The 57671-nt window shown below is 46.5% G+C and carries 41 protein-coding genes and 1 pseudogene (1 of these 42 running past the window's edge); 19 read left to right on the forward strand and 23 right to left on the reverse strand.

Annotated elements, in window-relative coordinates:
• The first annotated feature begins 828 nt into the window (after window positions 1–828).
• Window positions 829–4857, forward strand: coding sequence for a WD40 domain-containing protein (locus tag PMG25_RS22010; RefSeq protein WP_283769046.1), 4029 nt, complete (start codon window positions 829–831; stop codon window positions 4855–4857).
• A gap of 327 nt (window positions 4858–5184) precedes the next feature.
• On the opposite strand, the gene purF is transcribed toward PMG25_RS22010, so the two are convergent.
• From purF to PMG25_RS22035, 5 genes are all read right to left on the reverse strand, one after another.
• On the reverse strand, window positions 5185–6636 hold the full coding sequence (gene purF, locus PMG25_RS22015; RefSeq protein WP_283769047.1) for an amidophosphoribosyltransferase: 1452 nt from the start codon (window positions 6634–6636) through the stop codon (window positions 5185–5187).
• Window positions 6637–6821: 185 nt separating this feature from the next.
• Window positions 6822–7256 carry a type II toxin-antitoxin system VapC family toxin gene (locus tag PMG25_RS22020; RefSeq protein WP_283769048.1) on the reverse strand — a complete coding sequence of 145 codons (435 nt, stop codon included), beginning with the start codon at window positions 7254–7256 and terminating at the stop codon, window positions 6822–6824.
• Window positions 7253–7516, reverse strand: coding sequence for a hypothetical protein (locus tag PMG25_RS22025; RefSeq protein ID WP_283769049.1), 264 nt, complete (start codon window positions 7514–7516; stop codon window positions 7253–7255). Before PMG25_RS22025 ends, PMG25_RS22020 begins: the two co-directional genes overlap by 4 nt.
• Before the next feature lie 216 nt (window positions 7517–7732).
• Window positions 7733–9757, reverse strand: coding sequence for a serine/threonine-protein kinase (locus tag PMG25_RS22030; protein WP_283769050.1), 2025 nt, complete (start codon window positions 9755–9757; stop codon window positions 7733–7735).
• 772 nt (window positions 9758–10529) lie between these two features.
• Window positions 10530–11405: a DNA adenine methylase gene (locus tag PMG25_RS22035; protein WP_283769051.1), complete on the reverse strand. Its 876-nt coding sequence runs from the start codon at window positions 11403–11405 to the stop codon at window positions 10530–10532.
• 444 nt (window positions 11406–11849) lie between these two features.
• On the opposite strand from PMG25_RS22035, the gene codA reads away from it, so the two are divergent.
• Window positions 11850–13088 carry a cytosine deaminase gene (gene codA / locus PMG25_RS22040; RefSeq protein WP_283769052.1) on the forward strand — a complete coding sequence of 413 codons (1239 nt, stop codon included), beginning with the start codon at window positions 11850–11852 and terminating at the stop codon, window positions 13086–13088.
• Window positions 13089–13213: 125 nt separating this feature from the next.
• Here the strand turns inward: codA and PMG25_RS22045 are convergent, their stop codons facing one another.
• Window positions 13214–13945: a glutathione peroxidase gene (locus PMG25_RS22045; protein WP_283769053.1), complete on the reverse strand. Its 732-nt coding sequence runs from the start codon at window positions 13943–13945 to the stop codon at window positions 13214–13216.
• A gap of 182 nt (window positions 13946–14127) precedes the next feature.
• Here PMG25_RS22045 and aspS point away from each other — a divergent pair, with 182 nt between their 5' ends.
• The gene (gene aspS, locus PMG25_RS22050) at window positions 14128–15924 is read left to right on the forward strand and encodes an aspartate--tRNA ligase (RefSeq protein WP_283769054.1); all 1797 of its coding nucleotides are present in this window, start codon (window positions 14128–14130) and stop codon (window positions 15922–15924) included.
• A 203-nt stretch (window positions 15925–16127) separates the two neighbouring features.
• Here aspS and PMG25_RS22055 read toward each other — a convergent pair whose 3' ends face one another.
• Entirely contained in the window at window positions 16128–17114 is a 987-nt protein-coding gene (locus PMG25_RS22055) for an SDR family NAD(P)-dependent oxidoreductase (protein ID WP_283769055.1), read from the reverse strand.
• A 193-nt stretch (window positions 17115–17307) separates the two neighbouring features.
• Between PMG25_RS22055 and ilvA the strand changes: the two genes are divergently transcribed.
• The 3 genes from ilvA (at window position 17308) to PMG25_RS22070 (ending at window position 24407) form a co-directional block, all read left to right on the forward strand.
• A complete protein-coding gene (gene ilvA, locus PMG25_RS22060) occupies window positions 17308–18819 on the forward strand; it encodes a threonine ammonia-lyase, biosynthetic (protein ID WP_283769056.1) in 1512 nt (503 codons plus the stop codon).
• 191 nt (window positions 18820–19010) lie between these two features.
• Window positions 19011–21692: a hybrid sensor histidine kinase/response regulator gene (locus PMG25_RS22065; protein ID WP_283769057.1), complete on the forward strand. Its 2682-nt coding sequence runs from the start codon at window positions 19011–19013 to the stop codon at window positions 21690–21692.
• A gap of 27 nt (window positions 21693–21719) precedes the next feature.
• Window positions 21720–24407, forward strand: coding sequence for a hybrid sensor histidine kinase/response regulator (locus PMG25_RS22070; RefSeq protein ID WP_283769058.1), 2688 nt, complete (start codon window positions 21720–21722; stop codon window positions 24405–24407).
• Window positions 24408–24426: 19 nt separating this feature from the next.
• On the opposite strand, the gene PMG25_RS22075 is transcribed toward PMG25_RS22070, so the two are convergent.
• Window positions 24427–24627 (reverse strand): hypothetical protein, encoded by a 201-nt coding sequence (locus PMG25_RS22075; RefSeq protein WP_283769059.1) that lies wholly within the window; start codon window positions 24625–24627, stop codon window positions 24427–24429.
• A 201-nt stretch (window positions 24628–24828) separates the two neighbouring features.
• Between PMG25_RS22075 and PMG25_RS24575 the strand changes: the two are divergent.
• Window positions 24829–25029, forward strand: a pseudogene (locus PMG25_RS24575) (element excision factor XisI family protein); the annotation flags it as partial.
• Between the two features lie 29 nt (window positions 25030–25058).
• Here the strand turns inward: PMG25_RS24575 and PMG25_RS22080 are convergent.
• Both PMG25_RS22080 and PMG25_RS22085 read right to left on the reverse strand, forming a co-directional pair.
• Window positions 25059–25484, reverse strand: coding sequence for an HNH endonuclease (locus tag PMG25_RS22080; protein ID WP_283769060.1), 426 nt, complete (start codon window positions 25482–25484; stop codon window positions 25059–25061).
• Window positions 25485–25489: 5 nt separating this feature from the next.
• Complete coding sequence (locus tag PMG25_RS22085) at window positions 25490–25894, reverse strand: hypothetical protein (protein ID WP_283769061.1); 405 nt, start codon at window positions 25892–25894, stop codon at window positions 25490–25492.
• A gap of 442 nt (window positions 25895–26336) precedes the next feature.
• On the opposite strand from PMG25_RS22085, the gene PMG25_RS22090 reads away from it, so the two are divergent.
• Entirely contained in the window at window positions 26337–26480 is a 144-nt protein-coding gene (locus tag PMG25_RS22090) for a hypothetical protein (protein WP_283769062.1), read from the forward strand.
• 22 nt (window positions 26481–26502) lie between these two features.
• Here the strand turns inward: PMG25_RS22090 and PMG25_RS22095 are convergent, their stop codons facing one another.
• The 3 genes from PMG25_RS22095 to PMG25_RS22105 form a co-directional block, all read right to left on the reverse strand.
• On the reverse strand, window positions 26503–27627 hold the full coding sequence (locus tag PMG25_RS22095; RefSeq protein ID WP_283769063.1) for a cupin-like domain-containing protein: 1125 nt from the start codon (window positions 27625–27627) through the stop codon (window positions 26503–26505).
• 69 nt (window positions 27628–27696) lie between these two features.
• Window positions 27697–28596 carry a PfkB family carbohydrate kinase gene (locus PMG25_RS22100; RefSeq protein WP_283769064.1) on the reverse strand — a complete coding sequence of 300 codons (900 nt, stop codon included), beginning with the start codon at window positions 28594–28596 and terminating at the stop codon, window positions 27697–27699.
• Window positions 28586–29776: a quinone-dependent dihydroorotate dehydrogenase gene (locus PMG25_RS22105; protein ID WP_283769065.1), complete on the reverse strand. Its 1191-nt coding sequence runs from the start codon at window positions 29774–29776 to the stop codon at window positions 28586–28588. The genes PMG25_RS22100 and PMG25_RS22105 overlap by 11 nt, the downstream gene beginning before the upstream one ends.
• Before the next feature lie 78 nt (window positions 29777–29854).
• Between PMG25_RS22105 and PMG25_RS22110 the strand changes: the two genes are divergently transcribed.
• Complete coding sequence (locus tag PMG25_RS22110; protein WP_283769066.1) at window positions 29855–32722, forward strand: GAF domain-containing protein; 2868 nt, start codon at window positions 29855–29857, stop codon at window positions 32720–32722.
• Here PMG25_RS22110 and PMG25_RS22115 read toward each other — a convergent pair.
• From PMG25_RS22115 to PMG25_RS22150, 8 genes are all read right to left on the reverse strand, one after another.
• Window positions 32713–33885 (reverse strand): nucleotidyltransferase domain-containing protein, encoded by a 1173-nt coding sequence (locus tag PMG25_RS22115; RefSeq protein ID WP_283769067.1) that lies wholly within the window; start codon window positions 33883–33885, stop codon window positions 32713–32715. The two genes, PMG25_RS22110 and PMG25_RS22115, sit on opposite strands and share 10 nt — an antisense overlap.
• Window positions 33886–34022: 137 nt before the next feature.
• The gene (locus PMG25_RS22120; RefSeq protein WP_283769068.1) at window positions 34023–35837 is read right to left on the reverse strand and encodes an ABC transporter ATP-binding protein; all 1815 of its coding nucleotides are present in this window, start codon (window positions 35835–35837) and stop codon (window positions 34023–34025) included.
• Window positions 35830–36978 (reverse strand): 50S ribosomal protein L11 methyltransferase, encoded by a 1149-nt coding sequence (locus PMG25_RS22125; RefSeq protein ID WP_283769069.1) that lies wholly within the window; start codon window positions 36976–36978, stop codon window positions 35830–35832. The genes PMG25_RS22120 and PMG25_RS22125 overlap by 8 nt, the downstream gene beginning before the upstream one ends.
• Window positions 36971–37951 (reverse strand): phosphoenolpyruvate carboxykinase (ATP), encoded by a 981-nt coding sequence (locus PMG25_RS22130; protein ID WP_283769070.1) that lies wholly within the window; start codon window positions 37949–37951, stop codon window positions 36971–36973. The genes PMG25_RS22125 and PMG25_RS22130 overlap by 8 nt, the downstream gene beginning before the upstream one ends.
• A 222-nt stretch (window positions 37952–38173) precedes the next feature.
• Window positions 38174–40045 (reverse strand): asparagine synthetase B family protein, encoded by a 1872-nt coding sequence (locus PMG25_RS22135; RefSeq protein ID WP_283769071.1) that lies wholly within the window; start codon window positions 40043–40045, stop codon window positions 38174–38176.
• A 211-nt stretch (window positions 40046–40256) separates the two neighbouring features.
• The gene (locus PMG25_RS22140; protein WP_283769072.1) at window positions 40257–40547 is read right to left on the reverse strand and encodes a PqqD family protein; all 291 of its coding nucleotides are present in this window, start codon (window positions 40545–40547) and stop codon (window positions 40257–40259) included.
• A gap of 612 nt (window positions 40548–41159) precedes the next feature.
• Entirely contained in the window at window positions 41160–42887 is a 1728-nt protein-coding gene (locus tag PMG25_RS22145; protein WP_283769073.1) for a diflavin flavoprotein, read from the reverse strand.
• A 226-nt stretch (window positions 42888–43113) separates the two neighbouring features.
• Entirely contained in the window at window positions 43114–44340 is a 1227-nt protein-coding gene (locus PMG25_RS22150) for an IS701 family transposase (RefSeq protein ID WP_283769074.1), read from the reverse strand.
• Window positions 44341–44488: 148 nt separating this feature from the next.
• On the opposite strand from PMG25_RS22150, the gene PMG25_RS22155 reads away from it, so the two are divergent.
• The 6 genes from PMG25_RS22155 (at window position 44489) to PMG25_RS22180 (ending at window position 49667) form a co-directional block, all read left to right on the forward strand.
• Window positions 44489–45796 (forward strand): Tudor-knot domain-containing protein, encoded by a 1308-nt coding sequence (locus PMG25_RS22155; protein ID WP_283769075.1) that lies wholly within the window; start codon window positions 44489–44491, stop codon window positions 45794–45796.
• Window positions 45797–45860: 64 nt separating this feature from the next.
• On the forward strand, window positions 45861–46481 hold the full coding sequence (locus PMG25_RS22160; RefSeq protein WP_347178914.1) for a restriction endonuclease subunit R: 621 nt from the start codon (window positions 45861–45863) through the stop codon (window positions 46479–46481).
• A gap of 9 nt (window positions 46482–46490) precedes the next feature.
• On the forward strand, window positions 46491–46697 hold the full coding sequence (locus PMG25_RS22165) for a hypothetical protein (RefSeq protein ID WP_283769077.1): 207 nt from the start codon (window positions 46491–46493) through the stop codon (window positions 46695–46697).
• Window positions 46694–47023 (forward strand): DUF6825 family protein, encoded by a 330-nt coding sequence (locus PMG25_RS22170; RefSeq protein ID WP_283769078.1) that lies wholly within the window; start codon window positions 46694–46696, stop codon window positions 47021–47023. The genes PMG25_RS22165 and PMG25_RS22170 overlap by 4 nt, the downstream gene beginning before the upstream one ends.
• Before the next feature lie 47 nt (window positions 47024–47070).
• The gene (locus PMG25_RS22175) at window positions 47071–48825 is read left to right on the forward strand and encodes an ABC1 kinase family protein (RefSeq protein ID WP_283769079.1); all 1755 of its coding nucleotides are present in this window, start codon (window positions 47071–47073) and stop codon (window positions 48823–48825) included.
• 86 nt (window positions 48826–48911) lie between these two features.
• Window positions 48912–49667, forward strand: a complete 756-nt coding sequence (locus tag PMG25_RS22180) for a PP2C family protein-serine/threonine phosphatase (protein ID WP_283769080.1) — start codon at window positions 48912–48914, stop codon at window positions 49665–49667.
• Window positions 49668–49710: 43 nt separating this feature from the next.
• Here the strand turns inward: PMG25_RS22180 and galT are convergent, their stop codons facing one another.
• Entirely contained in the window at window positions 49711–50700 is a 990-nt protein-coding gene (gene galT / locus PMG25_RS22185; RefSeq protein WP_347178915.1) for a galactose-1-phosphate uridylyltransferase, read from the reverse strand.
• Window positions 50701–50965: 265 nt separating this feature from the next.
• On the opposite strand from galT, the gene PMG25_RS22190 reads away from it, so the two are divergent.
• Window positions 50966–53461, forward strand: coding sequence for an ATP-binding protein (locus tag PMG25_RS22190; RefSeq protein ID WP_283769082.1), 2496 nt, complete (start codon window positions 50966–50968; stop codon window positions 53459–53461).
• 488 nt (window positions 53462–53949) lie between these two features.
• A complete protein-coding gene (locus tag PMG25_RS22195) occupies window positions 53950–54894 on the forward strand; it encodes an XDD3 family exosortase-dependent surface protein (RefSeq protein ID WP_283769083.1) in 945 nt (314 codons plus the stop codon).
• A gap of 227 nt (window positions 54895–55121) precedes the next feature.
• Here PMG25_RS22195 and PMG25_RS22200 read toward each other — a convergent pair whose 3' ends face one another.
• On the reverse strand, window positions 55122–55976 hold the full coding sequence (locus tag PMG25_RS22200) for a prohibitin family protein (protein WP_283769084.1): 855 nt from the start codon (window positions 55974–55976) through the stop codon (window positions 55122–55124).
• A gap of 191 nt (window positions 55977–56167) precedes the next feature.
• Between PMG25_RS22200 and PMG25_RS22205 the strand changes: the two genes are divergently transcribed.
• Together PMG25_RS22205 and PMG25_RS22210 are read left to right on the forward strand one after the other, a co-directional pair.
• The gene (locus tag PMG25_RS22205) at window positions 56168–57361 is read left to right on the forward strand and encodes an NAD(P)/FAD-dependent oxidoreductase (RefSeq protein WP_283769085.1); all 1194 of its coding nucleotides are present in this window, start codon (window positions 56168–56170) and stop codon (window positions 57359–57361) included.
• An 18-nt stretch (window positions 57362–57379) separates the two neighbouring features.
• On the forward strand, window positions 57380–57671 hold the 5' end (the start) of the coding sequence (locus PMG25_RS22210) for an HAD-IA family hydrolase (protein WP_283769086.1). The gene runs 425 nt beyond the window's last position; 292 of the gene's 717 nt are visible here — the first part of the coding sequence; it begins with the start codon at window positions 57380–57382; its stop codon lies beyond the right edge, outside the window.

The following is a 57671-nucleotide window of genomic DNA, read 5'->3' on the forward strand; positions in this document are numbered from 1 at the left end:
TTTTGTTGTGGTATAATTTGTGAAAATGAAAACCCCCTGCTTTTTAAGGGGGGCAGTGAAAGTCCCCCTTCTCTCGGAGTGGGAGAGGGGGTTGGGGGTGAGGGCTATACCTCATGCAAGAGAGAAATGCTATATCTCATCTCATATCAAGTCCGGTTTCCGCAAGCGGACATGAAAATTTGTTAAGAAGCGGGCAAGATGCCCGCACTCCTCGAATTCTTTGATATGACTGGAGTGGGAGCATCTTGCTCCCTGGATTTTTAATTAGGGTATTTCCGCTTCGCGGACATGAATAAGCGAACTTGATATAACCAACCCAACGGCGATCGCCTCCCAAAAGTAAACATCCGAATGTTCTTTTGGGCAAAATGCTGGTAGAGGGGCGGGCGATCGCCACCGGAATATTAAGCAAAAAAAACAACATTGACTCCCTATCTATTTGTGTCGTCAACTGGGTAAAAAATGACTGGCGATCTTGCCCTCTCCCTTTCATGTCCGCTTTGCGGAAAATCCCTCTCCCACGGGAGAGGGACTTGTACCCCTTTCTCCCTTGGGAGAAGGGGGTAGGGGGATGAGGGGAAAACTTGAGTATAAAACCAACCCATAATAAACCGATTCTTGCTCCAAGAGCGTGAAAACCCGGAATGATACCCAATCTCTGAGAGTAAACATCCGGATGTTCCATAAGCTGAGGGACTGTAAAGAAGGAGAAAGACTGTGTAATATATGGTTGTGTGCCTCAGACAAAAAAACTCAGACTTCAGCAGCGCAGAACCTGCCAATGTTGAACTCTGAGCCAGTCAGTTCCCATCCCATTGGTATAGAGCCATGAATAACCAGCAGTTCGATCGCATACTCGCAGGACTCAATCCTACAGAGCAGCAAGTCTTGCACGAATTGCTTAACGATCGGGAAATCGCTACGACAGTAGCCAGTAATAAATCGGATGTGCAGAAAATTAGGAGAACGATTTATAAATCCTTTGGCATAAATGAAGATGATGGTCGTCGCAGAGGGCGCTTTTTTCTGATTGCTTTATTTTTCAAGCATAAACCAGAGTTGGTGAATATTCCCTACCTGAAAAAATTCCAGAATATGAGTGCTGAGGAATTTGAGAAAACCTGCGATCGCCTCTCGACCCAAGAAAAACCCGTTTTACAGCTCTTCCTCCAGAACCAAACTGACGAAGAAATCGCCGCCTCCCTGAACAAAAACCCCGGAACCATTCGCAAACAGATCCGCAACATCTATCAGAAATTTGGCATTCAGGGAAATAGTAAAACTCAACGAAATTATCTGATTCCCATCTTCTTTAAATGCAAACCGGAATTCGTGAATATTCCGCTATTAACCCAGCCAGATGATGTCGGGGCGGGTTCCGTAAGGGTGGGTTCACGAAGATCTCGATGGGAAGACGAAGATAGGGGTGAACCCGCCCCTACGTGGGACGAAAATGTTGGTGAACTCCCTCCAACAGAACCCAAACGGAGCCAAAATAACTGGGGAGAAGCGCCCGATGTCTCCATTTTCCACGGACGCACGGAGGAACTAGACACCCTGAAAACTTGGATCGCCCAAGATGGGTGTCGGCTGGTTGTTCTATTGGGTATTGGTGGAATTGGTAAAACGGCGCTCTCGGTGAAACTTGCCCAGGAAGTTGCAGGGGACTTTGAAGCCATTATTTGGCGCTCTTTGCGGGAAGCTCCTCCTTTGAGCGAGATGCTCGACGACATCAATCAGGTGTTCAACTATGAACCGGACAATCCAGAAGATATCCCCATCCACCGCAGAATTACCCAACTGATTGACTATCTGAAGGAGCATCGCTGTTTAATTGTGTTCGATAATGTGGAAGCGATTCTGCAACCCCAAACGACTGCCGGGCGCTATCGCCCAGGATATGAGGATTATGGCGACTTCCTGACGCGGTTGGGGGAAACGGAGCATCAAGGCTGCTTAATGCTCACCAGTCGGGAAAAACCGAAGGGGATTAATGCGCTGCAAGGGCCAAAATTACCGGTGCGGGTGTGGAAAGTACAGGGGTTAGATGAGGGGGCAATTGCGGAGATTCTGAAGGAAAAAGGGTTAGGGGTGAGCGCCGCAGTCAATCACCAACTCGCGGACTCTTGCAATGGCAATCCTTTGGTGCTGAAACTGATTGCCACTCGGATTCAGGAGCTGTTTGGGGGCAGTGCGGCAAACTACTTAAACCGTGGGGAGGCGATCGCCATTCAGGATGTTTGCGATGTTCTCGATCAACAATGGCAGCGTCTCTCCCTAGAAGAGCAGCATATCATGTATTGGTTGGCGATCAACCGGGAACCCGTCACCCCAGAGATCCTGCAAGAGGACATGATGGGGCAACCCCTGCGGCCCGTTCGCGAAGCGACTCCGCAGGGGTATCGCCGCCAACTAATCGAAATTCTATACTCTTTAGTGGGGCGATCGCTCATCGAAGCCATTTCCGGCACTCGCACCACTTCCCCAGAACCCAAACCCATCACCACCACTCTGCAAAACGTGGTCATGGAATACCTCACCAACCGCTTCATCCAAGAAATCTGCACCGAACTCCGCACCGGCAACCTCAACCTTTTCAACAGCCACGCCCTGATCAAAGCTACCGCCAAAGACTACGTGCGCGAAAGTCAAATCCGCCTCATTCTGCAACCCATTGCCGACCACCTCCTCACCCTCATCGACCCCCAAAATCCCCGCCCCTGGATCGAACAATTCCTCCAGAAATTGAGGGGATCTGTAGGGGCGAACGGCCGTTCGCCCCTACACATGGGACAACCCACACCCAAATTCCTCGGATATGCTGCGGGCAACCTAATCAACCTCCTCTGTCAACTGAAAATCAACCTCTCCCACACCAACTTTTCCCAACTCCCCATCCGCCAAGCCTACCTCAAAGGACACAGCCTCAACCACACCGACTTCAGCGAATGTCACTTTGTCGGCTCCGTATTTACCGATGTCTTCGGCCCCGTCTTTTGTCTCGCCGTTAGCCCCACAGAACGATTAGTGGCGATCGGTGATGGCTACGGAGCCATTCGCCTTTGGGGATTTGACGACAGTCAACCCTTCTTAACCATTCAAGGTCATCAAGGTTGGGTGCGCTCCATCGCCTTTAGTCCCGATGGTAATCTTTTAGCCAGTGGCAGCGCCGATAAAACCGTAAAACTCTGGGATCTCTCCAATGGGGACTGTTTAGCCACCTTAACAGAGCATCAAGAAACCGTGCGCTCCGTGGTTTTTAGTGCCGATGGTCAAAATTTAGCCACGGGAGCAGCCGATCGCTTAGTAAAACTTTGGAGCCTTTCCAACCCCGAACAGCCCCAATGTCTGCATACCTTCACCGGTCATACGGAAGGGGTGTGTTGTGTCGCTTTGAGCCAAGAAGGTGACCTGATCGCCAGTAGCAGTAATGACATGACCATCCGCCTGTGGGATCGAGAAACTGGGGAGGTGAAGGTATTAGAAGGTCATGAAAATTGGGTGTGGTCGGTAGCCTTTAGTCCCCACGGTCATCTGCTGGCCAGTAGCAGCGACGATCGCACCGTGAAGCTTTGGGATGTGGACACGGGGGACTGTTTGCAAACCCTACACCGACACCAGAATGGCGTTCATTCCGTGGCCTTTAGTCCCGATGGCAATCTTTTAGCCAGTGGCAGTGATGATAAAACCATTGTTATCTGGGATGTGGGGACGGGGGAACTCCTGCATGTTTTATACGGCCATACCAACTGGATCTGGCAAGTAGCCTTTAATCCCCATGATGGGGGCAAAACCCTGGCCAGTAGCAGCGTGAATAATTTTGTTAAACTGTGGGATGTACGGACGGGAAAGTGCCAAAAATCTTGGCAGGGATACACCAATTGGATTTGGGGGGTAGCCTTAAGTCCGGATGGTCAACTGTTAGCTAGTGGTAGTTTAGACCGTATGGTGCGCCTCTGGTGCGTGAAAACCGGGGAATGCTTGAAGACGTTGGCAGGTCACCTGGCTACGGTTCAGTCAGTGGATTTTAGTCGAGATGGTAAGCTTTTGGCCAGTTCGAGCGGCGATCGCACAGTGAAGTTATGGGAAGTGAGTACGGGGCGCTTAATCCGCACATTCACGGGTCATGAAGATGCCATTTGGTGCGTGCGCTTCAGCCCCAATGGGAAACTTCTAGCCACGGGAAGCGGCGATGAAACCGCTAGGGTTTGGAATACCCATACAGGGGAGTGTTTGCATACTTTTGAGGAACATACTCGCCCCACGCGCACGGTGACGTTCAGTGGCAATGGGGAACTCCTAGCAACCGGGAGTGACGATCTAACCCTTCGCCTCTGGAATCTACAAACGGGAGAATGCCTGAGCGTTTTAACCGGACATCAGGATTGGGTGGGGTCTTTGGCTGGGAGTTTGCAAGGATCAATTTTAGCTAGTGGTAGTGATGATACTACGGTACGGCTCTGGAATTGGGAAACGGGGGACTGTTTGCAGACTTTGCCGGGTCATTATCATTGGGTTCATGCGTTAGCGATGAGTCAAGATGGAGCAATTTTAGCCAGTGGGAGCAGCGATCGCACCATCAAAATCTGGGATGCAAACACCGGGAACTGCCTGCATACCTTAACCGGACATAACGAAGGGGTGCGATCGCTCTCCTTGAGTGCCAACGCTACCCTCTTAGCCAGTGGCAGCGAAGATGAGACGATTAAACTCTGGGATGTTCACCAGGGAGAATTGATGAAAACCCTGCGGGTATCTCGTCCCTATGCAGAGATGAATATTGCTAAAATTGAAGGCTTAACTCAAGCGGCGATTTCCACACTCAAAGCCAATGGAGCCATGGAGCGCAGTGCATAGCCGACTGGGACAGACACAGCGCTTTGTGCTGCCTGAGTAATGAGTAATATCAAATCTATTTATTTACGCTACAGATCTCTGTAGGGGCGGGTTATACCCAAATCTTGTAGACTGACAACTATTTTTGTATTCATGTCCGCTTGCGGAAACCCGCACAAACCCACTTGCCAAGCCAGTAGTGCCGTGACAACCCTAAAATGGTGGGTTACGGCGGATTGATAGATTGCTGTCAGAGTCTAGGTTTTAGCCGCCTAACCCACCCTACGCTAATGCACTATTTTAGCTGTGTCACGGCAGTAGGGTGCGTTATCAACGCACCCCACCCCACTAGGAATGACTGGTTTCTAATATCAGTTTAGACCGCTTCAAAGGTTCGGGGATGTCAATGGGATAATTTCCGGTAAAACAGGCCGAACAAAAGTTACTTTGGTGGTCGCCCGTGGCGTGGTGCATGGCTTCCCAACTCAGGTAAGCCAAAGAGTCTACACCGATTTGTTTACAAATTTCATCTACGGATTTAGTCGCCGCAATCAGTTGGTCTTGATTGTCTGTGTCAATGCCGTAGAAACAGGGATGGGTGACGGGAGGGGAAGAAATTCGCATGTGAACCTCCGTTGCTCCCGCATCCCGGATGGCTTTGACCAGTTTCTTGCTGGTGGTTCCCCGCACAATGGAGTCATCGACTAGAATGATCCGTTTTCCGGCAAGGACATCCTTGAGGGGATTCAGTTTCATGCGAATACCCGATTCGCGCATGGCTTGAGTGGGTTGGATAAACGTGCGACCCACATAGCGGTTTTTAATGAGACCTTCGGCATAAGGGATACCAGAGGCTTCCGAAAATCCGATCGCCGCCGGAATGCCGGAATCGGGTACACCAATAATCAGATCTACATCCACATAGGATTCTTTCGCCAAATAATGGCCCAACCGTTTGCGATAGCTATAGATGGTTTCTTCATCAACCACGCTATCGGGACGGGAGAAGTAAATCATCTCGAAAATACAGAGCTTGGGTTGGGGTTTTTGGGCCCAATGGAAGGAGGCTAACCCCTCTTCAGTGATCCAAACTAACTCACCCGGTTCCACATCCCGCAAATAGTCAGCCCCAATAATATCCAGGGCGCAGGTTTCCGAGGCCAGCACGTACCGACAGGGATTTTGCCCCAATGTGCCAATGACTAGGGGACGGATGCCATGGGGATCTCGAACTCCCATGATGCCGTCCGGTGTGCCGATGACGAGGCTATAGGCTCCTTCGCAATAGTTAAAGGCCGAGATTGCGCCTTCTAACCAATCTTTACCGCGATCGACTTCTGTGGCGATCGCCAAAGCAATCATTTCTGAGTCTGTTGTTGTCAGGAAACAATGATTTTCTTGGGTTAATTTATCTCGTAGTTCCACAACATTGACAATATTGCCATTATGTGCTAAAGATAGAGACCCTAATCGAGTATCCACCACGGCCGGCTGGGCATTAGCCACCCGTGAGGAGCCAGTGGTGGAATAGCGGACATGACCCACCGCACTTTCCCCCACCAAACGATTGAGGGTAGGTTGATTGAAGACTTGGGACACTAAGCCCATATCCTTATGCCAATGGACTTGCTTGTTGCTAAAGGTAGCAATGCCTGCGGATTCTTGTCCCCGATGTTGGAGGGCATACAGGCCAAAATAGGCAAGTTTGGCAACCTCTTCCGAGGGGGCGTATACGCCAAACACACCACAGGCTTCTTCGGGTTTATCGGCACGGTTGGGATTCAAAACATCAAGCTCCATAGGTTCGATGGGGATAGGTAAGCGGTATCACGTTGTCGGTATTGTTTTCTGAATTTAGGGTAGCTCAGATTAAAAAACCTGTTGCTCAAAATGTAAGCGTGGATACCTAATTTAATTTTAAGGTTTTCTTAACCCATTGGGAATGGGGTGGGGGGAATGGGGGGACGAGGGGCGCTCCCATCCGTTCAACTCCTGCCATCAACCAAAACAATATCAGAAAATTGACTGTGAACCTGATTAAAGAGCCGTTTATCTCCCGTATAAAATATAGCTCGATAGTCTTGAGCTAAAGCAAGATAATGGGCATCATAAGCGGCCGGAAGGTCAAACTGTTGTGCTAACGCAACCGCTTGGAAGTGCAATTGCAAATCGCTTTTGATGCTAATCCTCAAATTAAACACATCTTCTAAAGCCGTTTGCACTTCATCTTCTTGCAGTTGTCCCGCTCTACCCATCCGATAAATAGCATTTGTTATTTCATAATAAAATAGTGTGGGCGCAATAATTTGTTTATCGGCTGCTTGCCATTCTTCCCAAAGCACAATCCAGGGATCGGCCTCAGATTGGCTATTCACGAGACGCACCGCGAAATTAGCATCCATACAAATATAATCCGTCATCGTTTGACCTCTTGTTTGCGTGAACAGGCTTCAAAGAGTTCTTGACTGCGTTCTTCTCGCATTTGATAAAATACTTCATCAATAGCATCATAAAAGTTATCTCTTTGCCGTTTACCAATGGCTTTACCGCGTTTAAGAATGCGCTCTTTAGTCTGCTGCCAATTTTGCTTACGCTCTATTTTTTCGTGCAGTAATTTCTGCTCTTTTGGGGGAAGAGCATCAATGAGTTGGAGAATGGCATCCACTAATTTTGTATTCATAGTTAATTCGCTTTTTTTCCCAAACCACCCTTAAATTATACTATTTAATGATAATTAATTTGGGTGTATGGGTGGGGTGGGGGCGGGTTCAGGTAAGTTATCGGTGGGTGTTATAGATTTGGGGTTAACCCGCCCCTTGACATCCAAGACAGTATCTACAGAGATCTGTAGCGTAAATAAATGGATTTGATATCATTACTCAAAACTCATTACCCTTTAATCGAGCCAAGGTTGATGGACAGAAGGCCGATATATGGGGCGTTTCGGTGTGCGACGAGGAACGGGAGTCGAGGCAGCGATCTGTTGCACCGTTTGATCTTGAATTTTGGGGGGATGGGGTTCTCCCTGCCAAACCTTCAGGGTTTTATCCGCACTGCCACTGACAATCAATTGTCCATCAGCACTCCAAGCAACACTATTAACACAATTTTGATGACCCTCTAGGGTCGTTAAGAGGGTAGCCGTTTCTACTTGCCAAAGTTTCAGGGTGCGATCGTCGCTACCACTGACCAAAAATTGCCCATCGGGACTAAAGGCAAGCGATCGCACATAATCTTGATGTCCTTCAAAAACCTGCATAGTTTTTCCCGTCTCGAAATCCCACAGTTTGACCAAATTATCCCAACCCCCACTGGCTAACCATTGCCCATCGGGACTAAATGCCAAGGCATTGACAATATTTAGCCGGGAAGCCAAATCCCCTAGCGTTGCAAACTCTACCTCTTTTCCTAAGTGCCACAGTTTAATACTATTATCATCGCTGCCACTGGCAATAATGCGCCCATCGGGGCTGAAACTCACAGCCCGCACGGATGCTAAATGACCAGTGAGGGTATAGATCGCTTCTCCATAACGGGAATCAGTCGGGTCAAGTTGCCACACCTTTACCGTGCGGTCTTTACTAGCACTGGCTAACAGAGTGCCTTGGGGATTCCAGGCGATCGCATTAATCGCCTCTCCATAACGGCGATCATCTCCTGTCTGACTCTCGCCCAACTGCGGCCCCCATTCCCCCTGTTGCAAATCCCACACATAAATCGCGCGATCGTCCCCCCCACTGGCTAAAAACCGACCATTCGGACTAAACGCTACTGTATTCACGTATAACTCATGACAGTTAAGGGTTCCCTCATGCTCTCCCGTCACCCCATCCCAAAAGCGAATAGACCGGTCTTCCGAGCCACTAGCCACGACAGTAGAATTGGGATGTATATCAACAGCGCCCACCCATTGCGTATGACCTCGAAGAGTATGCACGCAACGCCATTCAGAGGATGAAGCAGTTGCAGGCAACTGAGACGCTAAGGGAGAAACGGCCGGTTGTATGGGAGCGGTTAGGGGATCGACCAAACGATCCACCGTCGGTAAACCTTGCAAATCCTCTAGAACCTCTTGAGCCGAATGATAGCGGTGATTAATGGCATCGGCAATGAGGCGATCGATAATTTTTGCTAAGGGTTGACTAATGGGATTATCATCCAAACACTGCCGCCAAATCCAGGTATCCTCATGAATATCAAATAACTCAAACGGTGACTTTCCGGTGAGCATATGCAAACAAGTCACCCCTAAACTATAGAGATCGCTCGAAAAAACCGCCCGTCCTCGGCCTTGTTCTGGGGCTAAATATTCCGGTGTCCCAATGGTGGTTCCCGTTTTCAGTAAAGCCGTTGATGTGGCATATTTTGCCGCCCCAAAATCCACTAAAACCAGTTGCCCATTTTCCCGCAAAATAATATTTTCGGGTTTAATATCCCGATGAATCACATGGTGGTGATGAATAAAATCTAAAACCGGTAGCAAATTATAAAGTAACTCGCGGATTTGGTTCTCATTAAATCTTCCTGCTTGCTCCAGAACTTGGCTTAAATTTTGCCCATCAATAAATTCTTGTACCAGATATTGGCGAGAATCTTGGCTAAAGTGGGCATGTAGGGCGGGAATTTGGGCATGTTCTCCCAGATCGTCTAAGCGAACTGCCTCTTGTTCAAACAATTGGGTTGCCTTTTGCACATTATTGGTTCCCTGGGCTTGGGGAAAAAACTGCTTGATCACACAATAGGGTTGAGACGGTTTATCGCGATCGATGCCCAAAAAAGTGCGCCCAAACCCCCCTTGGCCAATACATTTGAGTGCTTTATACCGGTCTTTGAGCAACAAAGCACTGCGACAGCTTTGGCAGAAAGCATGACGGTCAGGGTTTTTGGGTTGCTTGCAGTCCGGGTTGAGGCAATATCTCATAGCATGGGTTAGGCGGGGCACATTGATCTATCTTATTATTGTTTTATTGTTTATAGCGCTGTGGTATGTACGTTACGTTAGCAGGTAGATGATTAGGATCGGGTAGGGTGGGCAGGGTATGCTTGTAGGAATTGAATGATTTTGCTTATCCTCCTGCCCACCCTACGATAATTTGCTTGGGCGCGGCGAGATATGGCAGAACGGTTACTGGAAAACCATCAGCGCGGTTTGTGGACAAGTGCAAGTGCGGAAAGGGTGGATCAGTTGAGGGCGATCGTGCATCAAGCGGAGGCGAACATTGAGTAATTCAATAAGATCAGGAATATTCTTCATGATTACTTTCCGCAGCTTGTCTCATCGCCAAAAATGCTTCTTTAATGGATTGGCTTACAGCACTTTGAGGTTCAGCTAAAATCAGAGATTGATAAGATTCCAGGAACCGACATCGTAATCGATGAAAAAGATGTAGGAAATGACGAATAAATCCAATGCAATCTAAGATAACAAACTCAATTCCTCCCGTTTCGTGATACAAAGATTGTGCATAAGTCTGAACTTGATGATCAATTTGCTCAGTGGTGATAAAAATGTAATTATCGACTCGTTTATCTCCTAAGCTGAGTTTCTGTAAGGCACGGTCTATATCATCACGGTCGATGCAATTTAGCCAATAAACAGGCCATTAAAAGACGAACTCCTGCACGATTTTTGAGATTACGAGCCACATAGTCAGCCGATTGTCTAATCTTGACATCATCAATCAGTGAGCTATCTAAGTTGGTATTAGCTTGTCTAAAAGCGGCATTGAGGATGTCGATGGGTTCTGGCATTTTCTCCCCTGTCCTGGAATATCATAGTTTGTCCAGAGTACCTCTGTCCGAGGTTGTTTAACCGATAAACATTGTTTGGAGGGTGCTTCGATACGGTTCCAATCTTGGTAAAGATGAGCAAAGAGATCGCAATCATAGCCAGATATGGCAACTTTTCCCTGAACCTGGTTCAACACTGCGGCTAATTCTCGATGATCATCATCTGTCATTTCGTATGCATAGGCATGGCGATCGCCGCGTGTATCATGGGGATAAGGAGGATCGCAGTAAAATAGGGTGTCTGGACTATCATATCGCCCAATCACTTCTATGGCTCTGCCCTGTTCAATTTGCACCCGTAACAGTCTTTGTACAATCTCCGAGAGTCCTTCAACAGAGCCTAACCAACGAGAAACCGCTCCTGACATACCTGCTCGACTGGTGAGTTTACAATGGGCCCATCTTCCAGCACTAGCGGTTTGAGCAAGTCCGGTTCTCACCTGACGAGCGCGAACGAAAAAACGCCTTGCTCTTTCGAGTTCTGAGCAATTTTCCCTCGGTTCTTCTACAGCAATTCTCAGTTCTTCTCTGGAAAAAGGAGTTAATCCAATGGCTTGAATGAGGTCTTCTTTTTGGTCGCGCAAAACTCGAAAAAAGTTGACAACTTCTCCATCAATATCATTATAAGTTTCTACAGGGGAAGGTTGACGATTGAGGAGAACAGCCGCAGATCCTGCAAATGGCTCACAGTAATGGGTGGCTTCTGGCAATAAGGGGAGAAGCCAGTTAAGATGATTAAATTTCCCGCCATACCACCCAAAAGCAATGAGTTTAGACATTCGTATATTCCTAGGCTTTACTCTGTTTATTTTTTACTTCCACCATGCTCCCACTATAGCACAAAGCGCTGTATCCCCACATTAAAGCCCCATATTGAAGAGTGGACAAGAACCAATTCAATACATTTGGAAAGCCCCTACAATTCTATTTCTATCAGATTGAGAAATGGGGAATAAATAGACTCTCAACTAGAGTAGATAATTGCACGCTATTCTCCGTTACGGAGTTGTCATTATCTTCAAGTTCCTCAATCCACTCAGTAGTTGCCATGGGGGATGTGCCTCGAAAAAAAAGTTCTTCTATAGGGATCTCGGTTTTTTCGGAGGGTTTTTATGCAAAAGTGACTAATTTGTAATATTTATTTACAATAAAGGTCTAAATCCCCTAAAATTCTGTATCTTAGAGGCCACTAAGGGAAAAAATAGATTACCGATTACCAAAATATGTATGATTTAGTGATTAAAGGGGGGCGTTTTCCGGGGGGCGATCGCCGAGATCTGGCAATTTCCGGTAACCAGATCGCCGCTATTGCCCCAGAAATAAACGCTCCCACCCAAGAGGAACTCTGGGTTACTGATAAGCTGATCAGCCCTCCCTTTGTGGAGTCCCATATTCATCTAGATTCGGCTCTGACTGCGGGAGATCCGCGCTGGAATGAGAGCGGAACTCTGTTTGAAGGGATTGCCATTTGGGGCGATCGCAAGCAATCCTTACAGTATGAGGAAGTCCAACACAGAGCCTTAAAAGCGCTCAAACAACAAGCAGCACAAGGAGTCCTTTGGGTACGCACCCACGCGGATGTCAGCGAACCCAACTTAATCGCCTTGAAAGCCTTATTAGACTTGCGAGAGCAGGTGAAAGACTGGCTAACGCTGCAAGTCGTCGCTTTTCCCCAAGATGGCATTTATGGGCAACCCCAAAACGAACAGCTTTTAGAAACTGCGCTGCAACTGGGTGCAGATGCCGTCGGTGGCATTCCCCACTATGAACTGACTCGCGAAGATGGGGTAAAATCAGTTCACCGCATCTTTGAATTAGCGCAACAGTATCATAAATTAATCGACATTCACTGCGATGAAATTGACGACGATCAAGCCCGATTTTTAGAAGTCGTGGCTGCTTGCGCTGTTCGTAGCGGACTCGGTTCCCAAGTGACCGCCAGCCATACAACTGCCTTTGGCTCCTATAATAATGCCTATGCGTTTAAGCTAATGGGCTTACTCAAACGGGCAAAAATTAACTTTATTTCCAATCCTTTAATTAACATTACCCTGCAAGGGCGCACCGATACCTATCCCAAACGGCGCGGCGTTACCCGTGTGAAAGAATTGTGGCAAAATGGCTTAAATGTTTCCCTCGGTCATGACTGTATTCAAGACCCTTGGTATAGTCTGGGAACCGGCAATATGTTAGAAGTCGCTCATATGGCGGTTCATGTCTGTCAGATGACGGGAATGGCAGAAATTAATGCTTGTTACGATATGGTTACCACGGGAGGCGCAACAACCCTAAATGTGTCGGATTCTTATGGGTTAGACGTGGGTAAACCCGCCAATCTTATTATTCTTGATGCTGAGAGTCCCTATGATGCCATTCGCCGACGAGCAACGGTAGAGGTGGTGATTTCTCAGGGGAAAATTCGCGTCAAAACGGATGCTCCCCAAGTCCATTGGCAGGTTTAAATAGAGAAATGGTTTGACACCAAATCTGGTGAATTCGTTAAAGTATTGGGTACGGTGGGCAGGATATTCTGGTCAACTTTGAATGATGTCGCCGATTCTCCTGCCCACCCTACGATACTACGATACTAGGATGCGAAATAGGCGGCTAATTCTTCTGAACCGCCAATATGTTGGCCGTCAATAAAGACTTGGGGAACGGTATCTTTACCGGTGATGGCTTTTAGGGAACGGGTGGTTACTGCATCAGCAAGGGTGATTTCTTCGTATTCTAAGCCTTTGTCTTTGAGTAGATCTTTGGCTTTGGCGCAGAAGGGACAACCGACTTTTGTAAATAGAGAAATCATTTTCGGCTTAACGGCGCTGGGATTGATATATTTGAGCATGGTTTCTGCGTCGGAAACCTCGAAAGGATCGCCGGGTTTTTCCGGTTCGATGAACATTTTTTCAATGGTTTTGTTTTTGACGAGCATGGAGTAGCGCCAAGAGCGTTGACCAAATCCTAGGTCTTGTTTGTCTACTAGCATACCCATGCCGTCGGTGAAGTCTCCGTTACCATCGGGAATGAAGGTGATTTTGTTGGCTTTTTGATCTTTGGCCCATGCTTCCATTACAAAGGTGTCGTTCACGGAAACACAGATAATATCATCGACTCCGTTGGCTTTGAAAACGTCGGCGAGTTCGTTGTATCCGGGTACGTGGGTGGAGGAGCAGGTGGGGGTGAAGGCTCCGGGAAGGGAGAAGACGATGACGGTTTTGCCAGCAAATAGTTCATCGGTGCTGATGTCTTTCCATTCGTTGTTGACGCGAGCGCGAAAGTTGACGTTGGGTACGGTTTGACCTTCTTTATTCTGCAACATAAATGTTTATCTCCTGATAGGGGTCTAAAACGAACTCGTTATGAATTTGAATTGTTTTAATCATACTCATAACGAGTCCGGGTTGTCAAGGGGGGAAATTTTCGATCGCCAGTACCGCCATAATTGTTAGATAATGGGAAAGTTGTGTTAATACTGAACTCTACTGAACGCTAGGAACCACCATGCGAACCCACTACTGCGGAGAATTACAAGGAAAAAACATTGGCGAGACGGTAACCCTGTGCGGTTGGGTTGATCGCCGTCGCGATCATGGTGGTGTGATTTTTCTAGATTTGCGCGATCGCACTGGAATCGTGCAAATTGTTAGCGACCCAGACCGAACCCCCGACTCCTACGAGCTGGCGGAAAAATTGCGGAATGAGTATGTGGTAACCATTCAAGGACGAGTCACCCAGAGGCCAGAAGAGTCCCTCAACCCCAAAATTGCCACCGGAGAAGTGGAAATTTACGCCGATAAAATTGAGCTACTCAACGGCATTAACCGGCAAATGCCGTTTCAGGTATCGAGCTACGAAGAAGAGGCAGTACGGGAAGATTTGCGGCTGAAGTATCGCTATTTAGACTTGAGACGCGATCGCATGAGCCACAACCTCAAACTGCGCCACCAGGTTGTAAAAGCTATCCGCCGCTACTTAGAAGACGAACAGCACTTCATGGAAGTAGAAACCCCAATCTTGACCCGCTCCACCCCAGAAGGCGCAAGGGATTACCTGGTTCCCAGCCGAGTCAATGCGGGGGAATGGTACGCCCTGCCCCAATCGCCCCAACTGTTTAAACAATTACTCATGGTCTCCGGATTTGACCGGTATTATCAGATTGCTCGCTGCTTCCGGGATGAAGACCTGCGAGCCGATCGCCAGCCCGAATTTACCCAACTGGACATGGAAATGAGCTTCATGTCCGAAGAAGACATTATTAACCTCAACGAAGGCTTAGTTTGTCATATCTTCAAAACCATCAAAAACATCGACATTCCCCGACCCTTCCCCCGCATCACCTATAAAGAATCCATGGAGCGCTATGGATGCGATCGCCCCGATACCCGCTTTGGACTAGAATTAGCCGATGTCTCCGATGTCGTCAAAGACTGCGGGTTTAAGGTCTTTTCCGGAGCTGTTGCTGCCGGTGGCTCAGTCAAAATTTTACCCATTCCCAACGGCAACGATAAAATTTCCAACGTCGCCATCAAACCCGGTGGCGAACTCTTCAAAGAAGCCACCGAAGCCGGAGCCAGAGGACTCGCCTATATTCGCGTCCGAGAAAATGGAGAAATCGACACCATTGGCGCGATCAAAGATAACCTCAGTGCCGAACAAAAACAGGAAATCCTGAAGCGCACCGGAGCCGAAGCCGGCCATTTACTCCTGTTTGGAGCTGGAGATACCGCTACGGTGAACAAAACCCTAGACCGCTTGCGGCAAGTGATTGGCAAACAAATGGGACTCATTGACGACAACCAAATTAACCTGATTTGGGTTACCGAGTTTCCCATGTTTGAATGGAATGCCGATGAAAAGCGCCTAGAAGCCTTACATCACCCCTTCACTTCGCCGAACCCAGAAGACTTAGACGACATTAAAACTGCCCGCGCTAGAGCCTACGATCTCGTCTACAACGGCAATGAGATTGGCGGGGGAAGCCTGCGGATCTACCAACGGGAGATTCAAGAACAGGTATTTGAGGCGATCGGACTCTCCCCCGAAGAAGCCCACAATAAATTTGGTTTCCTCCTGGAAGCCTTTGAATATGGGACTCCTCCCCATGGCGGGATTGCCTATGGCTTAGACCGATTTGTAATGCTCCTCGCGGGTGAAGACTCTATCCGCGATGTGATTGCCTTCCCCAAAACTCAGCAAGCTCGATGTGTACTTACCGACGCTCCGGCAACGGTGGATAATCGCCAGTTGAAAGAACTGTCTGTGGCTTCTACCCACAAACCGAAGGCAAAAAATGATTAATGGGCGATCGGCGATCGGTAATGGGTGATGGTCATCAATTAAAGCAGTGCGCCCTTCGACTCCGCTCAGGGCACACCCTAGAGCGCCTGGCGCTATTATGAGGTATGATATCAAGTCCGTTGGATCAGTTGTAATATCAAATCCGACTAATCAGTTACAGTATGTCATTGCGAATGGAGCGGAGCGGAATGAAGCAATCTCGATTACCCATTACCAACTTGAGGCGATTTAATTACCCCAGACATCAAAAGCCACCAGGGAACATAGAGACTAGGAAGCCAAGAAGAATAGGGACGTAACTGGGGAATCATCATCGGCAAAATAAACTGTAAAGACCGCAAAGATGCGGGTTGATTTCCTTCTCGGTCTACCACACCATAGCGTCGGGCTTGTTCGGCGACAATCTGTACTTTTCCCGTTCGTTTGATGATCTCGGAATCGGTAGCAAGACAGGCAATCACTCGACCCGTTAATAAGGGAGTTTCCCAGTTAAAGCCATCAGCAAAGGGATTTCCTCGCTCTGGTAGAGTTCCACTTGCTTCTTGCTCTTGGGCAAATTGGGTAAATTTTTCTGTCCCCACAATTCCCGGCCAAATGGAGAGGGAGGTAATGTTATGGGGTTTAAGTTCTAAGGCTAATTCTAGGGCTAGGCGATCGCACGCTGTTTTACCCACTCCATACAGTACCCCAAATATGGGAAACAATCCCCCCCAAGAAGACAGGGTACAAATGAGTCCTTGTTTCCGAGGAACCATCATCCGCGCTGCATACACACTGGCAATATAATGCCCCCGCAACCCCACATGATTGACCCGATCCCATAAATTGGGTTCTAATTCCCAAAAAGATTGACCATAGGTTTCTTTGAGCATGGATACGGCAGAATAAGCATTATTCACCAATAGATCGAGTTGTCCCTGCTGTTCATCCGCGATACGCTCGAATAACAAACGCACCTGCTCATCATCACCATGATCCACTTGTACCGGAATGGCTGCCCCACCCACTTTTTCTAGTTCCTTTTGGGTTTCTTCTAAGCTCCCCATTCCTGGCTCAGAACTGTACAGAGTTCTGCCAGTAATATAAACGGTTGCGCCAGCTTCTGCCAAACCGATGGCAATTCCTTTTCCTAACCCACGAGAGGCTCCGGTAACTAGGGCAATTTTTCCTTCGAGTGGTTTTGATGTCATTATGTTCTGCGGTTATTTCTATGTCCACAATTATTGTTCTGCTTTAGATGATAAATCAGTTCTTCTTTAGAAAGGTAGGGAGCATTAAAGGCAGCAAGCAGGATGCTCGCACTCCTTCGATTTTGCCCAGAGGATCGGAAGATGATACAGTAAAATATTGTGCCCATGCTCTCCACCCCGTTCCCCAGATCTCATGTTGTGTGATTATCTCGTCCAAATTCTCACGGCTCGCGTCTATGATGTTGCCCAAGAAACGCCCCTAGAAGTGGCGAGTAACCTTTCTCGGCGACTGGGGAATCGGCTGCTGCTGAAACGGGAAGATATGCAATCCGTATTTTCGTTTAAGTTGCGGGGAGCTTATAATCGGATGGCGAAACTGCCTCCGGAGCAGTTGGCCCAAGGGGTGATTGCTTCATCTGCGGGGAATCATGCCCAAGGGGTTGCCTTAGCTGCGCGGCATTTGGGAACCCGTGCGTTAATTGTGATGCCGGTGACTACGCCACAGGTGAAAGTGGATGCGGTGCGATCGCACGGCGGAGAGGCAGTATTGTATGGTGAAACCTATGATGAAGCCTATGGCCATGCCCGCGAACTGGAAGCCGAGAAAGGGTTAACGTTTATTCATCCGTTTAACGATCCCGATGTGATTGCCGGCCAGGGAACCATCGGCATGGAAATTTTACGCCAATATCAACAGCCCATCCATGCCATTTTTGTGGCCATTGGTGGCGGGGGTCTCATTTCGGGCATTGCCTCCTACGTGAAACGCCTGCATCCAGAAACCAAGATTATTGGCGTAGAGCCGGTGGATTCCGATGCTATGAATCAATCCCTGAAAGCCGGGAAGCGGGTGAGATTGCCCCAAGTGGGCTTATTTGCTGATGGGGTAGCGGTGCGGGAAGTGGGAGAGGAAACCTTCCGCCTCTGTCAAGAATATGTGGATGAAATTATTCTGGTCAAGACAGATGATACCTGTGCAGCCATTAAAGATGTATTTGAAGATACGCGATCTATTGTGGAACCTGCGGGAGCCTTGGCGATCGCCGGCGCGAAAGCCTATGTAGAGCGGGAAAAAATCCAAGGACAAACCCTCGTCGCTGTTGCCTGCGGTGCGAATATGAACTTCGATCGCCTGCGGTTTGTCGCCGAGCGAGCCGAATTTGGGGAACGCCGAGAAGCCATTTTTGCCGTCACCATTCCCGAAAAACCCGGCAGTTTACGCCGCTTCTGTGACTGTTTGGGGACGCGAAACCTCACCGAATTTAACTATCGCATCGCCGATCGCACCTGCGCCCATATCTTTGTCGGTGTACGAATTAAAGACCGAGACGATGCCGCCCAAATCGCCAAAACCTTTGCAGAAACAGGCTTTGAAACCCTAGAATTAACCGATGATGAACTGACGAAACTCCATCTACGCCACATGGTCGGCGGGCGATCGGCCTTAGCAGAACATGAATTAATATACCGCTTTGAATTTCCCGAACGCCCCGGCGCACTAATGAAATTTGTCGCCTCCATGAGTCCCAACTGGAATATCAGCCTTTTCCACTATCGTAATAATGGCGCAGACTATGGGCGCATCGTCGTCGGAATGCAAGTCCCCCCCGAAGAAATGGCAGAATGGCAAGCCTTTTTAGACACTTTAGGCTATCGCTATTGGGACGAAAATAATAATCCTGCCTACAAATTATTCTTGGCTTGATGACTACAACCCACCTCTAAGCCCGTCGGACAACTGGGAAAACTGAAATCTTGGAAAAATTCCCATAAAGTTCCCATAAAGTAGTGTGTGGTACAGCTCAAATCCTATATCCATACCATAATCAAACTTTAACATCTACTCGGTAAGATTAAGACGATTATAAGTTCTCCCATGGTATAGGAGTACTGAGTATGAAATTCAATCTACGTTTTGTTTTAATTGTTCCCTTTGTTCTACAGATTTTCGCGGTAGTGGGATTGACGGGATGGCTATCGTTACGCAATGGACAGAAAGCGGTTGAAAATTTAGTCACTCAGTTACAGCAAGAAACCGGCGATCGCATTCAACAACACCTCAAAAGTTATTTACAGACTCCTTATTTAGTCAATCAAAATATTGTGGATGCCATAGAATTAGGCTATCTAAATATAGACAATCCCCGCAGCATGGAATCCTATTTCCTAAAACAAATCCGTCATTTTCCCCATATAGGATATATCCAAGCAGGCAATGAAGAGAGAGAATTTTATGGACTAGAACGGACGAATGACGGAGGATTAAATATTGAAATATCCGATGCTTTAACCCATTATAAGATTTACACCTATGCAACCGATAACCAAGGCAGGCGCACCGAAAAAATATTGCGGGTGAGTCCAAGCTACGATCCCCGTCCTCGTCCTTGGTATACTCCTGCTGCCACTCAAAATCACTCAGCCTGGAGTGAGATTTATAGTTACGTTACCCATCCTCGTTTAGCCCTCACCATTGGAACACCAATTTATGACCAAGAGAATCAATTCAAGGGAATCATTGGTACAGATTTAACCTTATTAGGTATTAACCAATTTCTCAGTCAATTAAAAATTTCTCAGTCTGGACAAGCCTTTATTTTAGAACGGTCTGGATTGTTAGTCGCCACTTCCACTGATGAAAAACCCTTTATTGCTCCAACTGAACAGAAGGAGTTCAAGCGACTGAAAGCAACAGATAGTCAACAGTTTCTCACTCAAAAAACTACCCACTTCTTGATTGAAAATTTTGGTAATTTATCTCAAATCCCCCAAAACCAACACATCGAATTCAAACTTGAGGGGGTTAGACACTTTCTAGAAGTGACAAACTATAAAGATCAATGGGGATTAGATTGGTTAATTGTGATTGTTGTGCCAGAATCCGATTTTATGGCGCAAATTTATGCCAGTAGACGCAACACCATTTTACTCTGTCTTGGAGCATTGGCCATTGCCATAGTTTTGGGATGGTATACATCTCATTGGATTGCACAACCGATCTTAAAACTTGCACAATCCTCAGAAGAAATGTCAGAAGGAAATTTAGAGCAGCAAGTCTCTGGAGGAGCGATCGCCGAACTCAAGACCCTCGCCAGAGCATTTAACCGCATGGCAAGTGAACTAAGAACCTCCTTTTCTCAACTAGAACAGCGAGTAGAAGAACGTACCTTAGAACTTTCTGAGGCTAAAGAAGCAGCCGATAGTGCCAACGGAGCCAAAAGTGAATTTCTGGCCAATATGAGCCACGAACTTCGCACCCCCCTCAATGGTATCCTCGGTTATGCCCAGATTATGCATCGTGCGACAGACCTCAATCAACATCGTAAGGGCGTGGATGTGATTGAACAAGCCGGTTCCCATCTGTTAACCCTGATTAACGATATCCTTGACCTGGCTAAAATCGAAGCCCGAAAAATGGAACTGTTTCCCAAGGATTTACACTTACCATCCTTTTTGGTGGGAGTAGCAGAAATCGCCAGAGTAAGAGCCGAAAATAAAGGCATTACCCTCCAGTTTTTGCCCGACGAAAGATTACCGACCGGCATTAAAGCTGATGAAAAACGCCTGCGTCAACTATTACTAAATCTCTTAGGCAATGCGATTAAATTTACTGACCAAGGCAATGTAACCTTTTCTGTTACCAACCTACAAGGAACAGCAGGAAGTCAGGCCAGAATTCGCTTTACCATCCAGGATACAGGGGTGGGGATGAGTCAAGAACAAATCGAAAAAATATTTTTACCCTTTGAGCAAGTTGGCTCCACATCGCGGCGTTCAGAAGGAACAGGTTTAGGATTAACGATTTGTCGTCAAATTGCCCAAATGATGGAGAGTGAAATTGAGGTCAACAGTACATTAGGAATGGGAACCACATTCAGGTTTGAAGTCAATTTTCCCATTTCCTCAGAATGGGTTAGTTCTGCGGCTTATTTATCAAAAGGTCACATTCTCGGTTACCGTGGAGAACCAAAAACTATCCTGATTGTAGACGATCACACGGTCAATCGAATTGTGATTTCGGAAGTATTAACTCCATTAGGGTTTAGGATACTCGAAGCATCTAATGGACGGGAGGGATTAGAACAGGTCAAACAGAAGCAACCGGACTTGGTAATTACAGATATTGTCATGCCAGAAATGAACGGGTATGATTTCGCTCGTCAGGTTCGGGAGTCTTATTCCCAAGAGTTGCCGATCATCGCCGCTAGTGCCAGTGTATCACTGGCCGATCAAAGTTTGGCGATCGCGGCTGGCTGTAAGGATTTTCTGGAAAAACCTGTGGATATGGAAAAATTGTTAATTGTGTTACAGAAATATCTGAATCTGCAATGGGTTTACGAATCCATAGAATCTGTAAGCGTTGCTACAGAAAAAGAGATAGTTTTTCCCAAAAATGATGAATTGCTTAAGATGTATGAAATGGCAAAAATTGGAGATATTCTAGGAATTGAACAAGAAGCACAACGGTTAAAAGACATCGATCCTAACTATCACGGATTTTGCGAGCGCATCCTGATCTTAGCTGCTGAATTTGAAGATAAAACCATTGTCGAGCTTATTGATTCTGTGCCGAGTTAGCGATCTACTCTAGATGGAGGACTGAGTATGAAATTCAATTTGCGTTTAGTTTTAATTGTTCCCTTTGTCCTCCAAATTTTTGCCGTTGTAGGATTAACAGGATGGCTCTCGTTACGCAATGGACAAGAAGCCGTGAATGATGTAGCCGCTCAATTGCGTAGTGAGCTGGCCAAACGGATTGTACAACAATTGGATACTTATTTAAATACACCTCATGTAGTGAATCAGATTAATAGTGAAGCCGTTCGCCTGGGTCTGTTGAATCTAGAAGATATTCCCAGTTTAGAGCGCTACTTTTTTTCTCAGATGCAGCAATTTGAGACCGTTAGCTATATTTCCTTGGGAACTGAGCAGCGAGAATATGTAGGGGTACAAAGAAAAGCGGATCGGAGCTTTGCTCTAGAGGTATCCGATCGCAGGACGGATTATCACTTTGAAACTTGGACGCTCGATGGGAACGGTCAACGGTTAGAACGGGTGGGTCGTATACCCGACTACGATCCCCGAAAACGGGAATGGTACAAAACCGGCGATCGCGCCGGAAAAGCTGTCTGGACAGAGATTTACACTTATTTTTCCACCCAAGAACTGGCTTTAACAGCCGATCTTCCTCTTTACGATCGCCAAGGAAAACTCATAGGAGTTACGGCCGCTGACCTCACTTTAACCCACATTAGTAATTTTCTACAAAGTTTGGATATTGGCAAAACTGGGCAAGGTTTTATTATCGAACGCTCCGGTCAATTGGTCGCCACATCTACCCAGGAAAAATTGTTTCGTCAAGAAGGGGAAGAAATCCAACGATTAAATGTTGTTAAAAGTAGTGATGCTTTAACTCATGCCACGGCCCAATATCTTTTAAATCACTTTACAGATTTTAAACAGATTAAAACCCTGGAACAATTAGACTTTAAACGTGAAGACCAACGACAATTCTTACAAGTATTCCCTTATCAAGATGAGTTTGGATTAGATTGGTTAATTGTGATTGTTGTGCCCGAATCCGATTTTATGGCACAAATTTATGCCAGTAGACGCAACACCATTTTACTCTGTCTTGGAGCATTGGCTATTGCCATAGTTTTGGGATGGTATACGTCTCATTGGATTGCACAACCCATCTTGCAACTTGCACAATCCTCAGAAGAAATGTCAGAAGGAAATTTAGAGCAGCAAGTCTCTGGAGGAGCGATCGCCGAACTCAAGACCCTCGCCAGAGCATTTAACCGCATGGCAAGTGAACTAAGAACCTCCTTTTCTCAACTAGAACAGCGAGTAGAAGAACGTACCTTAGAACTTTCTGAGGCTAAAGAAGCAGCCGATAGTGCCAACGGAGCCAAAAGTGAATTTCTGGCCAATATGAGCCACGAACTTCGCACCCCCCTCAATGGTATCCTCGGTTATGCCCAGATTATGCATCGTGCGACAGACCTCAATCAACATCGTAAGGGCGTGGATGTGATTGAACAAGCCGGTTCCCATCTGTTAACCCTGATTAACGATATCCTTGACCTGGCTAAAATTGAAGCCAGAAAAATGGAACTGTTTCCCAAGGATTTACACTTACCGTCCTTTTTGGTGGGAGTGGCAGAAATCGCCAGAGTGCGAGCCGAAAATAAAGGCATTACCCTCCAGTTTTTGCCAGACGAAAACTTACCCACAGGAGTCAAAGCTGATGAAAAACGTCTACGTCAAGTTTTACTGAATCTCTTAGGCAATGCAATTAAATTTACTGACCAAGGCAATGTAAGTTTTTCTGTAGCCTGTAGCCCAAAAGAGTCCTCTCAGACGACAACTATCCTACGCTTTGCAATTGAAGATACAGGAGTAGGAATGAGTCCAGAACAGGTGAATAAAATCTTCCTCCCCTTTGAGCAAGTGGGTTCCACATCTCGACGTTCACAAGGTACGGGATTAGGATTAACAATCTGTAGTCAAATTGTGGGGATGATGGGAAGTACCATTCAGGTGGAGAGTCGCTTAGGGATGGGGAGCAAATTCTGGTTTGAAGTCACATTACCCCGTTCCCAGGAGTGGATGAGTAGTGCTGCCAATTTACAGCAGGGTAAGATTCTCGGTTACAGTGGAGAACCTAAAACGATCCTCATTGTTGACGATCATCAAGTGAATCGAATCGTAGTTGCGGAAGTGTTAACTCCACTCGGTTTTAGAGTGCTGGAAGCTTCCAATGGACGAGAGGGCTTAGAACAGGTGCAACAGGCACATCCTGACTTAGTGATTACCGATATTGTCATGCCAGAGATGGATGGATATGCCTTGGCTGACTGTATTCGAGAGTCTTATTCAAAAGAATTGCCGATTATCGCCGCTAGTGCGAGTGTATCATTAGCCGATCGGAGTTTGGCGATCGCGGCGGGCTGTAATGAGTTCTTAGAAAAGCCCATTGATTTAGAGCAATTATTAATACGCTTACAAAAGTATTTGCACTTAACCTGGATCTATGAAGAAAAAAGTGGGCCAGAGTTTTCCGTTCAGCAAGACCTCATTTTCCCCACAGAACAGGAATTGAGACCGTTATGGGAAGCCACTAAAATTGGCGATATTGAAGCCATAGAGGAAGAGGCTCAACGACTCAAAGAACAGAACATGCAGTATAAGACATTTGGCGATCGTATCCTAGCCTTAGCGGAAGAATTTGATGAAACCGGTATTAAGACGTTACTCGATGGTAAACATCGTACAACTCAGTCCTAACGTTGTTACTGGACAACCATCAGAAGTCGGGATTCTGGCGATCGCCTATCTCATACCCCTCTTCTGTCACTCTTGGAAATTCTAACGAATTTCCGTTGTTACAGCCCGCGATCGCGAAGCGTTTCATGTCGGCGACAGCCGAAAACGGAGTTTTATCGCCGTTAAAACAGCCCTCGAAAAAGATCAATGGACAATTACTGACGAGAATCTCTTTATTCAAGAAGTTCAATTGTTATTTGACCCGGAGCGCGTTCGCGTAGCGTCTCCGTAGGAGAATCGCTATCAACTGATGAATATAGTCAATTCAAATAACAGTGAGACATTTTTGTAGGGGCGAGCGGCCGCTCGCCCCTACAGATACGGGTATTCTAGACAGGTTGTGTGTGTATCGTCGTGTCTCAACCTTAATCCAATTGACTATATAGGTTGGCAAGGGCTAACGCGAGTCTTTGGTTGTATTATTTATGTGGAAATAAAAGAGGGGAAAATTTGGATCGAACGGGATGGGACGGAAATTGGGGTGGCGAATGAATTGGTTGAAGCGGGCGTTCCTAAACAGGATATCGTTTTGGCTTTTAAAGCCCCATATAAACGCAAGTTTACTGACTTTGCTGCGAGTTGAGCTTGCTTTTTAAAAAAGGATGAAGTCAGTCAATCTACTTGAGGCGGATGCCACCCCCACTTCACCCAAATTGCTCTAGCGGCAACAATATCATCATTATTGAGACGAAGTACCGCTACAGTTACACGACCCATCGCCGTTAACCCCTGAACGAGAGTTCCGCTTTCATCCCAAGCGAAATGCTCAGACCAGTTATGTTCTCTTGGATTGAATAACATAACATCTGTTTGAGTTTCAGGATCGAAACCTGACGTTCGAGCGCCCTTGAATTCATTACATCGGTAGCAAGAAGCCGCTAGATTTTCCATCGTATCAGAGCCTTTTAGGGCTTTAGGTTGGACATGATCAATGACGAGCGGCATTCCTGTCAATCGCATGGAACTCTGACAATATTCGCAACGAAATCCTGCACGCGCCCAGATTTGTTGCCGGACTTGCTTTGATAAGTTTGTCATTGTCATCACTCGGAAAGTTCGATCTCCTCTAGTTCAGGCATCGGATAGCCCCTTGTGCCTAAAATATCCCAAGCGTAGGCTTTGCGTAACATCAGTCGATCCGCTTTGAGTCGCAAGTCCTGTAGCTCTAAACGTTCTTGGGGTGTGATCGTCCCGTTTTGGTTGCTCTCCAATAGGCTTTCGTGACGCAATTGATGAGAATTGCTAACCGTTTGCTGGGCGATTTTGAGGAGTTGAGCTTGGGAATAGCTCTGCATTTGTTGCAGTGTGCTTTCTTCTGTGCCAGATAAGTAGGATAGAATGCTCTCAAGGGTAAGAGATTCTGGTGAAGACTGGTTTTGATGAGCTAAAGCTGTAAGCTTGTGAAAGATGGTTTCAGACAACTCTATCGTGAGTTTGTAGGTACTCATGGCAAGCAATTTACTGATGTTCTCTCAGTTAGTTTAGCGTTTTTAGATAAAACAGGACATTCAAAACCTACGGGAGATGGGCAAATCTGGTTACTCATATTTGTAAAGGGTGTAGTTCTGGTAGTTCTGGTAGGGTGCGTTAGGCGCTTTTTTAAAAGTTAAATCAAGAGCCATAACCCTCTGCGGACTTGATATCACTTACTCCATCACTCTTTTCATAAGATTGATGAAGATCACACCCATCGCTTCAGCCCAGAGCTAAACTAAGAATAGATAAAAAAACAAGATGAATAGCGCCCAGCGCTCCCCACAGTTACACCGTTACACTTCGTTTTTAGAAATATCTGATCTAGACTCAGTTTCAGCGACAACAGTGGTAAATACAAGAGCGCGAAACGCTATACCCTCTCTATAAACAAAAACTTTTTTCGGAGGTAGTCCCATGTTGCTTTCTATACCTGAAGTTACTGCCCCGTCTTCCAACGTCTATGGGGTAAAAAATTCCCAAAATTCGCAAAAAACCTCACTCAAAGCAGTTTGGGTTAAGGAAGACGGTCATTTAGTTCAACACTGGATTAAAGCCTAAAGCACTCTAAGAGTTTGCGATCTTACCACGCCTTAATATTAGGGTCTTGCCAAGTGTAAAAATTTGGAAACACAAAATTAGTAAACGATAAGGAAATGCTGGCATCTAGGGCTTTTACCTGATGCCACCAGCCTACAGGCACAAAAATAACTTCTCCCGGTTGCAAGACCTCTTCAATGATCTGCACATTCTTAAACAGGGGATATTTCTGATAATCTGGATTCTCACAATCCACCTTACTAAATACCCCGACATAATTGTACAGTAGGGGGGTCTGCTGGGGAGAAATTAAGCGCCACCGTTTACGTCCGTAGACTTGAGCCATCATTAAATTGACGGGATCGTGGTGCAAAGGGGTAATGGTTCCACTGGGGCCAAACCAGAAAAAGACCCGATTAGAAACTTCTTCGGGATTGAGGAATTCGGGGAAAAAGATAATATCATCGAGCAGCCCTTTTAATTCCTCACGCTCTAGGTTTTGGTTATTGGCAACCATATAATGATCGTTGTCCTCGCCCCCATTTAAGACTCGATCGGCATAGTCAGCCAGCAGCATAGTTTTACGATGCTTTTCGCATTCAATCTCATAGTCGGGGTTGCTGTTGCGGTTGGCTTGAATTTGAACTTCAACTCGGCCGTATTTTTCTTTTAAGTATTCCGGTGACCAGGTTTTCATCGCTGGCCAATCTTGCATTAAATCCGTGAGGATTACTGGGGTATTGGTGGCATAATAGCGATCGAGAAACTCCTGTCTAGAAACCCCCGATCGCCGCTCAATCCGGTTCCCCTTAGACGAGAGGGCCGCGAGTTGCTGTTGAATGGCTAAAGTAGATTCTAATTTTCGCAGCATTTGGGCCATATTGTCCCCGATTTGATAGGACGGTTCGGCCATGACTTGATTAATGGCAAGACGGGCGAGGTTGGCATCAATCCCCTGTTTTTGCATCGCCTCAATCATCGACTGTTCCGGCTTGTTATGGAGTTTATTTAAGGCGATCCACCGTTTCCAATTGTCTGGAATTTGCGGTTGACTCGGCGGCGGTTGACCTTGAGTTTGGGGCATCCACTCTAGGTTCACCTGTTGTTGATTATTCACCGTAATCCGCAGGGGCGGCAAGGTGATGGTCATGGGTTGAGCGTCTGTCATGATCTTGCTTCTAAATTACGACTGATTATCAATACCAAAGGGAGCAAAGCCAAAAACGTTCCCATCTCCCTATCCCCCCATCTCCCCACCCCGATCTTTCATCCAAGCTCTGGTTCCAAACTGTTGAACCGAAACTGAGGCAATCTGGGCCGCTTGAGTTAAGGCTTCTACAAAGTCTAATTCTAGGGAATAATAACAAAATGTACCATGGAGAATATCGCCAGCGCCTAATGTATCGATTGCGGACACTTGAGGAACCGGTATTTGTCCTTGTTTCCCTTGATTATAGTAGGCGATCGCCCCTTCTCCCTGGGTAATGGCAATTTTGGGAATGCCTAAATGGACTAAATAGGCGATCGTCTGTTCGTGATTCGCACATCCAGGGGGATAGAAATTCGCTGAAGTAATGACCGTATCCGCTAAAGCCAGAACTCCCTCAAATCCAGGTTTCCAACTCCCTCCATCAATAATCACCGGAATTTTACGTTCCTTGGCAACCCTGGCCAACTCCTGACTGATGGCCATTTGATGGCCATCAATTAACAGCACCTGCACAGGATCTAATAGAGCTATAAACTCTGGATTCCAGGCTGCTTGTGCATGGGTAGCATTAATGGAAATCACGGCCCGATCGCCCTTTGGTGGCGTAACGAGAATAGAAGAGACTGGGGGGGGATCGCAGCGTTGGGGGTCAAGATCGGTGCAGTTCACCCCATACTCCTCCAAATCGGCCCGAATCAGACCGCTAAGGGCATGATTTCCCACACTCGCCAGCAGTTGGGTTGAGCCACTGTGACCCTGGGAGCGTCGCAAATATTCAAAGGCGATCGCCCCATTCGTGGCCGGGCCACCCGCCGCCACAGTATAATCCACTGCCACCCGTTTCTCATTCACCTGGGGAATTTCAGCAGTTAGATAGAGGAAATCTAGGGTCGTCAAACCCACAAATAAACCGGATTTATCCTTCATTATTTCTCCCGACCGCATCCGCTAAGGAGTCTAATCCTTCCTCATCTAACTTATCTAACAACCCCTGTAAAATTCCCTTAACCATCCAAGGGCCTTGATAGACCCAACCGGTATAGACTTGAATCAAACTGGCTCCGGCGGTGATTTTCTGCCAAGCATCTTCTGGGGTGAAAATCCCCCCCACACCAATAATGGGTAATTGACCTTGGGTTTGTCGCCAAATCAAGCGGATTACTTCCGTGGAGCGATCGCCCAACGGAACCCCGCTAATTCCCCCCTGCTCCTCCTGGATGGGAGTGCCAGTTTTGGGATTCAGTTGGGTTTTCAGAGCGCGTTTATCAATCGTGGTATTGGTGGCAATAATCCCAGATAACTGATAACTTTGGGCCAAATTCACCACCTCGGCGATCGCCCCATCCTCCAGATCCGGGGCAATTTTCACCAATAAGGGTTTGCCCCCTTGGTTTTCCTGTTGGATAGCCTCTAAAATAAGACTCAGTTGGCTGGCATCTTGGAGCGATCGCAAACCAGGAGTATTGGGTGAAGAGACATTGACCACAAAATAATCTCCCCAATCCCTGAGTAGACGAAAACTCTGGCCATAATCGGCTGCCGCATTTTCTAGGGGTGTTATCTTGGACTTACCCAAATTGATTCCAATGGGAATTCGATGGGGGGTCGGGCAATGTTGGCCATTTTTCAACCGTTCTGCCATAGCTTCAGCGCCCTCGTTATTAAATCCCATACGGTTTAAAACGGCTCGGTCTTGAGTTAAGCGAAACAAACGGGGACGGGGATTACCCGGTTGCGGATGGAGGGTGACTGTACCCAGTTCCATCGATCCAAAGCCTAAACGATCCCACATTCGGACTGCTAGACCGTCCTTATCATATCCGGCTGCTAATCCTACCGGATTGGGAAAGGTTAATCCCCAGAGGGTTTGCGCGAGGCGATCGTCCGTTAACCCTAACGTCCGATCGATAAAGGTGGCATAGCTGATGATCCGTTGATGACTTAACCAGCTTAAAGCGCCCATAACTAAGTGATGGAGATCTTCTGGATCAACTTTAAGTCCTGCAAAGATAAATTGCTCAAGCATGGGGAACGGTTCCAATTGAAAGTGTGGATAATGGATATTCGATCGTTTTTCGCGTTTTTCGCCCAGATTCAAGTTACCCATTATTCACGATCGACACTCAGCTTGTCTATTATTGATTCGTCATTCGCCCTTATTCACTATCCCTAGAACCCTCGGTCTATGCCTCAGCAGTCCATACCGAAACAAAGCGAAAAACAACTGGTTACCCTAGGTCGGACTCTCCAAACCTTGAGGGAAGAGGAGAATCTTGATGTGTTGGTTGACACAACTCTTGAGTATATTGAAACGGAATTTGAATATGACTTAATCTGGATTGGTTTGTATGACCGGCGAGAGCATCGCTTATTTGGCAAAGGGGGAAATCTGCCGTCGGGAGGCGATCGCGCCATCCTCAAACAAACGTTTGCCTTAAGTCCTGGAGACTTGTTCGAGCAAGTGGTGATCCAGCAAAAACCGGCCGGGGTTCCCGACTTACGGGAAGAGCGACGGGCTGGCGAATGGCGGAAGTTAGCGGAAAAATTGAATATTCAAGGCACGATTATCTTTCCTCTGCGCTATCGGGCCCTGTGTTTTGGGGTGGTGATTTTGGGATCGACCCTGTGGGGAATTTCACCGCGATCGGATGAAAAGGCTCGCCTATCAATGATTTTTGGCGAACTGGCAGCCACATTAAATGAGATGGAAGCCAATTGGCGCAGGCAGTTGGCGAAACGGCCGGATAAACCCTTATTAGAATTATTGGATCAGTTGCGATCGCTCTCCGATTTTCGCCAAAGGTTAGATGTGGTGGTGGCCAAAACCCATGAATTTTTGACCCCGGATCGCACGAATATTTATTGGTTTGAGCGCGAACGCCGCTATTTTTGGCGCAGAACCACGAATGTTCAGAAAACCCAGGCCGGAACCAATCAAGCCTCCTCTGGGATTACGGTACAGGAGGTGATTGGGTTTTATAAGGCTCTGGTAGCCGATCAGGTGGTCTCGGTGGGGGAAGCTCGCAGTTCTTTGAAGGCTGATACCACCAGTCGGTTAATGCAGCAAATTAAGGCTCGTTCCCTGTTGGCGGCTCCGATTATCTATCAGAATGAGTTACTAGGCTTTTTGGCGATCGAGGGCAATGAGCCTCGAATTTGGGAGGATGCCGAACGAAATTATGTGCGTGGAGTGGCTCAGTTAATTGCTCTGATGGCTCCCCTAGAAGCGATGGAGGCCGCAGTAGAGCGCACCAAACAAGACCAGGCCCTGACGGCTGAGTTGGTGCGATCGATCTATTCTGAGGAGGATTGGCGACAGACTCTAGATCATTGTGCCCATTTGGTGTGCGATCGCCTAGGGGTGGAGCGGTTTTTGGTGTTGCTCTACGATCGCGATAAGAATCATTTTGAGGTGGTCTGTCAAAGTCAACCGGGTAACCGTCGTCCCCTACCTTCCCCCTTACCGGTTCCTGATGTGGATGAATGGCAGCAGCTTGAACAGTCGAGAGCAGCGATCTCGATTGAAAATTGGGAGGAAGATCAACAACTGATGACTTGGCGACCCCTATTTACCCAAGTCGGGATTAAGAGTGTTTTACTGTGTAATACGGCGATCGGCCATGAGATGGAAGGGGTGCTGATGGTTGGCCATGATGTGGCTCGCACCTGGGAAGGAACAGAACTGGAATTGGTGCGGGTGGTGGCTCAACAGTTGGGGTTGATCCTCCATCAATGGCAACTCCATAGCCGTCAACAACAACAGGAAAAACTACAATCTTTGATTCAATGGGGACAAACAGCGATTCAATCAACGGGCGATGAGTCCTCTGAAAGCCTAGAGGAAGAGGCTCTACGAAAAATCACCCAGGTCTTTAAGGTTCCCCTGGCGCTGAAAATTAGTTGGTCTTTGGATAAGCCTCAGATAGGCTATATTACGATGGCTCAGGTCAGTGGCCCAGAGTTTAATATACAGACTCAAGGCAAAATTGATATCGCCCACGATCCAGTGCTGCAAGAGGTTTTAGCCAGCTCAGGCGTGTATCAGGTTTCGGCTGAAGATCTGCCTGCTGTGACTCGTCAGTGGTTGACTGGATCGGGGATTGGGGAAATTGCGGCGATCGCCTTTCGGGGGGATGAACAGGAGATTGCCAGAGGAATTATTGTGTTAGCCGATGCTCCCGGCCGTTTGTGGTCCGATCGCTATCTGAGTGTGTTGACGATTATGGTACGACAACTGGCTTGGTCTGAACGGAGGATGGAATTACAAACTCACTTTGAAGTCCAGCAGGATCGGGCCCAAAAGTTGACTTGGTATAAGCAACGTCGCAGCGAGATTATTTATCGCAAACTGAGTACAGAATTGAAAAAACTCCATAGTTTGGGTACGCCCAAGGATGCTCTCACTCTAACCCGTTATCAGCAAGGATTGCGATCGCTCAATACCACCTTGAGTCATCTGGCGCAAATGCTCAGAGATGAGCAATGGGAATTAGAGTGGTATCAGATGGCTATGCCGTTAGTGAGTTTAATTAAACGGGCGATCGAACGGGTGGATACCTTGGTCAAAAAGCGGGAGTTATTTATCCGCGTGCAGGGACAACCTGGAGCCGTGAATTTAACCGGAGATGTGGTGAAGTTAGAGTTGATTTTCCACGAAATTTTAGGAATTACCTGCAAAATGGCCCAGCCGAAAGGACAAGTGGATATTTGGTGTAATGGGATTTCTGAGACAGAATTGCCACCGGCTCAAGGGAGAATGCGAGAGCGTTTGCGCCAGAATTCCGATCGGTCGGGTAAAGGGCAACCTGTTTCATTGTTTGATGTCTCCATTGTTTGTGCCACCTTATTAGAACCGAACTTGATAGCTGAACTTGAGCAGGGGCGATCGCCCGATTTACTCAGTCCTTCTTTACTCGATCAGCCCCCTGGTCTATATTTGCTCATTTGCCAGTCCCTGATGCAAAGTTTAGGGGGTTATTTTAATACTTATCCCTTGGAAAATCACTCTGTGATGTTTCAGTTATTGCTACCGGTTGAATCGGCTCAAGATTGAGTCTTAACCCACTTTGGGCGGTACTTCCAGAGTAAACGTAGTAGTCGCAAGGGATAGTAGAGGAAAAATAACCCGGAGGGTAAAGGTAGTATTTCCCACTCTAGGGGGGTAGGAGTGGCTACATAGTCAAACCAGTACCAGAGGCGATCGCGGGGCGAATCCATCGTCTGTACATAAATTTGTCCCATTAATCTCAGACTATTCCCCTCAGATGGAGAATTAAACCATTGCCCTTCTACTAATTTTCCTAACTCCTGAATCTTATGATTCTTTTCTAATCTCTTCACCCAATCTTCAGGAACCGGAGCATCTAAATAGGTGTGGGCTAATCCTAAACCTAATTCTAACATCGTTTGGGTTCCCAAATGACCCACTTGCTGCTCAATCCACAACCAATCTAAATCTTGATATCGATGCAGCAATTCAGCAACATCACAAACCCAAGATAAATGAGACCAATCATGTTTAGCCCCATGAACACATAAAAATAATAATAAAGCCTCTGGGGATAGAGTCAGAAGAGTTTGATTACCCAATTGCACTTGCTCTTGATAGGTTTTATCCTCCCAAATCTGTTGGGGTTGCTCGTGAAACGAGAGCGCAGAAGAAATCAACGACCAATGTAAATCAATACACATATCTTTTTCCGAAGAATAGAAATTATGCTCAAATCGAATTTGGGTATATCGCTTTTCTTGCCATCCCTTAAATTCAAACTGAGGCTGATAACCCTGTTCTCTTAAAGTTTGTGAAGCTTGACTTACCGCATCTTTAGGGATTAAAATATCTAAATCTAAAAACTGCCTCAACCCCAGATTTTGATAAACAGTTTGGGCTAAAACTGGCCCCTTAAATGCCAAAACTGGAATCTTTTCCTTCTCAAAAATTTGGGTAATTTTAATCAGTTCTTGAGTAAGAGATAAGTTACGATAGGTGTTTTCCTTGAACTGTCGATGGATGAGTTGAAAAAAATCGGGATTGACTCCATTTTTTAATTCTTTGATTGTCCAGTAAAATAGTGGAATTAAGCCATGATAGTTGATCCAATATAAAATATAACTCCAATCGAGATCTCTAGAGAGAAAATCTAAAATTTGATCTTGATTTTCACCTGAATGGTAAGTGCGAGCGCAGTTCAAAATTAATTGATGTTCTAGCCGCATAGTTAGTATCCTCTCCCTATATCTCTCTCCCACTGGGAGAGGAACTTCTGTTCCCTTCTCCCATGGGAGAAGCTGGTAGGGTGGGCAATGCCCACCTGACCAATTGACTTGAAAAAGTGCCAATTTCTGTATTACAATTACCGATAATAGTGGGCTTGAGTATTAAAAAGTGTGGCATAAATTCCCGATTGTTCCATTAACTGTCTGTGACTGCCCGTTTCCACAATTTCACCCTCCTTCAAGACTAAAATTCGGTCAGCAAATTTAACCGTTGACAGACGATGACTAATGATGATAGAGGTTCTTTTTTGCGTCAGTTGATTCAACTGTTCTAAAATTTCAGCTTCCGCTTGCGGATCTAAGGCACTTGTAGGTTCATCTAAAATTAAAATCGGGTGATTTTGGCTTAGGAAAGAGCGGGCGATCGCCACTTTCTGCCATTCCCCAATACTCAGTTCTTCTCCATTAATAAATTGTTTCCCCAAAATGGTATCATATCCTTGGGGTAGTTTCGCAATGGTTTGGTCAATTTTCGCCCATTGAGCCGCTCGCTGAATCTGGGATAAATTGTCCCAGTTTTTAATATCTCCGATTCCAATATTCTCTTGCACCGTTAAATGATAATGGGCATAATCTTGAAAGACAATACTAATGTTTTTTCTCACTTCAGTGGGAGATAAATCTCGCAGATCAATGCCATCTAGACGAATACTGCCCGCCGTAGGATCGTAAAGGCGGCATAATAGTTTGATGAGCGTCGTTTTTCCGGCTCCATTTTCCCCCACAATGGCGATCGTTTCTCCCGGTTCAATAGTAAAATGAATATCTTCCAGGACAGATCGTTGGCTATGGGGATAGGAAAAACTCACCCGATCGAACTCTATTTTTCCTGGGATGGAAGCGGGCAAGGGGACAGGGTGAGGTGGTGAAATAATGGTGGGTTTTAAGTCGAGAAATTGGTAAAAGTTGGAGAGAAATAAACTATTTTCATACAAAGAAGCCAAATAACTTAAACTTTCTCGCAGTAAGGTTTGCCCGCGCTGAAAGGCTTGATAGTACATTACCACCGAGCCAATGGTAATCGCGCCCATAATTGCCCGATCTGCCATCAGTGCAAAGGCGGTAAAAACGGCTAGGGTGGCGCTACTTTGGGTGATACTTTCGGCAAAGGAACGACGGGCAGATAGGGATATTCTTTGCTGACGAATGGCTTGACGCAGGGTATTAAAGCGTCTGCCAAAGAGTTCTCCTAAGTCAAATAGGCGAATTTCTTTAGCATGATCGACTTGGGTGATTAAGGTACTGTAATAATGGGCCATGCGCTCTTGGGGAGTCCATTGTTGCCATTGCCGATAAAGCTGTTGGGAAAACTTGAGGCGAACGAGAAAAACGGGGATGGCAGCGATAATCAGGATGAGGGCGATCGCCCAATCAAAGGAAAAGAGGAGTAATCCTATCCCAATTAAGGATAAACTGCTATTGCCTAATTGGATGAATCGGTTTACAATGACAGTTGGACGGTAAGCTGCCTCAGTCTGTGCCTGATGGAGAAAATCATAGTATTGGGCATTTTCGTAGTATTCTAAATCCACTTCAATGGACTTAGCATGAAGCAGATTTTGCACGTAGTCGGTGACGATTTGAGATTGCGCTTCACTCACCCATCCGGCTAAGGATCTCAGTCCATCGCCCAGAATTGCCACGAATGCAGCAATGACAATCAGCAGGAGTACCGGTTGTAGGGAGGTTTCGGGAGTAGCAATGCCTTCGGTGATGCGATCGATGATTAACTTGGTGAGATAAAGAGAAACCAGGGGTAAAACCGATTGCAGAAACACCAAAACAAGGTTTGCCAGCGTGAGCTTAGGGGTACTCTCCCAAACCAATTGAACGGCTTTTCGGAGATAGAGCAACCGTTGCAAGCGGGAGGCGATCGCGGCGATCCTATTCACTGTACACTGTAGACAATTGTCCCACCCGTGTTAGAGCCTCTTTCGGACTAGAAAACACCTCCGGAAACTGCTCCATTAACCTTCCTGCAATCTCGCTCACCGATTGTCCTTGCCCCATAGCCTCTAAAACCACTTGCGCGATCTTACCATCTTGATTTAATTGCGGCACAAAATTTCCTGCCTGCTTCCGCAACTGTTGAGGAGCAAGGGATTCGGCAAAAAATGTAGACTGCTTAAACTGAGCCTTACACTGGCTTTCTTTCCCCTGCTCGAATACCTGAGTATCCCAACGGAAGATATAGCTACTGTTTACCAAGTTAGCTTGTAAATTCACAGAAATCGTATCGCCCAAACCTATCTCAACCGGCTCTAAAAAGGGGAAAAACGCTGTCCCATAAATCAATTCTGGCATCCCTGGAGCCGTGGAAAACCCAACTTCCTCAATCAACGTAGCATCAAACCATACACTCAACCCATAGCCTGTGCCACTGCGAGACGGTTCAAAGAGCATCTGATTTCCCACATTCGGATTCTCAAGGGTTCCATAATCCAAGGTTGCCCAAAGTTGCGGTTGCGCCAATAATTGAGACGGTGTTACCCAGCCTTTTCCCCAAACATTATTAACGATCTTTTTCGCCGCGTTCATATTAAAGTCATAGCAATATTTATCCCAAGGATCGTTAATTCTATTCCATAAATTCGGTGCTTCTACCACACTCACCCAAATTTTATCTTTTTGGGGAATTAACACCCCTCCAGGACGCAATAATCGCTTTCTCGCGTCAGCTAAAGAGCCAATATGTTGCTGAAATAAAGGTAAAATTCCCCGCAAGTCGGAGATAATGACATCGGCTAATTCGGGTAATTCTACTTGAGTAGATAAATCTTGAATAAACTCAATTTTATCGCTATACCCATTGGCAACTGCCGCTTGTTTTGCCACTTCGATCGCCGGATTGGTTTCAATGGCGTAGACTTTCTTGGCTCCGAATTGACAGGCAAGCAGGGCAAATATACCGGTTCCCGTGCCGATATCGAGGACAACACAACCGGGGGTAATGGATTGTTTCAGAGCTTGCGTATAGGCTTCCATGCGGCCGCGATCGCCGATCATGGAGCCGTAACCCGATACACTATACATGGGATAAGTTCTCTAAAATCACAGATGGAATGTTGAATAGATGCTCCGAGTCGGGGTGAGCATTCAGTTGATAAACCGGGACTTGATTGACGGTATGACTGAGAAAATGGAACTCCTGTTGGCGCATGGTTTTATCGAGGAGTACATTGGCATAGGTATTGGCAATCAGATCCATTAAGGCTTGACGTTTTGGCAGTTGGGCGATCGCTGGAATGGGAGAAGAATTGGTGCGATCGCCTAATATATAAATGCCAGCTAGAGGTAGGGGCGTATCCTGAAACTTGTACTTCTCTTGATTGAGGTCTAAATAGCTTTTATCCCAAGTGGGGTTAGTGGGAACCAGACGAGGAAGCGCATCGGGGTTGTTATAGAGGATCTCCACAGAAGAGGGCCAGAGTCTGAGTCGGGGATAAGCAGGTTGAACCAGAATCTGGTTATCTGGCTCGACTAGAGCGACGATATCATCCGAAAGGATGGGATATCCGAGTTCAGCAAATGCAGCCGCAGTGGTGGATTTTCCTGCACCGGAACGACCGACGATGGCTATGGCGCGATCTCCGACGGCGATCGCGCTCGCATGAAGACAGGTCACCCCCCGCAGACGCAAAACCAGACCCATGACTGGGCCGAGCAAATAGGTCGCAGTATCTTCCAATGTCAACTCTTCCGGCCAAGTCCCCCAGACTTCAGTTCCCTGACGGTCTATGATGAACTGAGTGCGATCTATATAGGTCAACTGAAGATAGGCTTTTCCTAGTTCTTCCACTTTCCAAACGGGACAGCCAGCCTCAGTTACATAGGAACTTTCAGCCCAAATTGGTAAAGAAGCCTGTAATGTTTTGTTGAGCCAAAAAGGTTGACTCTTGAACCATACGGTAAGATCAACTTCTTTTAGGTGAGCTAAAGGCACTACACCAGGAATATGAAAATTGGCTTGAAGAAATAAGCCAAACGTAAAGTAAAAGGAGGACACTATTACCAGGGTAAACAAGAATAACTTGTTATATAACAAGCAAGTGAAAATCACATATTGTAGCCAGTCTTAAATACTGCTAGAGTACACTTGCTATCTCCTCCTGCTGTTTGACCATGGTTATCACAGTTCTGGTCAGGACTAGAACTATTTTGAGTTAACCGACTGATATCTCCATATATATTGAATATGGGATGGTTGTAGGATTTTTTGTTCATTTTTTTATGTTGTGAGTACATTGTAAACCTCCGGTGTTGATTGGGAATTAACTGATGCTAACTGCTCTAACCAATAGTTAAGACTAATTGGACGAAGATCGACCCAAGCTTCACTGCTTTGAGCTGTCATTCCGCAAAGAGTTGGGATAGCTTTATGATTAATATACATAGATAACTGAGAAATTGGATTAAAATCGTCAATCCATCTCATTTCTGTCTGTTGTAATCTTACATTCAGGGAATCACCTGTAGCAGGAGTTTTAGGACGACTACGAACAAATTCTGGCAGTTTGCCTTTCATAGATGCTCGGACAATCCCCTTAAACATCACCCAGGGAATCACTGGAATACAGAATAAGAACTCGATTAAGCGCACATCAAAGTAAGGGTATCTTACTTCAATTGTTGAAAATGTCATACCTGAGTCGTTGCATTCAAAGAGGTAAGACCAAAATATCGCTTTGATTCCTTTATAGGCTTCAGGACGAAAGGGGTGTAAAAGCTCTCTTTTTCTATAGCTGTTTTCCCATCTAGATTTCAAGTCTAACTTCCTTTCAAAATCAGGACTGAGCCATACGGGATAAGAAGGTCTCCAGGCGGGAATTCCTAACCACTCTTTAATCCGAGCGCGTATTCCAGGTTGAGGAAAACGCCCATTAGCTTTCCAGTATTGGCACCATTGTGTCACAATTGAAAGAATCTCACCTCTTTTAAGCAGATATATTCCATAATAGTAAGCACCTTGACAGTGAAAGACACCATCTCCACCTTCACCACTAAGAGCAACTCGGCTTCTGGGGGGTTCATATTCTTTGGGGTTACTTCGTACTAGAGATAGTAAAGCCGGTTCTGGCGCATAGTACCCTTCTATGTCTTCCCATCCTTTACACAACTCGAAGTCGTCGGCGACTTGGTAGTGGATGGGAATATCCAAATGTTGGGCGACTAAACCGGAGTAGTAGCGCTCTTCATCGGGAAGAAGACGGTCGAAGACAGTGGTGTAGGCTCTGAGGTCGTGGGAGGAGTAGGTTTCTGTGAGGAGTTCTTTGGCGATCGCCGTTACACTGGTAGAATCTAATCCGCCACTCATGTAAACTGCGACTTTATTGGTTCTCAGTCGATCGCCGACTGCTAACCGCATTAGTTCCAAAAACTGCTCTACATACTCTTCATCCCGCTTATACCGGATATAGCCATCCGTTGGCAATGTCCAGTATCTCTCCACCTTAAAGCTCTCTGGAGTCCAGATTAACCGATGGGCGGCAGGCAGGCGTTGGATATCGGCAAAGGCGCTGGTATCCACTTCCTGATTGTAGCCGAATAGCAAAAAGTCGGCGATCGCCAAATCATTGAGCTTGTCCGATACAGACGGATGCAATCTCACACAATTAAGCGTATTACTCAGCACGAACTCTTGGCCCAAATGAGCGTAGAAAAACGGTTTTACCCCAAAATGGTCTCTGGCGCAAAACAAACGCTGTTCTCGGCTATCCCAGATGGCGAAGGCGAAATCCCCGATCAGGCGATCCAGACAATCGATACCCCAAACCAGATAGGCATGGAGGATCAGATTCGGATCGGGAGTCTCTGAAGTCACCGGTTCTCCTCGGTCTTGAAGACTTTGGATTAACTCGCTGCGACCATCCACCCGTGCATCCGCTACAATCCAAACCCGTTGATCTACCGTTAGAGGTTGAGTTTCGTTCTCGGATTCATCAGTCGTTCGTAACAGGGTATGGCCAAACCCGACAGAACCCTCTGCCCAGATTCTCTGGACATCCGGCCCCCGGAAGGTCATATATCCGGTCATCCGTGCCAATAGTTCCCGGTCAACCGGGGCCTGATCAGCATTGACGATTCCTAAGATTCCGCTCACTCTGTTCACCTCGATATGGTGTTTAGACGGAGTAATGGGTATTTTACCCTGGTTGCTTAAAACGAGCTGATTATACTCTACCTTAAGCTAAACTGCAAACCCCTTGGGCTTGTTTATTTTCCAGTGTACTATAGCACAACTGAAGGGTTCACCCGACTCATTTTAATTTAACCTTAAAAAGAAATTTTCCGATCGCTCCCTGAAACCCCTGTTAAGCTGGATTCACGGTAACCAAGCCCTGATCGACCATTTTTTCAATCAGTTCGAGCAAATCCTGGTGCAGTTTGTCCGGCTCTACCTCATACTCTTCTAATAGGCGATCGCTCGCCTCTTGAATTGAAGCAGAATCCGTCAACACGGATAACATGCGCGAACCCACCTCATCTAAACCGAAGTATTCCTCACTCTTTAAGTTGAGTAATACCGATTCTCCAGAGAGTTCCTGAACCAGGACATCTGGAGCTAAAGTGATGTTGTGTTGGTTAGAAATAGGGACTTTCACCTCAGTTTTCTGTATGAGTAATGTTGTGATGGGTCGATTGATCCATCGCGTGAATTAGATTCAGCCCATAGTATAGCCATTCCGTAAAACTTAGCAAGTCCTGTTTATCCCGGTTGCGATCGCGCTTCTAAGGGTTACACTGAAAGGATACACTGAACTTCCGCCGATCGCCACACGAACCCCGTATGCAAACCCTCACTGCTCGAACCCTTGCCTTAAGTGAACTCGAAGAGCGATTTCAACTGCAATTGACCGAAAACTAAATCTAAAGCACCAAATTAGAGCGGTCACGGCACTACGATGATTGGTAATCATAGCAGTTTAATCGGACTTGATATCAAAAGGTCTAGAACTGCCCTCTCCCTATATCCCGCTCCCATGGGAGAGGGAGTTCTGCTCCCCTTCTCCCGTGGGAGAAGGGGCTGGGGGATGAGGGCAAGTCCGGTTAAACACTTGTCATTGCGACCGCAGGGAAGCATTCGCGCTTCGCGCATACTTTGTAAACGCCAAGATTACCGGGATTGTTGAGATTGCTTCACTCCACTGCGTTCCGTTCGCAATGACATACTATAACTGATCCAACGGACTTGATATGAGGGCAAGTCCCACTGCCTAATAATGGTTGCCCACTTTACGATGGTGAACGGCAGTTAGAGCATCGGGGTTACTGACTCGTCCGGTATCAATGGTGCAATAGACTAACCAGTGATCGGAAAGCTCCATACGACTGGCGACTTGACATTCTACATAAGCCAGAGCATCGGTCAAAATGGGGCTGCCATTGTTGGCGGTTTGGGTTTTGACTCCTTCAAACCGGTCTGCACCAGGGCCAAAGCGTTTGAGGAAGTGGCGCATTAAGCCTTGATAGTTATCTTCGCTGAGGATATTGAGAACAAAGGTATCGCCCACATGCATCAAGGATTCGATCGCCCGGTCTTTGGCTACGGCAATGGTCACCCCTAGGGGTTTAAAGCTGGCTTGAGTTACCCAAGAGGCGAGCATGGCGCTTTTGAGTTCTCCTTTTTGGGCGGTAATGATATAGAGTCCACCACTCAAGCGACCCAAGGCCCGGTCTAGGTCATTATCCAGGGACTTCATCTGTTTAATGGCATCTTTAAGTCCCAAGATTTGCCCCATGTCGGTTCCTGCTTCTTCACAGAGTTGATAGGTGGCTTCTTTGGGTGCTTCTTTCACCAAAATAGCGGGAAAGGCTTCTTTGAGTCCCAGTTCTTGGAATTGGTTCCGCAGGGGATAGATGGAGCGGTCGTCTCCTCCACCGGACTCAAACAGACCGATCGCCTGTTTGTCGTTGGCGGCGACTAAAATGGTACTGATGGCAGCTTCGGCTTCTTTGCCTAATTCTCCGGACTGGGGGGGAGCGCCAATGACCAGGGCTGAGGCCATTTCCACCAGTTCCCGGACTTCCTGGGGATCGGCAGCCCGCAAGTCCATCATTTCTACGGCGATCCCGGTTTTGGTGATCCCATGGGCGATCGCTTGCGAGAGGCGATCGCTATAGCCATAATCGGAAGTGTAGAATACGGCGACGGTTTTTTCGGCTTTGGTTTTTTCCTTACTCCAGCGATCGTAACGCCCAGTGAGTTCCTCTAGGTTATGCCACAGGAGGGGGCCATGGCCGGTAGCGATCAGGTTAATGGCTGGAAGTTTGGCCATCCGTTTCATGGCGTTGACCACGGAGCGGGCATTGGGAGCCATTAAACATTCATAATAAAAGCGAAAGTCCGCTTCGATGTCGCTCAAGTTCTCATCGTAGGTATGGTCGGAGCAATAGTGCATTCCGAAGGCATCGCAGGTATAGAGAACCGAGGTTTTATGGTCGTAACTAAAGATGGTATCGGGCCAATGGAGATTGGGAGCGCTAATGAATTCGAGAACATGGCCCTGACCCAAATCTAGGGTATCGCCATTTTTCACCAATTGGCTTTCAAAGGGTTTATGAATCAGGTTTTGTAAGAATTGGACAGCGACTTTTGAGCCAACCACTACCGCATGGGGAGCGAGTTCGAGGACATCTTTGACCAGGGCACTGTGATCAGGTTCAGTATGACTAATCACAATATAGTCAATGGTGGCGGGATCGATTTGTCCTTTGAGGGTGTCGAGATAGAGTTGCTCAAATTTGCGATGGGAAGTATCCACCAGGGCAGTTTTGTCTCCTTGGATGATGAAGGAGTTGTAGGTGGTTCCGTTTTGCAGTCCGAATTCGATGTCAAAGCGATCGCGATCCCAGTCGAGGCAACGGATCGTTGTAGTATTTTCGGCAACTGGAGCCGTTTCTATCGTTAGGCGTTTTTGAGGGCGATCGGTCAGTGCTACCATAATATATTTATCCTATATCAGAGGTGAGGAACGACGGCGATCGTCGTTGTTTCTTCTATTGTCTCTCCATTGTTACAAAATCCTAGGATTTCGGGAAGGTGAGTTTAGTAAGAAGAATTAATCACACCCGTTAATTGAAGATATACCTCCCTGTTTTGTCACTTTCCGAGTCTAATGAATCACCGCTCCTTTAGGACGGTGAGTATGTCAACCCAAACAAAAGAGACTAACAACGAAGTTTCGGTTGAATCAGTAAACGAAAATCATTTAAGACACTTTTCCAACCCCCAGAGTCATGCCACTGTTCAGATAGAAAAGAATCAACCTTGGCTCGATTACTGTCTGAATCCTGGGACTCTAAACGATTTAATGACAAAAAAGGTTGACTCTTCAAGCTAATCATGAGACAAGCACTCATGATGAGTTCCCACCATTTTTCAATCTGAGAAAATTGAGTTAATCGATAATTCGTCCAGCCTAATTCTTGTTTACATTCTCTAACTCTAGAGTCTCCCCAATTTTTTAAGGAATAAAGGTTGCCAACAATCTTTTTCATCGAGTTTTTTTCTGCTTGAATATTTGTTGTTAGCCAAGAAGTTGAGCGATCGGGAAAGGTTTTAGGATCTGTCGTTATTTCCCAATAAGTTTTTCCACTGCGGCTACCCAAAACAATTTGTCTAATATAGCCCTCTTCTGATGCTCGATTGTCCATAAATGTCGATAATTTATACCATTTATTTTCCCTAACCTTTTGATCGCTTGGCATCAGAACTGTACGATCGCTTCGAGTTGACAAAACATAGGATAAGTTATATTCTTCTAGTTTTTCCACCAATGTATGATCTTCTTTGTCCCAAGTATCTGCCAAGACTAATTCAATCTTAAAGCCATAATCTATCAGTTCGCTAATTATCTCTGAAGCAATTTCACTCTTACTTCTGTAAATATCTCCTTCCTTTAATTTCCCTTCAGGCTTAAATACTTGACATAGGAGCGGAAAGGTTATACCTTTATAAATTCCATAAGCATTGATTGAAACCATTCCTCGATCGACTTTTTCCAAACTTTCTAAGTATTGTTTGGCTACATAATCTGTTTTGTCTCCTTTTTTTTGATCCCCTATTTCATTCACGATTACAGTGATTTCTTCCCCGCTTAATGCTTCCAAGGTTTTCCTTAATCTTCGATCTTTTAAGTCTGTGACAGACCAAGGAGAATTCGCAATAAAATGATGTAATGATTGAGAAGAATTGATTCCCACTGCTTTGGCTATTTCTGGGAAAGATTTTCTCTTGATTGGTGAGATAATGCCTAGATGTAAGTATTTAAAATATTCATAACTTCTCACTTCACCAAAAATCTCTTGATAACTTTCACAATATTCATCGACAACCGAAACGGTTGGTTCCGGATCTCGCGGCAAATGTTTTAAGATCTGTAACTCTACATCCATTGCTATATCTTCTTGCGTTCAGCCATTAATGTTCTATATTATTCTATTTTAATTGCCGGAGAGTGACAAAATAGATAGAGGGTTTCCCCAGATTAAAATCAACCGATGGCGCTAAACTATCAACAGGGTTAATCATGAGGATACAACGATGGCAAAGTCAATTATCCAGCTTGTCGATGAACTGCCTGAAGATAATATTACCGTCAAAGTCTTAAAAGCTCTCGATTTTGTCGTACCGGGAGAATGGAATAATCTAGTCGGATTTGATGCTACTATCGCCCATTTTACCGGAGAAACCGATCCCAAAACCATTCAGCGTATCCGCGATCGCGCTGCGGCTCTGTATCTCGATCCCGCCAAAGGCTATCAGGGTGCAGTCGGATTATATCAGGCGATCGATAAAGCCGATGTAGCCATGGGTACAGCCGCCTTAGCCAATAAGGTGGGTGAAAAGTTAAGTTTTCTTTCCTTTCTCAGTAACCTTACCCCCAAAGCCGACACTACCCAAACCATTGATTTACTCCTCAAAATTGCCGTAGAAGTGATTGCCTTTTGCAAACTCAATGGCATTCCCCAACCCAATCCCCAAGTTTTCGCCAATTCTCTAGCTGAAAATTATCACAACGCCGGATTAATGCGAATGATTGCCTTAGTGTGCATTGATGCGATGTTACCCTTGGGGCCAAATTTCTTAACCAAAATCCATGCCGTTATTCAAGGCATTAATCCGGGGACAGTGGCTGGAAACCCCGTGTTTTCAGGCATTCAAGACCAGATCCCCGGCGAAACCACCGGCGATCGCATCGGATTTGTCAATCAATGCTTTAGCGCGATCGAAGGGTGGATGAATCAGTTGGTTGCCCAAACTGGCATTACTCCAGAAAGCATTTTCAATCATTTGGGGAACTTTATCCAAATGGCCGATGATAATCTGGATTTTGTCGCCGCTTTTCTCGATCAAACTACCAATTACTACGAGCATACCGGCATCCAAACTGTTGCCCAGCGCTTAGTATTAGAAGCCTATGAATCCCTGCAAGCAGAAGGGGAAGCGCTCTCTGATGAAGATTCAGACGATAACGATGTTGATGGAAATGGTGAATTTTCCGTCGGAGACACCATTGAAGTTTGGGATAAAAAAGAAGAAGACTGGTATGAAGCAACTATTCGCAAAATTAAAGTCAAAAAAGATAAAACTCGCTACTATGTTCGCTATGTTGGCTATGGTTCCTCAGAGGATGAATGGGTCAAAGAAAAGAATGTTCGCGCTTGTAACTTTGAAGATGCCGATGATAATGGCTATGCCGTTGGTCAAAAAGTAAAAGTTTGGGATGACGATGAGGAAGAATGGTATACCGCTCAGATTCAAAAAATTGACGGCGATCAATATCGAGTGCATTATCTCGATGAAGATGATTTTGACGATGAATGGGTCGATTTAGACGAAATTTGTTAAGCAAAAAAGGTTTTCCCCATTCCCCATCTCCCCATTCCCCATTCCCTATTGCCTATTGCCTATGATGCCTACCACCTTACCCGCGCAAACCATCACCCTCAGAGAACTCATCGATCGCTTTGGCTTAACCTTAACCGAAGATGAAGACTTCTTTCCCGAATGGCAAGAAAATTTACCCGATATTTCTCCGAGCGATCGCCAACTCCTGGATAAAGTCAAAGCCGGTTATATCAACCTGCTCAACCATCCCCCCTTACTGGAAAACATCGTCAGAATGGCGATTTTAGACCCCATCCTCTTTATCGGCGACTTCTATATCTCCCCCTTCTATGTCAAAAGCGAAGAACCCATAGAGATTAGCGCAGAAGACGATGGCGTAATCATCAAAGGTCGAATTGATACCTTGATTTTGAAAGACCAATTTTGGATCGTGGCGATCGAATCCAAAAAAGCCGCCTTTTCCATCGAAGAAGCGCTCCCCCAGATCCTCGTCTATATGCTCGCCAGCCCTCACCCCGACCGTCCCTGTTTTGGTATGATCGCCACAGGAGGCAGCTTTATTTTTATCAAGCTAGTCCGAGGTGAAGTCAACCGCTATGCTTTATCAGATGTTTTCAGTATTCGCAATCGCGGTAATCAACTCTACGAAGTTCTACGTATCTTAAAACGCCTAAGCGAGTTATAGCCCTGGACAATGGGCTATCCCCATCTCCCTATTCCCCATTCCCCATTCCCTATTCCCCATTCCCTATTCCCCATTCCCTATTCCCCATTCCCCATTCCCCATTCCCCATTCCCTCCTCAACCCCACCTGACAATTCTGGTCGATCTTCTGTATTCTGAAAGGAAGCAACGTTATTATAATTTTTGTAAACAAACTCTAATCCAGATCCTCCCATGAGTAACAGCCCACTCCATGCCTTCTTTGTTGGTCGCGCCCTGTCCGAGGCGATCGCCGAAGAAGTAGAATACACCCTAACCCATGCCCTCAGTAACTTCGGCAAAGCCGACGCAGAACAACAAGAACGGCTGAAAAACTTCCCGCAAATGGTCTTAGACCGAGCCGAAGCCGCAGAAGCAGCCGCCCGCACCGGCAATCCTGCCCCCTCCCCCTCCGGACAACCTAACCCCCCTTCCCGCGACCTCCAAGAAACCCTCGATGATTTGCGGGCCGAAATTGCCCAACTGCGTTCCGAACTGCAAAAATATCGCTCCCGTTCCACCTGAAGCCCAAGCCCAGACTACCCTAAACCCACCCAATCGATCGCCCACTGATGACTTCTGTATCTGCGCTCTCTGACGTATCCGACAACCCATCAGCCCTTACCCCTTCCTCCAGTGCCCTGGAACAAGGCTATAGCAGCAAATCCTATCGCTGGAATCGTCCCAAATATTCCCGAAACCGTCGTTTTCTCGATATTTGGAGTTTCTTCTGGCTGTTTTTAGGCTCTCTATGGCTTAATGGCAAATCCTGGAGTTACCAAGGCGGTATGACCGAGGAAAAAATCCAAAAAAGACGGCGACAGCAAGCCATTTGGGTTCGGGACACCTTCCTCGATCTAGGGCCCACGTTTATTAAACTCGGCCAACTCTTCTCCACCCGTGCGGACTTATTCCCCATTGAATATGTGGAAGAACTCTCCAAACTCCAAGACCGCGTACCGGCCTTTAGCTATGAAAAAGCTGAAAGTATTATCAAAGAAGACTTAGGAAAGTCGGTTCAAGACCTCTATCGCAGTTTTGACCCCGTTCCTATGGCGGCTGCGAGTTTAGGCCAGGTTCACCGGGCCCAACTTCATAGCGGTGAAGAAGTGGTGGTTAAAGTGCAACGACCCGGTTTGCGCCAACTCTTTACCATCGATTTAGCAATTCTCAAAGGGATTGCCCGCTATTTCCAAAATCATCCCGACTGGGGCAAGGGACGAGACTGGCTCGGCATTTATGACGAATGTTGCCGCATTTTGTGGGAAGAAATTGACTATCTCAATGAAGGGCGCAATGCGGATACGTTTCGGCGCAACTTCCGCCAAGAAAGTTGGGTGAAAGTGCCTCGGATCTATTGGCGCTACACCTCTCCCCGTGTTTTAACTCTCGAATATGCTCCAGGGATTAAAATTAGTCAGTACGATGCCCTAGAAGCGGCTGGATTAGATCGGAAAAATTTGGCTCAGTTGGGGGCAAAAGCTTATTTAATGCAAATTCTCTACAGTGGGTTTTTCCATGCTGACCCCCATCCGGGCAATATAGCCGTCAGCCCGGATGGATCGCTGATTTTTTATGATTTTGGCATGATGGGCCAAATTCAGGCGGTTACCCGCGAAAAACTGTTAGATACCTTTTTTGGTATTGCCCAGAAAGATGGCAATCGGGTGATGAATTCCTTGATTGCCTTGGGCGCACTGGCTCCGACGGGGGATATGGGGCCGGTGAGGCGATCGATCCAATATATGTTGGATCATTTTATGGATCAGCCCTTTGAAACCCAGTCGGTGAACCAAATTAGTGACGATCTCTATGAGATTGCCTACGATCAACCGTTTCGGTTCCCGGCAACCTTTACGTTTGTGATGCGGGCGTTTTCGACCTTGGAAGGGGTAGGGAAAGGCCTTGACCCAGAGTTTAATTTTATGGAAGTAGCGAGACCCTTTGCAACAGAGCTTATGAATAGTGGAAATGGATCGGCAGGAAATGATTTGTTGGGCGAACTCGGTCGCCAAGCGACTCAGATGAGTAATACGGCTTTGGGTCTGCCCCGTCGTTTGGAGGATGCCCTCGATAAGTTGGAGCAGGGGGATATTCGCCTGCGGGTGAGAGCGACGGAGAGCGATCGCATCCTCCGACGTATTAGTAGTATGAGCTTGGTCAATACCTATGGTATCCTGATTAGTGGCTTGACCATTGCTGCCGCGATTTTGGTTAGTGCGGATAAACTAGGATTGGCTGTAGTGGTGGCTGTGTTGGCGATCGCCTTAGCGATCCTTCTGTTCCGCCTGTTGCGGCGAATTAATCGTTTTGATCGAATGCCTTAGCCCAAAGTCTCCCACCAGGGGTTACAATCAGAGGGGAGAAATCTCTTCATGCCTATCTGTTAGTTACTGTTTTGGTCAGCAAACTTATGAAACGCATCTTTACGGGTCTAACTGATACGGGGGTAGTCCGTTCTGTAAACCAAGATGCCTTCTACAATGACCCGGAAGGTCGGTTTTTTATTGTCGCTGATGGTATGGGTGGCCATGCCGGTGGCCAAGAAGCTAGTCAGTTAGCCACCACAGCTATTCAGGAGTATTTGTTGGCCCATTGGGAATCCGATAAGCCTTCCGATCAGCTCTTGCAGGCAGCCTTATTGAAAGCCAATCAGGCCATTCTCGAAGACCAGCGCCAGCATCCGGAACGCTCGGACATGGGAACCACGGTAGTGGTCGTCTTGTTCCGTCCCTCCCCAGAGCAAGACAGGGAACAGCCTTGGGTGGCCCATATTGGCGATTCTCGTCTTTATCGACTGCGCGGCCATCATCTGCAACAGATGACCGTCGATCATACCTGGGTGGCTAAAGCGATGGCTTCGGGAGTCCTCGATCCGGAACAGGGGCGCACCCATCCCTGGAGGCATGTATTATCCCAGTGTTTGGGACGGGAAGATACCCAAGAGGATGATATTGATATAGACCTCATCGAGTTACAAGGGGGCGATCGCCTGCTGCTCTGTAGCGACGGCTTAACCGAAGAACTCCCCGATGGAACCATTGCCTCTACCCTCAAGTCTGTTCGCTCCTGTGACATGGCCGGACAGAAATTAATTGAACAGGCCAAAGAAAAAGGCGGACGGGACAATATCACCGTCGTCATTATTGCCCTAGAGCCTGAGTCATGAGTCATCAGATCAAGTCCGATTAAATAGCTATAATTACTAATCCTTATTGTCGCAAAAATTCCGCATCCCATTCGGGTAAAGAGGGATTAATACTTACACTAGAAGCGATTTCAAAGCCTGCTGGAGTGGTTAACCGGGGTCGAATTTGGCAATACCAGTGAACTTGGGGTTCTTCGGCCTTATAGCGAGCCGCCGTATTGATAATGTAGTTATAATCGGGATCGTTGAGTTTGTCCGATAACCGAGTCAGAATATTTTGCAGGATGGCAGCAAAATCCGCTTTTTCCGTATCCGTCAGACTGCCAAAATCAGCTTCATGATGTTTTGGGGCGATCGATACCTCAAATGGCACTTCAGCCGCAAACGGCACAAACGCTAAAAATGAATTATTCTCTTCGAGTACCCGCGTTTGTTCCTTGTACTCAAACTTGAGAATATCACAGTACAAACACCGTCCCCAGTCATCATAGTATCGTTGGGCTTCCTCCTCCCGCCAGCGTCGCTGTTGAGGCACAACACTGGTAATGATAATTTGGGAATGGGGATGGGACTGGGAAGCCCCTGCCCGTTGTCCATGGTTGCGGAAGATAATCCCCATCATGCTCTCATGCTCTCGCATCAGATCGATGTAGCGGTGATGATAGGTTTCTATAATCAGCTCCACTTCCGATCGCTCCATGGTGGGAATATCCTTATCATGATCCGGACTTTCAATGATCACCTCATGGCGACCATAACCTGGCATCATGAGATAAATACCATGGGACGAGCGCATGGTATTGCCGTCAGTCGAAAGGGCTGGATAGCGATTGGCAACGACACGGGTTTGCCACCCAGAGCCGTTGGATTTGGGGACTTCTAGTAAAATCTGTTCCTCTTCATGGCTGCCACCTGGACAAAAAGGACAAGGAAGGGCGATCGGATGATCGATAATGCAGGCTTGTCGCAAATCCTGGGGACGGTGCTTTCTCTTGGGCGCATAAATGACCCATTCCCTGGTGACCTTATTGAGTCGGATGTGGTTACCTTCTATATCTTGCACTTGAATCCCACGTTATATCGATTAGATTTGCCTAACTTCACTTTAAACCCTAATCCTACCCTGGAAACACAGATCGGGATATTCTCCTGCTCTCTACCGTGCTTTTACCCTTTTCTAGGTTCTGTTTAAGTCTTGAGTTACAATAGATTCCTAGATCTATTGTGCATCATTTAAGCCTAATGCTAAGAATCCTTCTAGCTTAATCTTTCTGTTCCTAGCCATCATTTAGCGTTATTGTGTCTCCACTGTGAACTCTATGAATACTCAATTCAATATTAGCTTACGTCGCTCTCGGAACTGGGCGATCGCTCAACAAGAAGCCGTTAATTTTCCTAGCGCTATTCAACCCCATGGAGTCCTGTTGGTCTTAAAAGAGCCAGAGTTAACGATTCTACAAGTGAGCCAAAATGTAGAATCCTTTTTAGGCTATGCCCCAGATCGCCTCCTCAATCAACCCTTATCTGTCTTATTAGACCCCTCACAACTGCAAATTGTTGAGTATCATCTAGCCTCTGCCAGTCTTCAGAGCAACAGTCCCCTCAAGCTCCGGGTGAATTCTCTGGAAAAAATTGAGTTCACTGGAACGATACATCGTCAGGATGATGGACTGATTCTAGAATTAGAAAAAAGCGTTAATCCGGAATTTAATCAAAATCTCGATTTTTATTACCTGACCAGACAAGCTACGATCGCTCTAAACGCCGCTCAAAACTTGGCAGAAGTTTGTAAAATTGCTGTTCACAATATTCGTGAAATCACAAAATTTGACCGAGTGATGCTCTATAAATTCTATGAAGATCATCATGGCAGTGTAATTGCTGAATCTAAACGGGAAGATATAGAGTCCTATTTAGGATTACATTATCCCGATATTGACATTCCGGAAGATGCACGAAATCTGTTTCTGAAAAATTGGTTGAGATTTATTTTTGATGTGAATGGAGAGGCGGTAGACTTACAACCTGATGTTAATCCGTTAACTCATCACAAAACGAACTTGAAAGGATCGTGGTTGAGATCTGCTTCTACCTGTCATCTGCAATATTTAAGAAATATGGGTGTGCGCTCTTCGATGACTCTTTCCTTAATTAAAAATCAACAACTTTGGGGGCTAATTGCCTGCCATAACTATACCCCAATTTCTCTCTCCCACGAGCAGCGATCCTCCTGTGAGTTTTTGGCCCAGTCTCTCTCCTTGGAATTGGTTTACAAGGAGCATAATGAAGATTATGAATATAAGTTGGATCTCAAAGATATTCAATCCCGTTTATTAGAGTCCATGTCTAATGCTCCTAGTTATATAGAAGGATTGATGAACAATGAAGCCGATCTTCTAGATTTAGTAAATGCTACAGGGGCGGCTATTTGTTTGGGCGATCGCTCTTTTCTCATTGGAGAAACTCCTGATATTACCTATGTTAATCAATTCAAAAATAATCTAGGTTACTATATAGGAGAATCTCGTTTCTTTTCCACAACTTGTTTAGCAGAAATCGATCCGGAAGCCACTGCCTATAAAGAAGTCGCTAGTGGGATACTTGCCATCAAAATTACACCGACTCAAAACCAGTATTTAATTTGGTTTCGCCCTGAAGTGCTGCAAACTGTCACTTGGGCTGGCAACCCAGAAAAAACATTAGAAAACAGCAAAAAGCCTGATGTACTTTGCCCTAGACAATCTTTTGAGTTGTGGAAAGAGACCGTTGACTTACAATCTTCTGCTTGGAAGAAATGTGAAATTGATGCAGCATTAAGCCTACAAAATTCGATCATTAAAATTGTCTTAAAAAAAGCAGATGAACTGGAAAAAGTGAATCAAGCCTTGAAACTATCAGAAGCCCAAGAGAAGGAGAAATCACGGCAACTGGAACAGACGATTCTGGAACTTAAACAAACTCAAACTCACTTAATTCAAAGTGAAAAGATGTCCGGCTTAGGACAATTGGTAGCAGGGATTGCTCATGAAATCAATAATCCTGTGAATTTTATTTATGGTAATCTTGCCCATGCTGATAATTATACTCAGGATTTACTCTCTATCCTTGAGCTGTATCAGAAGTTTTACCCTGTACCTCCTGAAGAGATAAAGGAAGAATGTGAAGACGCAGATTTAGAGTTTTTAATGGAGGATTTACCCAAATTACTCCAGTCGATGCAAATTGGAGCCGATCGCATTCGGGAAATCGTGCGATCGCTACGCAACTTCTCTCGTCTCGATGAAAGTGAGGTGAAAGCGGTCAATATCCATGAAGGAATTGATAGTACCCTACTGATCTTGAATAATCGACTTAAGCCTAAATCGAATCGCCCAGAGATTAAAGTCGTTAAACATTACAGCCCCCTTCCTCTTGTAGAATGCTATCCCAGTCAGTTAAATCAGGTGTTCATGAATTTAATTGCTAATGCCATTGATGCCCTAGAGGAAGCGAATACCCAACAAAATTTGAGTTATCAGGACTTGGAGGCTCATCCTAACGAGATCAAAATTTATACCTCCCTGTATTCTCCAGAGGCTTCAGAACAAGATTGGGTCGTCATCGAGATTGAAGATAATGCATTGGGCATTCCAGAAGAGGTACAACCTAAATTGTTCGATCCGTTTTTTACGACTAAACCCATGGGTAAGGGAACAGGTATGGGTTTAGCGATTAGTTATCAAATTATCGTGGAGAAGCATCAAGGGAAATGTAGTTGTCAGTCTACCGTCGGTGAGGGGACAACATTCCGGATTGAAATCCCGGTGCAACAATGAAGCCGATCGCGCTGGGGGCGATCGGATCGACCCCAGCGCTGTCCGACCCAGATCAAGAAAGTCATCTACAAAATTAATCTTCACTTCATCCGGAATTAACCCTGACGATGGTGTGGCTACTCTCAACCTGTTCAGGCAGTCTTTCTCTACAACCTGCCTAAACTACTGGGTATTTGCGTAGATTTGGATATTCTTTCGTCAGAGATATAAAGCTTGGCTTTAAAAATACGGGTTTCTAGGGGCATTCCTTTCCTCGGCTCCGTATCCCTTACCCAATCTTCATTTTAGGTGCAATCTAAATTCAGCAACTCTCCTGATGGCACAGTTGAGAAACTGGCATATGCTGAATACAGGGTTGAAACAAGCCCTACTGAACGCCGTTAGTGTTCCGTGCATCTGTTAAAGCAAAGATGACGACTCATCTTGATTAACCTTGAGGACGGCGGTTTAGTACACAACACAACTAGAGAACAGAAGGAGCAAACCTCATGAAACTTAATTCTATTCAAACTCTTATCGGTACTGCTGCAACCACCGCTTGTCTGCTGAGTATGACTGGAGTTGCCCAAGCCGGAAGCTTCTACAACGGTTGGAACTATGCTCGTGACTACTCCAACGATGGTACAGGTGGCTATGCACAGTTTAATGGCCGCAGAGCATCCGCCTATGAAATGTATGGTATGGCAGTTCACCAAGATGGAGACACCATCACCGTTGGCATCAACACCAACCTGGGCTTAGAAGGCAGATCTCACGGCCCCGCGAAAGACGGGAACATCGGTTGGGGTGACTTCCTCTTCAGCGTCGGTGGAGAGCAGTACGGGATTCACTTTGCCGAAACCAACGACTCCTTCGGACGGGGACTCAACAGTGCGGCGCTTGATGCTGCCCAAGGAACCAACGCTCTAGGTTTATACAAAGGTATCACCACCAAAAACGTTACCGCCAAAAACCATGGTTGGTCTACCATCAAAAAACATTACAATCACACCAAAAACCGCAGTGAGAATGTCGCAGACCGCAATGCAGGTATTAAGTCCTTCGGTGATTTAGACTCTTCTGAACTGTCCTATTACAACGCTTCCCGTAGCGCTCCGACCTCCATCAAGTCTGGAACTAAAGTAGAAAACGACAACTTCCAACTGTTAAATCAGGATCAATTAAGTGGTTTAGGTTTAGACTTTGGTGGTGCTTTTGGAGTCGGAAACAATAAGCTCGGTGCGACAACCTTTGGTTTTAGCTTCACCAGAACCCCGGAAATGCTCGGCGACTTTGTTGCTCATCTGTTCGCTGAATGCACCAATGATGGTATGGCTATCGAAGGTACATTTGAAGAAACTCCCAGCGTTCCCGTTCCTGAACCCACCGCAGTTGCTGGTTTAGCCCTGGTTGGCTTAATGTTGGCTGGCAGCAAACTCCGTAAACAGAGTTAATGTGAAGTCCGGTGAATGGAAAAAGAGAAGCGGGCAAGATGCCCGCACTCCTCTAATCCTCTGATATTACTGGAGTGGGAGCGTCTCGCTCCCTAAATTTTTTTAAATTATGGTGTTTCACCGAATTTATAGCCAATTCAAATAACAGTGAGACATTTTTGTAGGGGCGAACGGCCGTTCGCCCCTACAGATTTTGTTGGGTGCTGACCAAACTTACTGGGAATCTACTAATCTACGGCTTGATCCAAATTACCGAGATTAAACAAGAAGGGTACGCCAGAATTGGATTGACCTCCAGTGACCAGAACTTTGGGCATTTGTGCCCCTCCTTCTCGCCAGGCTTCGATCGCCTCTTTTTGTAGCACTAATGACCCCCCTTGAGCCTTGAGCGTCTCTGCCAATAACCGTTGAGCTTCGGCTTTCCCTTTAGCGCGGTTAATATCGGCTTGGGCTTGTTGCTCCGCTTCTTTGGCAATATAAATCGCCCGTTGGGATCGTTGTTCAGCAATTTGTTTTTCTTCTACTGCACGGGCAAATTCGTTAGAAAAGGCCAGGTCAATGACACTGGTATCCAGGACGATAATGCCATATTTTTCTAATCTTTGATTTAAGGCCACGTCAAAATCTTGCTTCAATTCTGTCCGTTTGGTGATCGATTCTTCCACGGTTCGCACTGCCGCCGCGATTTTAAACGATTCTTGGGTTTGGGGGGCAATCACCTTAGAAACCAAATTTTGTAAGGTTCCTTGGGTACGGCGAATTTCCACGACTTGGAGCGGATCGAGGCGAAAGTTAATGGCAAAACTGGCGCTTAATTCTTGTAAGTCGCGGGTGGAACTTTGGGCGGGTACTTCAAATTTTTGTACAGTGACATCATAGACATCAACGACTGAAATGAGAGGGGGTTTAAAGTGAATGCCTTCTAAGAGGGCCCCATCTCTGGCTTTCCCTAAAATACTGATCACCCCAGCTTGACCGGGATTGATAATTACAAAGCAGTTCGCACCAATTAAGATGATCAAGGCTGCAATGATGCCAAACAGGATTCCGGGTACGCCAATGTCTGATTGATTTCTGGCCATGGTAACCTCTTCACAATCTAATCTCTTGCCTCGATCATCTTACAGTGCTTTGCCGGGAGATGGGGAGTGCGTAGCGTAGCGTGTCCGCAGAACAAACATCTTGCTCGCTTGTTACTCATTACTCATTACTCAACCCATTACTCATTGTTATGCTGTAAGAAGTTCTCTTGTGGATGTCTGAGTCTTCTGTTATGTCACAACGATCTACGCGCATTTGTATCCTCGGTGGTGGTTTTGGGGGGTTGTATACGGCCCTGCGTTTGAGTGAGTTTTCTTGGGAGGGACGGGAAAAGCCAGAGATTGTTTTGATCGATCGCCAAGACCGATTTTTGTTTATGCCCCTATTATATGAGTTGGTCACTGGGGAGATGCAGACCTGGGAAATTGCCCCGCCTTATGTGGAGCTGTTGGCGGACACTGGAGTGAGGTTTATGCAAGCAGAAGTGAGTCAAATTAATTTGGAGACCCAAGAGGTTACTCTGGACTCAGGACAGGTTTTACAGGGCGATCGCATTGTGTTAGCTCTGGGAGGAGAAACGCCGTTAAGTTGGGTTCCTGGATGTCAGGAATATGCGATTCCGTTTCGGACACTGGAAGATGTCTATCGCTTGGAGGAGAGTTTACGCCCCTTAATCGCATCGGAGCAAGAGGTGATTCGGGTGGCGATCGCCGGTGCAGGTTACAGTGGCGTAGAATTAGCCTGTAAATTAGCCGATCGCTTGGGGGAACGCGGACGCATTCGCCTGATAGAGAAAGGGGATTGTATTTTAGCCAATTCTCCGGAGTTTAACCGCAAAGCAGCCGAAACCGCCTTAAAACAAAAAGGAGTGTGGATCGACTTAGAAACGACGATTGAGGCGATCGCCCCCGATTCCATCTCCCTATACTATAAAGGTCAGGAAGATACCATTCCGGTGGATATGGTGCTGTGGACAGTGGGAACCCAAGTGCCGCCGAGTGTCCAAGGTTTAGATCTGAAAAAGAATCCTCGCGGCCAAATTACAACCACCCCAACTTTACAGGCGATCGATTGTCCCCATTATTTCATTATTGGCGACCTCTCCGACTCCTGTGATGCCACCGGTCAAGTGCTACCGAAAACCGCCCAAGCCGCTATCCAACAGGCAGATTATTGTGCCTGGAATGTCTGGGCTTCTTTGTGCGATCGGCCCCTGCTCCCCGTGCGCTATTCTCACCTCGGTGAAATGATGGCTCTGGGTATCGATAATGCCACCTTAACCGGTTTAGGGCTTCAGCTCGATGGCCCCCTCGCCCATATCGCCCGTCGTCTGGTTTATCTCTATCGCCTCCCCACCCTCAACCACCAATTAAAAGTTGCCTTTAACTGGCTTACGCAACCCTTACAAGAGATAATGTTAGATTAGACGCTCAAAGTCATCACTATGTCAAAACCGAAGGTTATATTCTTAGATGCCGTAGGTACACTCTTTGGAGTACGCGGCAGTGTAGGAGAAATTTATAGCCAATTTGCCCAAGGATTTGGGGTTGAAGTTTCTGCCGATCTGATCGATCAAACCTTTTCCGAGAGCTTCAGAAAGGCTCCACCGGCTGCCTTTCCAGACATTGAGCATCAAGAGCTAGACTCTTATGAGTTCGATTGGTGGAAGGCGATCGCCTTTGACACCTTTTCCCAAGCTGAGGTCATCGATCAGTTTACTGATTTTGACCGCTTTT

It is taken from the genome of Roseofilum capinflatum BLCC-M114 (assembly GCF_030068505.1).
In the GTDB taxonomy this organism is placed as follows: Bacteria; Cyanobacteriota; Cyanobacteriia; order Cyanobacteriales; family Desertifilaceae; genus Roseofilum; species Roseofilum capinflatum.

Coding starts and splice junctions, on each gene's coding strand:
- PMG25_RS22105 (WP_283769065.1), bottom strand. CDS start 29,776: ATGGGTAACTTGAATCTGGGCGAAAAACGCGAAAAACGATCGAATATC.
- ilvA (WP_283769056.1), top strand. CDS start 17,308: ATGTTGTGTGATTATCTCGTCCAAATTCTCACGGCTCGCGTCTATGAT.
- PMG25_RS22175 (WP_283769079.1), top strand. CDS start 47,071: ATGACTTCTGTATCTGCGCTCTCTGACGTATCCGACAACCCATCAGCC.
- PMG25_RS22195 (WP_283769083.1), top strand. CDS start 53,950: ATGAAACTTAATTCTATTCAAACTCTTATCGGTACTGCTGCAACCACC.
- PMG25_RS22155 (WP_283769075.1), top strand. CDS start 44,489: ATGGCAAAGTCAATTATCCAGCTTGTCGATGAACTGCCTGAAGATAAT.
- PMG25_RS22025 (WP_283769049.1), bottom strand. CDS start 7,516: ATGAATACAAAATTAGTGGATGCCATTCTCCAACTCATTGATGCTCTT.
- PMG25_RS22035 (WP_283769051.1), bottom strand. CDS start 11,405: ATGTCTAAACTCATTGCTTTTGGGTGGTATGGCGGGAAATTTAATCAT.
- PMG25_RS22110 (WP_283769066.1), top strand. CDS start 29,855: ATGCCTCAGCAGTCCATACCGAAACAAAGCGAAAAACAACTGGTTACC.
- PMG25_RS22200 (WP_283769084.1), bottom strand. CDS start 55,976: ATGGCCAGAAATCAATCAGACATTGGCGTACCCGGAATCCTGTTTGGC.
- PMG25_RS22150 (WP_283769074.1), bottom strand. CDS start 44,340: ATGGATGTAGAGTTACAGATCTTAAAACATTTGCCGCGAGATCCGGAA.
- PMG25_RS22115 (WP_283769067.1), bottom strand. CDS start 33,885: ATGCGGCTAGAACATCAATTAATTTTGAACTGCGCTCGCACTTACCAT.
- PMG25_RS22160 (WP_347178914.1), top strand. CDS start 45,861: ATGCCTACCACCTTACCCGCGCAAACCATCACCCTCAGAGAACTCATC.
- PMG25_RS22020 (WP_283769048.1), bottom strand. CDS start 7,256: ATGACGGATTATATTTGTATGGATGCTAATTTCGCGGTGCGTCTCGTG.
- purF (WP_283769047.1), bottom strand. CDS start 6,636: ATGGAGCTTGATGTTTTGAATCCCAACCGTGCCGATAAACCCGAAGAA.
- aspS (WP_283769054.1), top strand. CDS start 14,128: ATGCGAACCCACTACTGCGGAGAATTACAAGGAAAAAACATTGGCGAG.
- PMG25_RS22080 (WP_283769060.1), bottom strand. CDS start 25,484: ATGACAAACTTATCAAAGCAAGTCCGGCAACAAATCTGGGCGCGTGCA.
- PMG25_RS22205 (WP_283769085.1), top strand. CDS start 56,168: ATGTCACAACGATCTACGCGCATTTGTATCCTCGGTGGTGGTTTTGGG.
- PMG25_RS22100 (WP_283769064.1), bottom strand. CDS start 28,596: ATGAAGGATAAATCCGGTTTATTTGTGGGTTTGACGACCCTAGATTTC.
- PMG25_RS22045 (WP_283769053.1), bottom strand. CDS start 13,945: ATGTTGCAGAATAAAGAAGGTCAAACCGTACCCAACGTCAACTTTCGC.
- PMG25_RS22085 (WP_283769061.1), bottom strand. CDS start 25,894: ATGAGTACCTACAAACTCACGATAGAGTTGTCTGAAACCATCTTTCAC.
- PMG25_RS22070 (WP_283769058.1), top strand. CDS start 21,720: ATGAAATTCAATTTGCGTTTAGTTTTAATTGTTCCCTTTGTCCTCCAA.
- PMG25_RS22190 (WP_283769082.1), top strand. CDS start 50,966: ATGAATACTCAATTCAATATTAGCTTACGTCGCTCTCGGAACTGGGCG.
- codA (WP_283769052.1), top strand. CDS start 11,850: ATGTATGATTTAGTGATTAAAGGGGGGCGTTTTCCGGGGGGCGATCGC.
- PMG25_RS22145 (WP_283769073.1), bottom strand. CDS start 42,887: ATGGTAGCACTGACCGATCGCCCTCAAAAACGCCTAACGATAGAAACG.
- PMG25_RS22095 (WP_283769063.1), bottom strand. CDS start 27,627: ATGACAGACGCTCAACCCATGACCATCACCTTGCCGCCCCTGCGGATT.
- PMG25_RS22030 (WP_283769050.1), bottom strand. CDS start 9,757: ATGAGATATTGCCTCAACCCGGACTGCAAGCAACCCAAAAACCCTGAC.
- PMG25_RS22180 (WP_283769080.1), top strand. CDS start 48,912: ATGAAACGCATCTTTACGGGTCTAACTGATACGGGGGTAGTCCGTTCT.
- PMG25_RS22055 (WP_283769055.1), bottom strand. CDS start 17,114: ATGACATCAAAACCACTCGAAGGAAAAATTGCCCTAGTTACCGGAGCC.
- PMG25_RS22125 (WP_283769069.1), bottom strand. CDS start 36,978: ATGTATAGTGTATCGGGTTACGGCTCCATGATCGGCGATCGCGGCCGC.
- PMG25_RS22090 (WP_283769062.1), top strand. CDS start 26,337: ATGTTGCTTTCTATACCTGAAGTTACTGCCCCGTCTTCCAACGTCTAT.
- PMG25_RS22010 (WP_283769046.1), top strand. CDS start 829: ATGAATAACCAGCAGTTCGATCGCATACTCGCAGGACTCAATCCTACA.
- PMG25_RS22170 (WP_283769078.1), top strand. CDS start 46,694: ATGAGTAACAGCCCACTCCATGCCTTCTTTGTTGGTCGCGCCCTGTCC.
- PMG25_RS22065 (WP_283769057.1), top strand. CDS start 19,011: ATGAAATTCAATCTACGTTTTGTTTTAATTGTTCCCTTTGTTCTACAG.
- PMG25_RS22165 (WP_283769077.1), top strand. CDS start 46,491: ATGGGCTATCCCCATCTCCCTATTCCCCATTCCCCATTCCCTATTCCC.